The organism is Levilactobacillus yonginensis (assembly GCF_964065165.1).
Classification (GTDB): domain Bacteria; phylum Bacillota; class Bacilli; order Lactobacillales; family Lactobacillaceae; genus Levilactobacillus; species Levilactobacillus yonginensis_A.
Genome location: NZ_OZ061549.1, coordinates 2,536,491 through 2,593,645 on the forward strand (window position 1 = coordinate 2,536,491; position 57,155 = coordinate 2,593,645).

Genomic DNA, 57,155 nt, shown 5'->3' on the forward strand with positions numbered 1-57,155 from the left:
TCTGCTTGGAAGGGGAAGCAGAGTAAATCTTCTGCGTAGAAGTTTCCGTCACCTGCTGCATACCGAGGTGGTCATGGTCATTTTTAACCATGAAGAAGATACTCGTCAACAGGGCAATCACGGCCACGGCCGTTAACGTGTTACTTAGCACGTGGTTGTGAATGTAAACGTAGAAGGCAAAAGATAAGATGGCGGTAATAATGATAGAAATAATAATCATTAGGCGGCACCTCCTTCAACGGCAGCCTTATTTTCCTTAGCCACTGTTGAATCGACGTCAGCCATATGGGTTGACCGGTTCTGGCCCTTTAAGAAGAAGGCAATGACCAGGGCAACCACACAGAAACCAACAGCAATCCAGAAGGCAGCGTGGTACCCGGATAAGGTAGCGTTGATCGCACCGTCAGCGTAACTCAGTGGGTTACTCTTTAAGATGTGCTTAGCAGGTATTTGGCCCTTGGTCACGTTAGTCAAGACACTGATCAAGATGGCAGTCCCCACTGAACTGGCAACTTGTCGTTGGGTGTTGTTGACGGCAGTTCCGTGAGAGATCATGTTCAATGGCAAAGCGTTCATTCCGGCTGTGGTTGCTGGCATCATGACCATGGCAATCCCAAACATTCGGATGGCGTAGAGCAAGACAATGTAGATGGTTGCAGTATCCTTAGTGATCCAGACGAATGGTAAGGTCCCGATGGTCAGTAAGAACATCCCCATCGTGGCCAAACGCTTGGCCCCAAACCGGTCAAATGCACGACCAGTAATTGGACTCATGATCCCCATCATCAGGGCACCGGCTAGCAGCGTTAAGCCGGAGTGGAAAGCGGACATGCCTTTCACCATTTGTAGGTAAAGGGGGATGACCATTTCAACCCCCACCATGGCCATGTTGACCACAGAACTCAGGATAGCAGAGACGGTGAACTCCTTTGATTTGTAAACTCGGAAGTTCAGGAATGGATCCTTCATGGTCAGTTGACGCCAGATGAACAGACCCACGAAGACAAAGCCGATGGCTAACGTCGAAAGGACAATGGCGCTACCCCAACCGTCGTCACCAACGGAGGAGAATCCGTAGAGCATGCTTCCGAACCCAATCGTAGAAAGAACCACGGACAAGAGGTCCAAAGGTTCCTTGTGCGTTTCCAGCACACTGTGCATGACCCAAAAACTAGCTAAGATGACGACAGCGACAACGGGAATGATCATCCCGAAAAGGTCCCGCCAAGTCCAGTTGTCAATGACCCATCCAGATAGGGTCGGCCCAATTGCTGGGGCCAAACCGATAACAATCCCGGCAAGTCCCATGGCAGTTCCCCGTTTGTTAGCAGGGAAGATGGTCAGCATCATGGTTTGCAGTAAAGGCATGGAAACACCCACACCTAAGGCCTGAATCAATCGGCCAGCTAACAGCATTGGAAAGTTAACGGCGGACCAACAGAGAATGGTCCCGATTAAGAAAGTTGACATGGCGCTAATGTACAACCACTTCGTACTAATCGTCGTCAGTAACCAAGCACTGATAGGAATCATGATCCCGTTAACCAGTAAGAATCCAGTCGTCAACCATTGTACGGTGGAGGTCGAAACGTCAAAGGCCTTCATCAAGGTGGGGTAAGCGGTACTTAAAATCGTTTGGTTCAGTACCGTACAGAACGTTCCCACTAATAGGAGAACAACGAGTAAAGTCCGGTTGTAGGCTTTCCCGTTGGTATCAACAGCAGTTCCCAATTTATATTCCTTCTTTATCCATAAAATTAATTCTGGAATAACTATACGCAGATTAAACGATTTTGTCAACTAGCTTGACAAAGTTTCGAGAATATCTATACTTATTAGAGAAAATGATACAACAAGCTGAGAAGTATTCATAAAATTCACAAGCGCTTTCATGGTGATAAAACGGGATCTGTTCCTAAATTAAAATCCGTGAGGAAGGGTGGGAATCTTAATATGATGGATGAGTCAAAGAAATTATTGAGAAAAGTGACGGTTGAGAAATTAAGTTTTGGCATTGGGGATGTGGCGGCAGCAACGGGTGTTTCACAGAGCCAGCTTCGGTACTGGGAAAGTAAGGGTTACATTCAGAGCGAGGTCATCAACGGTAGTAAGAATCGTAAGTTTACCTATAAGACACTAATCAACGTGCAGCAAATCAAAACGTCTTTGGATGATGGGTTTACATTGGCCGGGGCCGCTAAGCAGATGCAAAAACGAGCAGATTACTTTGATACGTTACGCTCATTCTTTGAATCTCGGTTTGAGGGGATGACAATTACGGATGAACTCACTGAAATCAACATGGGTCCCTTTGATCCGGAAGCCGGCAAGGATCTAGTAGCACGGCGAGTAGAGAATAAATGGCGATTTAAGCTGATAGATCATGTGAAATAGGCCGCTTCCATTGTTTATCCCGCTTAACAATGGTAGTCTGAAGTAGCGGGAGGACTTTTCGTGCCCGGCAGAAAAAACTTTCGATACCAATCGATCTTCTGGCTGGATTGGTGGTCAATCATGTTGTTGACGTGTTGTGAAACCAGGCGAATAACCATTAGTAATAGCGCGTTTATCTTGCGCATGGACTACGTTGGCACATGCTAGCGTAAGCAATCGTGAAACTAAAACGACGTGTTTTTTTGGAAAATTGAACACTTTTTGATTTTTCTCTCGCCCGGCACCGCTCCCGTGGCACTCACCAAGTTTAGAAAGTTCTTGGTGGGTGTTTTTTTTGTCTAAAATTTGTCGATAAATGGGCAATAAATATCTTAATTTTCGTGAAAGTTGCTATGAAAGCGCTCGAAAAATGAATAATTCATTAGAAGTTAAAAGGTGAACAATCCTTGATATTACTTGCTTTCATGACAATCAAGAAAAAATGTTAGCAAATTTGGTAGTCTTTGGTTGTATTCTTGCGTCAGCGTGTTAAGATAACAAAATCGTCAAAAACAAAAACACGAAAATTAAAAGGATGGTGTTATACATGCTGTTACGACAAGCTACTATGGCCGACTTACCACAAATTGAATCTATTATCCGTGATGGGCGAGAGTTACTCGCAGCCCAATCCGTAGACCAATGGCAAGGGACGTACCCAAGTACTTCGATTATCGTCGACGACATTCACCAAGGGTGGACCGTCGTCTTAGAGGAAGACAACGAAATTTTGGGGACTGCTGCCGTCATTCCGGGGGAAGATGCTAACTATGAACGGATCGATGGGCAATGGTTGACTGACCAAGCGCCTTACTTAGCGATCCACCGCGTAGCAGTATCAAGCCACCATCGCGGTCGCGGTTTGGCCGGCGAACTGTTCCAACGGATCTTCGCTCAAATCGACAAGGCTGAAAATGTTGAAAGTATTCGGATTGACACGCACCCGGACAACAAGGGGATGCAACACGTGATCAAGAAGAATGGTTTCACTGAAACTGGTATGATCGACTTGATCAACCAGGACCTTGACGGTGTGAAGGATTATGCCTACGAACGGGTAACTGCCCACATCAACCCAGCTCATTTGGTTGAAATCAAGGCTACTAAATAATTTAAATCTACTATATATAAGGGTTGGTTTCGCTTTCATGCGGACCAGCCCTTTTCTTTTTGGTGGTGAATTGCCGCCTAAGTGGCCAGATAACTTAAGCTAGTTTAATCGTTGAAGATAATGGGGAGGTCACATAGTATTCGTAGTGCTGGGAAGATGGGCGTAAATTGGGGCTGTGAGCGTCTTCTAAAATGACCAGTGTGTCGCTAACCGGGCACAAATCAGGGGGAACAGGTTGAAATGGGAGGGCATTGCTGATAGGCAACTGAGTGTTTTGGCGGGTATTCGTAGAAAGTTCGTAATTTTCTGGTAGAAATTCCCACAACATTTTTTCTGGATACCCCTAACCGGCTTTTCATTCATGCCAAACTCTGCGATAATGGAGGCTAGTTAAGCTAATGGGGGGCGTTTTCGTTGGAGAAGAGTGGGCTCACGGGGAGCCGGTTTTTGTTGGTAACGATTTTGAACGTTGTGATCACCGTGTTCGAGTTATTAGGGGGAATCCTGTCGGGTAGTCTTTCATTGTTGTCTGACGCGTTTCATAACCTTGGGGACGCCCTGTCAGTGGTCTTAAGTTACATTGCCCACCGGATTGGTGGTCGGCGACAGACTCGTAGCAACACCTTTGGGTATCGGCGCGCTGAAATTTTAGCGGCACTGTTGAATGCTGGCATTCTCATCGTGATCTCGGTTGTTTTGGCGATTGAGGCTGTCCGCCGGCTGATGCACCCTGAAACAGTCAAAGGTGACATTATGTTGGTGGTGGCGGTCGTTAGTTTTTTAGCCAACTTACTTTCAACGATCCTGTTGAACCACGGGGCTAAGCACAATCTAAATATTCGAGCGACTTACCTGCACTTGCTCAGTGACGCGTTGGCGTCCGTGGGCGTGATTATCGGAGCTGTGCTGATTACTGTTTGGCAGATTTACTGGGTCGACCCAGTGATTACGATTCTGGTAGCTGGTTATATCAGTTATGAATCGTGGCCCATCATTAAGCAGACGTTTGATATTCTGATGGAAGCGTCACCAGCCTTGGACTACGAGGGGATTTCGCAAGACCTAACTGCGTTGCCCGAGGTTGAGGGTGTGCACCACTTGCACGCTTGGCAGATCGACGAGAATAATGTGGTCGTTTCCGTGCATGTGAACATGGACGATTTGCCATTGAGTCAGGTTGAGCCTATTTACCGGCAGATTGAAGCTGTGTTGTGTCGAAAGTATGGGGTGAACCACGTCACGATTCAAGCTGAATGCCACCGGGGTGAGAACGAATCGCTGTTTTATCAACAAAATGATTGGCGGCATGACTAATTAAGCTTGCACTTTGCTGAGTTTCGCGGTATAAAGGAATCACAATTCTAGATGAGGTGAACAATAAATGACTCCTATGAAGGAGGATTATTTAAAAATTATTTTTGAGCTGGGTGGGAAACAGAAAAAAGTTTCCAACAAGCAGATTGCTATCAGCTTAAATATTGCGGCGGGCTCAGTCACTGAAATGGTTAATAAAATGGCCGCTGAGGGGCTGGCAGAACACACGCCGTATGCTGGTATTTCGCTGACTAGTCGAGGAATTCGGTTGGCCGAGGATTTGGTTCGTAAGCACCGGATTTGGGAAGACTTTCTAGTTGAAAAATTAGATTACGAACTGCCCGACGTTCATGATGAGGCTGAGGTACTGGAGCATGTGACGAGTCCTAAATTGGTCAATGCACTGGATGATATGCTCGGCCATCCTACTCACTGTCCCCATGGCGGTGTGATTCCTGATCGTTTCGGCCACTACCACGAGGATAGCCACACGGTGTTGAACGACGCCGAAGATGGGGCCGTAGTAACGGTCGATCGGTTCATTGACAACCACGACCTGTTGACCTACTTGGGCGATTTGAAGCTCGATATTGGGGACCAACTACGGATCTTGAAGCACGATCCCTTTGAGGGGCCAGTGACCGTTCAGAATTTAACCGACGATGCACAATTGATTGTGAGCTACAAAGCCTCACACTACATTTTTGTTAAGTAATTGATCTGGCGAATCATTTCCGGGTGTTAAACGCGGAGTGGTTCGCTTTTAATGTGCCGCCGACCTTTTAGGAAAACCTTAATGTCTTGAGATTTCCTAGAAATTTATTGGTGGGGTGGTATACTCATTTCTAGGGGATTTTCCCAGAATCGGGTATGACGAAAGGAAACTGTTATCATGATGCTATTTAATCGTGATCGGGACCGACCATGGAAGTTTACGCTTGCCACGCTACTGTTCCTGATTATTGCTTTCTACATAAAAATGCAAAACGCTTACGTTGATTTCTTGGATTCGTCAATCGTAGACGTTATTCAAAAGAATCAACCAGGTTGGAAAACGTTACTGTACCGCGGAGTGACCAGCTTGGCGGAACCCAAGTTAGCCATCATCTGGGTGTTGATTTTGGCTTTCTTTCTGTGGGGGTTTAAGTTCAAAGTGCCTGCGCTGTGGTGTTTAGCTACCTTAGCGGGTGGGGATGTCCTGGCAACCATCGTTAAGGATGTTGTCAAACGGGCTCGGCCTAGCGCGCATCTGGCTATTGATGATGGATTCAGTTTTCCCAGTGGTCATGTCTTTGGGACTTTCCTAATTGTTGCCATGATTTGGATCATCTTGATTCCAATGATTATGACGGTTTGGAAGGCCTGGTTGGTGCGCATTGTCTTACTGGTCTGGATGGCACTGGTGATGATTTCACGGGTCTACCTCAATGCCCATTTCCCAACTGATACGTTTGGTGCCCTGTTGTTGGGCTACCTATGGTTGCAGTGTGCTGAAGGATTGTACATCCGGATCGCGCCGGTTATGCAGAAATGGCCGTTCTTGAAACGTTCCGAAATCTAAGTTGCGTAAATTAAAACGTCGATACTGGCTCCGTTGAGGAGTAGTATCGACGTTTTTGTAATTTAACTAAAGGTTGGAAGTTCGAAAACCGTTATCAAGGTGTTATCGACTTAAAATGCGTCTCACTCAGCCACCTGCGGCCGTCAGAGATTCCGCCGGCTGTGGGGATGCCTATAGCCTGAAAAGCGGTTCTTCGGCTCGGTTTGAAGTCTGGAAAAATCACCAGTCTTCACAGCTGGAGGCACCCGACCAAAAGTTTCACACGAAAAACCTTAAGGAAGTTCAGTTAGCCATTCGGTGGCTAGGTCCAACCAATGGGCTACGTGTGGCAGGTTCGTTCCCGGTTTCCAAGCCGTGACTGAATTAGCCAGTGCCAAGCCGTGAGGACCTTGATGGAAGACGTGTAATTCAGTATCCACACCTGCGGTAATTGATGCCTGAGCGTAGGCAAGAGCATTTTGAACAGGAACCAGTGGATCGGCAGCCGTCACCCAGACGAAGGTCGGGACATTGGCGGCAGTTACATGTTGGTCAGCTGCAATCCTTTCGGGGTCAGCCGTCCATTTTGCTAAAGTGGCGTCATCATTTGGAAAGCCAGCTGCCGGCGTAATGACTGGGTAGCCCAAGATAATGGCTCGCGGCTTGATTTGTTCTGGTGTGGTGCCGGCTAACTGGTTGAAAGCAGCGTCGTTCCATAGGTTGTTAAATAATGCCGTGATGTGGCCACCAACTGAAAAGCCGGCTATAATCAGATTATCTGGTTGGATTTGCCAAGCGGTTGAATTTTGCCGAATCAATGCTAAACTTTGGGCTAACTCAACCACAGGTGCTGGCAGTAAGGGCTGCTTTTCGCCGGCAAATGAGTAGCGGAGGAAGAAGGCTTGGTAGCCGCGAGCAAACCATGCCATGGCTAGATCTTCTGCTTGTTGTTCTGGAATATGTGTGTACGATCCACCAGGGACAATGATAACGGTGGGGTATGTTAGCGCGGTGTCTTCAGGTTGCCGCAAGTAACCCTGCAGGTAAGCGGCGGAATCGCTAGTAAGTGACTGGGTAATGATTTTCAAATGTGAACCCTCCCAAAATAAAATCGTACGAGTTGAGTATGCAGCACTCGTGCTCGTGAAACTATAGTGATATTGTACCGCATTTAAGAAATCCATTGAAGGAAGTGGACTGTTATGACAACAGTGTTTAGGACAGCAAGATTGATTCTTCGGCCATTGGTTGAGAGCGACCTGCCGGCGTACCAACGACTAGTCACCCAGCCAGAAATTGCCAAGCCGGCCGGTGCGACGGCCCATCCCAGCACAATGGAGGTGGCCCAGTGGTTGCAGGCTGATCGTCGTAACCCCTATTCGCGGGGAATTGTTGACAAGCAAAGTAACCAGTTGATTGGCGTAATTGTATTCTATGATCGCGTTACCGCGGAAGGACAACCAGATCCCTTGGCAGTTGATCTCGGTTATTTACTGGCCCCAACGTACTGGGGAGCCGGGTTAATGACTGAAGCGTTGCGAGCGTTGCTAGCAGGCTTGCCAGGTGGCATTCAGGTCTGGGCAACTAGCTTAGTGGAGAATCGGCGGTCCCGCCGAGTATTAGAAAAATTAGGTTTCCAAACTTTGGACGAACATTTTATGGCCATTTCTGGTATGAGTTTAACGCCCGTCCCACAGGCTTTATACCGGTTGGTCACCACGGATTCGACAAATTAATTGACTCTAATCGCAATTTAATCTTGCAATGTTCAGGGTGGATGAGTATACTACAAAGTATCGAATAGAAGAGGCGCGACCAACAAGAGTCGCTTTCCTGAGATGGGTCACATCGCAGAGGGAAAGTTAAAGGGGCGGTCGCCGAAACTTGTCAGTGAGGACATAGCTGACAGGTTGGGTCCTGGTTTAACAGATCAGGGACTGTCGCAGCCAAATATGGGTTGCGGGGCGCTTTCAACGATATTGACTTGGAATAATGAACTTTCCAATCTCTTTCGCTAAGCTTTTCTGCGGAAGGGATTTTTTCGTTCACTAGGTCGTTTCGAGGAAGTCCTTCTATAAAAAGAAGGAGGAAACATTTATGGAACAAAGCATGACAAACGCAACAACTAGTGAGGCCTCAGATCAGGTTAAGCGGGGACTCAAGACGCGTCACGTTTCAATGATTGCGTTAGGTGGTTGTATCGGTACAGGATTATTCGTCGCAAGTGGGTCGGCAATTTCGACTGCCGGGCCTGGTGGTGCGTTAGTTGCGTATGTTGCCATGGGATTGATGGTATACTTCTTGATGACTAGTTTAGGGGAAATGGCTACGAACATGCCGATTTCAGGGTCGTTCGCCGCATACTCCGCTAAGTACGTTGATCCAGCCTTGGGGTTCGCCATGGGGTGGAACTACTGGTTCAATTGGGCCATCACCGTTGCCGTTGATATTTCGACTGCCGCTTTAGTTATGAAGTTCTGGTTACCTGGAATTCCCGGCTGGATCTGGAGTGCGATTGCGTTGGTACTAGTCTTTACAATCAATGCCTTTTCCGTTCAAGCCTTTGGTGAAACGGAGTTCTGGATGTCGTTGATCAAGGTTGTCACTATCTTCATCTTCTTAGCCGTTGGGATTTTAACCATCTTTGGTATCATGGGTGGTCACGCTACCGGCTTAGAAAACTTCACTTACAAGAAGGCCCCATTCGTTGGCGGCTTCCCAGCAATTCTGAGTGTGTTCGTGGTTGCCGGATTCTCATTCCAAGGTACTGAATTAGTTGGTATCACGGCTGGTGAATCTGAAGACCCTGCTCACAGTGTTCCTAAGGCAATCAATTCTGTTTTCTGGCGGATCATTTTATTCTATATTCTTGCTATCTTTGTTATCGCCGCTGTCTTACCATACACGAGTCATGATTTGTTAGGTTCTTCTGCAACGGATATCGCTATTAGTCCATTCACGTTGGTTTTCAAGCGGGCCGGTTTAGCCGCCGCTGCCAGTGTCATGAACGCGGTTATCTTGACTGCCGTTATCTCTGCTGCTAACTCAGGGATGTATGCTTCCACTCGGATGCTGTACTCCCTGTCTAAGGAAGGTTATGCCCCAAGTTTCTTCGAACGGACGGGTCACAACGGGATTCCTTACCCAGCATTGTTTGCAACGACGTTTATCGCTGCATTGACGTTTATCAGTAGTATCGCCGGTCCACAAATCTACATGTGGTTAGTTGCCGCAAGTGGGTTGACTGGGTTCATCGCTTGGTTCGGGATTGCTTTGTCACATTACCGGTTCCGTCGGGCCTTCATCAAGCAAGGTCATCAATTGAGCGAATTAGGCTACCATGCTAAGTGGTTCCCAGTGGGTCCCATTCTAGCCTTGGTACTCTGTGTGGCCGTTATTGTGGGTCAAGATCCACAATCCTTCTTCTCTGGAAACTGGGAACAAGTATTGGTTACTTACATCAGTGTGCCATTAGTCTTGATCCTCTACGTTGGGTACAAGATCAAGAAGCACACTAAGCTGATTCCATTGAGTGAAGTCGACGTTTCCCCAGTTCACAAGGATGGGACGTTGAAGGAAGTTAAGGCCGAAGCTGCAGCCAACGATTAATTTGAGATTGTGTGGGCAATTGAAATTAAATAAATAATGAAACGGCGACTAGCCCGGGTAAAAACCTAACTAGTCGCCGTTTCTTGTCGGTAAATTAGCCACTTTGGTTAAATCGACACGGGTAAATTCACCACGACATATTGTCTTTTATACTTGAGGTTGGTACAATATGTGGTGTTGAAATTTTGGCCGGGGAAAAAGCCCGGTGCGCCAGTCATTAAAGGAGAGAATTGCATGCTTGTACTATCGGGAACTATCGGAGCCGGCAAAACGAGTTTGACCACGTTGCTAGCCGAACATTTAAACAAACCAGCATTTTATGAATCAGTGGATGACAACAAGATTTTGCCGTTGTTCTACCAGAACCCCCAAAAGTATGCATTCTTATTGCAAATCTACTTTTTAAACAAGCGGTTGGATAGCATTAAGGCTGCCAACGCTGACGATGAGAGTGTCTTGGATCGGTCGATCTTTGAAGATTCCTTGCTCTTTCATTTGAACGCCGATTTAGGGCGGGCCACCACGACAGAAGTTGATATTTATGACTCGTTACTGGCTAATATGATGCAAGAATTGCCAGACGCCACGCACAAGAAGAATCCGGACCTTTTGATTCACATCAACATTTCGTTTGAAACAATGTTGGAACGGATCAAGAAGCGTGGTCGTTCTTACGAACAAGTTGCCAATGATCCTAGTTTGTACGAATACTATCAACAACTTGATCAACGTTATGTGAACTGGTACAACGGTTACGACAAGTCACCAAAAATGCAAATTGATGGTGATCAACTGGACTTCGTTGAAGATGCAGCAGCTCGTAAAGAGGTTCTTCGTTTGATCGACGAAAAGATTGCGTCGCTTTAATCATTGCTTCTGCGATTAAAATACGTTATGATGTGATTAATCAAAAACACGTGGTGCCTATCAAGTAGACGGCCAGAGAAGCGGGGAAAGCTGTAAACCGCAACGTCGAAAATTCCAGCACTAACTAAAGTGGGCGGGTAATTCCGCACGGTGCAGACCGTTATCATGTTCAAGGGTATGACTGGGAGACCAGCCATGAACTTGGGTGGTACCGCGAAGGTCTTCGTCCCATGTGACGGAGGCCTTTTTTGCGTACTATCCGCGAAATTGAGAGGAGCTAATCAAATGTTAGATTTAAAGTTGATTCGTACGGAACCAGATTTTATCAAGGAAAAGTTAGCCACCCGTGGCGTTGATCCCGCTGAGATCGACGACTTACTGGCCTTAGACGAAAAGCGGCGTTCACTCATTGTTAAGAGTGAAACCATGAAGGCCCAACGGAACACCGTTTCTGACGAGATTTCTCAGTTGAAGCGTAATAAGCAAGATGCTGACGACAAAATTACTGAAATGCGCCAGGTTAGCGCCGACATCAAGGAAATCGACAACGACTTGGATGAATTAAAGAACCAAGTTCACGATGCTGCAGCTCATTTGCCCAACATTCCTGACGACAACGTTCCCGTTGGCTTGACGGAAGACGGTAGCGTTGAACTTCGCCGCTGGGGTGAAAAGCCCAACATGGACTTCACTGCCAAAGCCCATTATGAAATCGGGGAAGACCTCGGTATTCTGGACTTTGAAGCCGGGGCTAAGGTTTCTGGTAGCCGGTACCTGTACTACTTGGGCTTAGGTGCTCGGTTGGAACGGGCCGTCTACAACTTCTTCTTGGATCAAAACACGGAAGCTGGCTTCAAAGAAGTCTTGCCACCATACATCGTGAACGATGACTCCATGTACGGGACTGGTCAATTCCCTAAGTTTAAGGAAGATGTTTACCAGTTACGTGACGAAGAAATGACCCTGATTCCAACGGCCGAGGTGCCGTTGGTCAACTATTACCGAGACGAAGTTATTCCAGAAGAAGACTTGCCAGTCTGGTTCACCGCTTTAACACCTGCTTTCCGTTCTGAAGCTGGGAGTGCTGGTCGTGATACCCGGGGATTAATCCGGTTACATCAATTCAATAAAGTTGAAATGGTGAAGTTCTGTAAGCCAGAGAATTCTTGGGATGAATTGGAACACTTGACGAAGCATGCCGAAGACCTGCTACAAAAGTTAGGCTTGGCTTACCACGTGATTACGTTGACCACCAGCGACATGAGTTTTACGGCCGCTAAGACCAATGACCTAGAAGTTTGGTTCCCAGAACAAAACACGTACCGAGAAATTTCAAGCTGTTCTAACACGACGGACTTCCAAGCACGGCGAGCACATATCCAATATCGTGATGACAATGGAAAGTTGCAATACGTCCACGCCTTGAACGGTTCTGGATTAGCTGTTGGCCGGACGGTCGCTGCCATCTTAGAAAACTATCAAAACGCCGATGGCTCTGTAACGATTCCAGAAGTGTTAGTTCCTTACATGGGTGGCGTTACGAAGATTACGAAGTAATTAAGCCAGTTTTAGCTAAATATAAGTTCGATGACGGGACTAATGACCACTTGGTGGGTCATTGGTCCCGTTTTGTTGTGCGTGGGCTTATACGGGCTGTTAAGGGGACTGTCTAGCAATACGCTGCCGTCTAAATGGTCAGACACTACCTGTGAGGCCCGGACTAAGCCAAAAGGTGCCTTTAAACTTATAAGTCTTACTGGTCGTGTTTTGAGGAAACAGGGGAGATCATCCAGGGACATGGGAGCAATTGCGGTATCGTCAGCGTAGGTCAGTGGCGAAATCTAAAATGGTGAAATACGCTGGGCTGCTTCCAAGGCGTTCATTGACCAACCATACAAGTGAATAGGGAGCAAATTCAGAAGACTAGTAGCGGATTATTGATAACTATGCAGTCGCGTTGGAAAGATTCATTTTCAAGGTGGAGATGGGAAATGGTTCAGAGGATAGGCTGACAGTCTAGACTGATCCTTAAAGAGATAGGTGTAAAGGTAAGAATTGCGGCTGCTAATGGCGGTCAGCCAGCCTTGTAGCCGGAATTTTTACGATTAAAAACCGCCTACTACTGGGAATTTACTTGCGCTGGACAAACTTTTTGCAAAAAAATGCAAAAAGGGGGTAGCTTTTTTTTCGTGGGTAGGATACAATATTATTTGTTGTTACGAGAGTAGTTATTCAGTTCACGAATATTTATTCAAAATATTTCGAAAATCTGGTTGACATCCTATCGCTGGCATGGTAAATTATAATAGTTGTTTCGAACGAGCGCATCGACGTTCGCTTAAGACATTATGGAGGATTAGCTCAGTTGGGAGAGCGTCTGCCTTACAAGCAGAGGGTCACAGGTTCGAGCCCTGTATCCTCCATTGGGACCCATTGTCCCTGGCGTTAGTTCGTCAACCATTGCAGGTGTGGCGGAACTGGCAGACGCGCTAGATTTAGGTTCTAGTGTCTTATGACGTGGGGGTTCGAGTCCCTTCACCTGCATAACCGAATATTGCAAAATATATTCAATATATTTTGCCGACTTAGCTCAGTTGGCAGAGCATCTCACTAGTAATGAGGAGGTCGGAGGTTCGAATCCTCTAGTCGGCATGGCACCAAATTTAATAGCCAATTTGCGGAAGTAGTTCAGTGGTAGAACATCACCTTGCCATGGTGGGGGTCGCGGGTTCGAATCCCGTCTTCCGCTTTTGCCCTTTTGCCGGGGTGGCGGAATTGGCAGACGCACAGGACTTAAAATCCTGCGGTCAGTGATGACCGTACCGGTTCGATCCCGGTCCTCGGCATTTAATTAAATAATAATTATGCACCCATAGCGCAACTGGATAGAGTGTCTGACTACGAATCAGAAGGTTGTAGGTTCGACTCCTACTGGGTGCATTTTTGTCGCTTATGAATAACCCCATAAGCATTTTTCGGGAAGTAGCTCAGCTTGGTAGAGCACCTGGTTTGGGACCAGGGGGTCGCAGGTTCGAATCCTGTCTTCCCGATTTACTGACTCATTGTCAGCGGGCTATTTCGGGAAGTAGCTCAGCTTGGTAGAGCACCACGTTCGGGACGTGGGGGTCGCAAGTTCAAATCTTGTCTTCCCGATTTTTTTATCCCGATTAACTTGAATTGAATCGTAGACAGTCGTCTTCCTTACTAATCGTTTGGAAGTCGGCTGTCTTTTTTGGTATGATAGGTTACCAGGACTTATTCAGAAAGGACGGTCTAATCCGTTGCAATTTATCTGAAAGTTCGTATAATATTAGTCAACATTAGTCAAGACGACTGCACTGAAGGGGGGACGATAATGGAGAATCAAAATATTTCAGATATTATTGAGTCTTACCTTAAGCAGATTTTGGCTGAGTCCCAGCAGGTAGAGATCCGCAGGGCAGAAATCGCTGATCAATTCAACGTTGTTCCGTCACAGATCAACTACGTGATTAAGACCCGCTTCACGATTCAGGACGGCTATGTCGTTCAAAGTAAGCGTGGTGGCGGTGGCTATATTCGAATCGAAAAGGTTAAATTACTAGATAATTTAGACTTCATTGATTCGTTGGTGTCCGCAGTTGGCGATCACATAACCCGTCACGATGGGTTAGCGGTCGTTCGTAGCCTGTTTGAGGCCGGCGCTATCAACCGGCGGGAAACAAATATTATTCTGGCAGCTATCGATAAAGATGCCGTCAGTACCGGAGACCGTGAGCTGGATCAACGCGTGCGGGCCCAGATTCTGATTTCGATTTTGAATCATTTGCGCTACGAGAGCTAAGAAAGTGAGGAGTTGCAATGGACAACCTATTTACACCGAGTGCTAAAAGCGTTTTAGTCTTAGCACAGGAACAAGCCAAGTATTTCAAGCATCAAGCGGTGGGGACGGAACATTTACTGCTTGCCCTCACGATTGAGAAGAACGGAATCGCGAACAAAGTCTTGCAACAATTTTCAGTGACTGACGACGATGTTAGAGAAGAAATTGAACGGTTCACGGGTTATGGCACGCTAGCTAACATGGATAAGGATAGTTACTTGCCTTATTCACCAAAGGCCAAAGCAATGCTTGCCCTGGCTGGTGATGAGGCCAAACGGTTGGGTGCGACCAAGATTGGGACGGAACATCTCCTATTAGCGCTCCTGAGCGATGAAACAATTTTATCATCCCGAATCCTAAAGAACTTAAATGTAGAACTCGCCGATGCCCGGAAGGTCGTTTTGCGTAAACTGGGGATTTCAGATACGCCTAAGCGGCGGAGTGAAGCCCGTGCACGTAGAGGGGCACCACAGGGCGGTACGCCAACGCTGGATTCGTTGGCTCGTAACTTAACCGACTCAGCCAAAGAAGGCCGTATGGACCCTACTGTGGGTCGTGACAAGGAAGTTAAACGGGTTATTCAGATTCTTAGTCGTCGAACTAAGAACAATCCGGTTTTAATTGGGGAACCTGGTGTTGGTAAAACGGCGATTGCTGAGGGCTTAGCTCAACGCATCGTGGCTGGTGATGTGCCAGAAGACATGCAGAACAAGCGTTTGATGATGCTCGACATGGGTTCATTAGTTGCCGGAACCAAGTACCGTGGTGAATTTGAAGATCGGTTGAAGAAGGTTATCGAAGAAATTTACAACGATGGTCAAGTTATCCTCTTCATTGATGAATTACACACGTTGATTGGTGCCGGTGGTGCTGAAGGGGCCATTGATGCTTCAAACATTTTGAAGCCAGCATTGGCTCGAGGTGAACTCCAAACCATTGGGGCGACGACGTTGGATGAGTACCAAAAGTACATTGAATCTGATGCCGCGTTAGAACGACGGTTTGCGACGGTTCAAGTCAACGAACCAACTGCACCGGAAGCCTTACAGATTTTGAAGGGCTTGCGATCCCGTTATGAAGATCACCATCACGTTAACATCACTGATGAAGCGGTCGAACAAGCTGTTAAGCTGTCTAGCCGTTACATCAGTGACCGGTTCTTACCTGATAAGGCCATTGATTTGATGGATGAGGCTTCTGCCAAGGTTCGTATTGACCAGATGGACAAGCCAACTGCTGCTTCTAAGCAGAATCAGGAAATCAAAGATTTAGCTGACGAAAAGGAAAAGGCCATTGAAAGCCAAGACTTTGAACGAGCAGCCAACTTACGGACGGAAGAGATGAAGTTGCGTGAGAAGATTCAAGCTCGTGAAGCCAAGGAAGCAGCTTCTAAGAAAGACGACGACCATCATTATACGCTGAACGTGACCGGTGAAGACATTGCTGATGTGGTTGCTGAATGGACTGGCGTTCCTGTGACACAGCTGAAGCAAACTGATGCCGATCGCTTAGTTAACTTGGAAAAGATCTTGCATCAGCGAGTTATTGGCCAAAAGGAAGCCGTTTCCGCGGTTTCTCGAGCAATTCGGCGAGCCCGCTCTGGGTTAAAGGACCCGAACCGGCCAATTGGATCATTCATGTTCCTGGGACCGACTGGTGTTGGGAAGACCGAATTAGCTAAGGCATTAGCTGAAGCGATGTTTGGCTCCGAAAACAACATGATTCGGGTCGACATGAGTGAATATATGGAGAAGTATTCAACCAGTCGCTTGATTGGGTCTGCTCCTGGTTACGTTGGTTACGATGAGGGTGGCCAATTGACTGAAAAAGTTCGGCAAAAGCCATACTCCGTGGTTCTCTTCGATGAAGTGGAAAAGGCTCATCCAGATGTCTTCAACATCTTGTTGCAGGTACTGGATGACGGTTACCTGACCGACTCCAAGGGTCGTAAGGTCGACTTCCGGAACACGATTCTTATCATGACGTCTAACTTAGGAGCCACTAAGCTACGTGATGAAAAGACCGTTGGGTTTGGTAAAGAAGACCTGGCCAACAATTACAGTGCAATGGCTTCAACCATTAAGGAAACGCTGAAGCAATCCTTCCGGCCAGAGTTCTTGAACCGAATCGATGAAACAGTTATCTTCCACTCGCTACAACGTCCAGAATTACACGAAATTGTGAAGCTCATGGCCAAGCACATTGTTGACCGGGTTGCTGAACAAAACATTAAGCTGAAGATTACTCCAGCGGCCATTGATGTGGTTGCCAAGGCTGGTTTTGATCCTGAATACGGGGCACGGCCGATTCGCCGGGCACTGCAGACTCAGGTTGAAGACAAGTTGAGTGAATCTCTGTTAAACGGTGAAGTTAAGACGAGCGACCAAGTTACCATCGGGGCAACACGAGGTGCGATTACCGTTAACGTCAAGGCGGCGACGGAAAAGGCTAAGCCTGATGCCGTAGCTAACCACTAGTTAAATAAAATTACCCAAAAATGGGAGATGCCTGCGGGTGTCTCCCATTTTTGTGGGGGAAAATTGACATGGCGGTATTACGATTAAAGGGAAAATAGTTCAACCGCTTAGGTGGTTAGTGGGGATGATGGGGTAATTTAAAAGACTAGGATGCCTGATTGAATTTCAGTTGGTCATTATAGTAAGATGACCGACTATCTTTCTGCTAGGTGACGTATTTGTTCTTGCTGGAACGGAGGTTCCCGGATGCCCGGAAGACACGCGGCTCTGGCCATGACTTCTGGACTTAATCCACAACGTGATCTCTGGTATCCGTAAATGGTCGTTTTCCTCCCTATACACGAGAGCAGAAAGTCTTGTAAGACTAACACTTGGCCTAGCTGGTGATAAGCGAATTGTGGTACACTGACAGCATAAGCAAATAGGAAAGGATGGGGGTCATGAAGAGAGAGGAGCAACTAACACACACGCACGCGGCTATTTTAAAAGCTGCGCGGGAACAATTCTTATCTCAAGGATATTCGGCCACATCAACACGGGACATTGCCCGTGAGGTGGGTATTACACAACCAGCACTTTACCATCATTTCAGTGATAAGGAAGTTATTTTCCTTGAGGTCATTAAAAGTGTAGGACAGGAAGTTCGAACGGGGCTTAACCAGGCTAATGATCAATTAGCTGCGGAGGAGTCGCCTGACCCTGTTGAGTCGTTGGCGACCATTACGGAAGTCCTAACGGGCGTTCATCCGCGCGATGTCTTTACCGTGATCCACAGTAGCTTTCGCTATCTGAAACCAGAAAACCAACGCCAATTGGGGATGGTTTTCATGCAGGACTACTTAGCGCCATTGGAACACTTCTTTAGCTTGGGCGTAGTCGTTTTACAGCCACATTTGGCGGCTAAGGACGCGGCGTCATTCTATTTAACCAGTTTGAGTCCCTTATTTAATTCATTTCATCACGTGGGTCCAGCGGATGCTTCACAGCATGAGCAGACCATTGCCCTGATTCGACTAATTCTATTTGGTGTCGCGGTTAAAAAGTGAGTCGTCCATATTGACATTGGTCATTAAATTTAGTACTATATCATTTGTATGCAACTGTGAACTGAAATTGGATGCACCGATATATTGTCCGGTAGCGTCCATTATAAGAAGCCAAAAGCAAACTTTGGGTTTGTTTTTGGATTTTTTTTGCCAAAAAACCGGAGAAAAACGCATTTGTAATCAAAATGTAATATTCTGGTTTGGCCAGTTCTCAGAATAAATAGGAGAGGTGAACAACTTGGCAGGACACTTAGTGAAATACGGGAAACACCGTACGCGCCGTAGCTATTCGCGAATCAAGGAAGTTCTTGATTTACCTAACTTGATTGAAATTCAAACCAATTCCTACAACTGGTTCCTCGACGAAGGTTTACGCGATATGTTCGACGACATCATGCCAATCGAAGATTTTCAAGGAAACCTTTCGTTAGAGTTTGTTGATTATCAATTACTGGAACCCAAATATACCGTGGATGAAGCGCGGGAACACGATGCCAACTTCTCGGCACCATTACACGTTACTTTACGCTTAACCAACCACGAAACGGGTGAAATTAAGTCGCAGGATGTCTTCTTTGGTGACTTCCCTCTGATGACGGCCCAAGGGACCTTCATCATCAACGGGGCAGAACGGGTTATTGTTTCCCAATTAGTCCGCTCACCAGGAGTTTACTTCAATGAAGATACTGATAAAAACGGTCGGACCGTCTTTGGTGCTACTGTAATCCCTAACCGGGGTGCTTGGCTCGAATTCGAAACCGACGCTAAAAACGTTTCTTACGTCCGGATTGACCGGACGCGGAAGATTCCAATGACCGAATTAGTTCGGGCATTAGGTTTTGGTTCCGACGATGAAATCTTGGATATCTTAGGTGATAACGAAAGCTTAATGCAGACGTTGGAAAAGGATATTCATAAGAACACCGACGATTCCCGTGTCGAAGAGTCCTTAAAGGACATTTACGAACGCCTACGTCCAGGTGAACCTAAGACGGCTGACTCTTCACGGAGCTTGCTGACTGCTCGGTTCTTTGACCCTAAGCGTTACGATATGGCTCCCGTTGGTCGTTACAAGACCAACAAGAAGCTGAGCTTGAAGACCCGTTTACTGGGCTTGACTTTAGCTGAAACGTTGGCTGACCCTGATACCGGTGAAATCATCGCGCAAAAGGGAACGGTCGTTGACAAGGACGTTATGAAGACTTTGGCACCATACTTGGATCAAGACGATTTCAAGATGGTTACTTTCCAGCCTTCAGACGAAGCCGTTGTTACGGAACCACTTAAATTACAAATCATCAAGGTGCAATCACCAGATGACCCAGAACAAGAAGTTCCCGTTATTGGGAATGGCAACATTGATATCAAGTTGAAGCACATTCGCCCAGCTGACATCATTGCTTCCATGAACTACTTCTTTGATCTGCAAATTGGGATCGGGAACACTGATGATATTGACCACTTGGGTAACCGGCGGATTCGTTCCGTGGGTGAACTCCTGCAAAACCAATTCCGAATCGGGTTATCTCGAATGGAACGGGTTGTGCGTGAACGGATGTCAATTCAGGACGCTGCGACGGTAACGCCACAACAACTGATCAACATTCGGCCAGTGGTTGCTTCCATTAAGGAATTCTTTGGTTCTTCACAACTTTCTCAATTCATGGATCAGACTAACCCATTGGGTGAATTAACCCATAAGCGTCGTCTATCCGCCCTTGGACCTGGTGGTTTGACACGTGATCGTGCCGGATATGAAGTCCGGGATGTTCATTACACCCACTACGGTCGGATGTGCCCAATTGAAACACCTGAAGGTCCTAACATTGGTTTGATTAACAGTCTTTCCAGTTACGCCCGGGTTAACAAGTATGGGTTCATCGAAACACCATATCGTCGTGTTTCATGGGATACGCATAAGGTTACCGACAAGATCGATTACCTGACTGCCGATGAAGAAGATAACTACGTTGTGGCACAAGCCAACACGCCGTTAAACGATGACGGTTCATTTGCTACGGATACCATCATGGCCCGTGACGAAGATAACAACATCGAAACTTCTGCCGACAAGATTGACTACATGGACGTTTCGCCAAAGCAAGTTGTTGCTGTGGCCACTGCATGTATTCCTTTCTTGGAAAACGATGACTCCAACCGTGCCTTGATGGGTGCCAACATGCAACGGCAAGCTGTGCCATTGCTGGACCCTCATGCACCATTAGTTGGGACTGGTATTGAATATAAAGCTGCGCATGACTCCGGAGTTGCTTTAATTAGCCAACACGAAGGAACTGTTGAATACGTTGATGCACGGGAAATCCGTGTTCGTCGTGCCGACGATGCGCTTGACACTTACAAGTTAATGAAGTTCCGCCGTTCTAACGGTGGTAAGAACTACAACCAACGTCCAATCGTTAAGGTTGGCGACCACGTCGACAACGACGAAGTCTTGGCTGATGGGCCTTCAATGGAAAATGGTGAATTAGCCTTAGGGCAAAACCCATTAGTTGCCTTCATGACTTGGCAAGGGTATAACTTCGAAGATGCCATCGGGATCAACGAACGGTTGGTTCGCGATGACGTTTACACGTCGATTCATATTGAAGAATACGAATCAGAAGCACGTGATACGAAGCTTGGACCTGAAGAAATGACTCGTGAAATCCCTAACGTTGGGGAAGATGCCCTGAAGAACTTGGACGAAGACGGAATTATCCGAATCGGTGCCGAAGTTCAAGATGGTGACATCTTGGTTGGTAAGGTTACGCCTAAGGGTGTTACAGAATTATCAGCCGAAGAACGGTTACTCCATGCCATCTTTGGTGAAAAGGCCCGTGAAGTGCGGGATACTTCTCTGAAGGTTCCACATGGTGGTGGCGGGATCATCCAGGATGTTAAGATCTTCACGCGTGAAAACGGTGATGAACTTTCTCCAGGTGTGAACATGATGGTTCGGGTCTACATCGCGCAAAAGCGGAAGATCCAAGTTGGTGACAAGATGTCCGGTCGTCACGGTAACAAAGGGACTGTGTCCGTTGTTATCCCTGAAGAGGACATGCCATACATGCCAGATGGTACGCCAATCGACATTATGTTGAGTCCAATGGGTGTGCCTTCCCGGATGAACATCGGGCAAGTGCTCGAATTGCATTTAGGGATGGCTGCTCGTAAGTTAGGTATTCACGTTGCTACGCCTGTCTTTGATGGTGCCCAAGATACTGATATCGCGGACGTTGTTAAGGAAGCTGGTATGGCTGCTGACGCTAAGACTGTCTTATACGATGGTCGGACTGGTGAACCGTTTGATAAGCGGGTTGCCGTCGGTGTCATGAACTACCTGAAGTTGGCCCACATGGTCGATGACAAAATGCACGCCCGTTCTATCGGACCTTACTCACTGGTTACGCAACAACCACTTGGTGGTAAAGCGCAATTCGGTGGCCAACGGTTTGGTGAAATGGAAGTCTGGGCTTTGGAAGCTTACGGTGCCGCTTATACGTTACAAGAAATCTTAACGTACAAGTCTGATGACGTGGTTGGCCGGGTTAAGACCTACGAAGCCATCGTTAAGGGCGATCCAATTCCAAAACCAGGTGTGCCTGAATCCTTCCGGGTTTTAGTTAAGGAATTACAATCCTTAGGTCTGGATATGAAGGTCTTAAACGGGAACAACGAAGAAATTGAACTCCGTGATATGGATGACGATGACGACGATGTTGTGAACGTTGATGCCTTAAGCAAGTACGCGCAACAACAGGAAGAACAACGCAAAGCCGCTGCTCAGACTGAAGACGCCAAAGCTACGCCAGCCGCACCAAAAAATGAAAGTCAACCGAACACACAAGACTAATTAATAAGGGAGGTCGCTTCTTTGGTCGATGTCAATAAGTTCGAAAGCATGCAGATCGGGCTGGCTTCACCTGATAAGATCCGTAGCTGGTCTTACGGGGAAGTTAAAAAGCCTGAAACCATCAACTACCGGACGTTAAAGCCTGAAAAAGACGGGCTGTTCGACGAGCGGATTTTCGGTCCTACTAAGGACTGGGAATGTGCCTGTGGGAAATACAAACGGATTCGCTACAAGGGTGTCGTTTGTGACCGTTGTGGGGTTGAAGTTACCCGTTCTAAGGTACGTCGGGAACGGATGGGCCATATCGAATTGGCTGCTCCAGTAACTCACATCTGGTACTTCAAGGGTATCCCAAGTCGGATGGGCTTAGTCCTCGACATGAGTCCCCGGGCGTTGGAAGAAATCATCTACTTTGCTTCCTACGTTGTTTTAGACCCAGGTGACACTGCGCTCGAAAAGAAGCAATTACTTTCCGAACGTGATTACCGTGACAAACTGATTGAATACGGTAGTGGCGCCTTCAAGGCTGAAATGGGTGCCGAAGCCATCAAGAAATTATTGATGGCAGTAGACCTAGATAAAGAAGTTAAGGAATTAAAGGAAGAATTGAAGGAAGCTACTGGCCAAAAGCGGACGCGTGCCGTTCGTCGTTTGGACATTTTGGAAGCCTTCGTAACATCTGGTAACCGTCCTGAATGGATGGTAATGGATGCTATTCCGGTAATCCCACCTGATTTACGGCCAATGGTACAACTTGAAGGTGGACGGTTTGCTACGTCTGACCTGAACGACTTGTACCGGCGGGTTATCAACCGGAACAGCCGGTTGAAGCGTTTATTGGATCTGAATGCACCTGGTATCATCGTTCAAAACGAAAAGCGGATGCTTCAAGAAGCCGTTGACGCCTTGATCGATAACGGTCGTCGTGGCCGTCCAGTTGCTGGTCCTGGTAACCGTCCATTGAAGTCTCTTTCACATATGTTGAAAGGGAAACAAGGGCGGTTCCGTCAAAACTTGTTAGGGAAGCGGGTTGACTACTCAGGTCGTTCCGTTATTGACGTTGGTCCTTCCCTCAAGTTCAACCAAATGGGCTTACCAGTCCCTATGGCTTTGGAATTATTCCGGCCATTCATCATGAAGGAACTGGTTGCGCGTGGCCTGGCTTCTAACATTAAGAACGCCAAGCGCCAAATTGATCGTGAAGATGACGATGTCTTTAACGTTTTGGAAGACGTCATCAAGGAACACCCTGTTCTGTTGAACCGGGCCCCTACGCTTCACCGTTTGGGTATTCAAGCGTTTGAACCCGTTTTGGTTAGTGGTAAAGCTATGCGTCTTCACCCATTGGCCTGTGAAGCTTACAACGCCGATTTCGATGGGGACCAAATGGCCATCCACGTTCCGTTATCTGACGAAGCACAAGCTGAAGCACGTTTGCTGATGCTGGCTGCTCACCATATCTTGGCACCTGCCAGTGGTAAGCCAGTTGTTGCGCCTTCTCAAGATATGGTTATCGGGAACTACTACCTGACGATGGAAGAAGCTGCTCGTGAAGGTGAAGGCATGATCTTTACCGACTTAAATGAAGCAGTCTTGGCCTACCGGAATGGGTTAGTTCACTGGCACACTCGGGTCGGGGTCCAAGTCTCCGGCATGACCGACAAGCCATTTACTGATGAACAACGGAGCAAGATCATGATGACGACCGTTGGGAAGTTGATTTTCAACAACATCCTGCCTAAGTCATTCCCATACCTGAATGAACCAACCAGTACGAACTTGAACGGTTACGTTCCAGATAAGTACTTCTTGGAACCAGGTGAGGACATTCATGATTACCTACAAAATGCTGAATTAGTTGGTCCATTTAAGAAGGGCTTCTTGTCCGACATTATCGCGGCCGTTTACCAACAATACAAGGTTACTGAAACCTCTAAGTTATTGGACCGGATTAAGGATTTGGGTTACGACGAATCTACGAAGTCTGGGTTAACGGTTGGGATGGTCGACGTTACCGACTTAAAGGAAAAGCCAGAAATTATCGACGCTGCCCACAAACAGGTTGCAACGGTAACGAAGCAATTCCGTCGTGGGTTGATTACCGACCACGAACGTTACGAACGGGTTATTGGTATCTGGAACGATGCCAAGGACGACATTCAAAACGCCTTGATTCACAGTTTCGAGCAACAGAACCCTATCTTTATGATGAGTGATTCTGGTGCCCGGGGGAACATTTCTAACTTTACGCAACTTGCCGGTATGCGTGGACTGATGGCCGCACCTAGTGGTGACATCATGGAGCTGCCTATCACGTCTAACTTCCGTGAAGGTTTGTCAGTGATGGAAATGTTCATTTCGACCCATGGGGCCCGTAAAGGGATGACCGATACGGCCTTGAAGACTGCCAACTCAGGTTACCTGACTCGGCGGTTGGTCGATGTTGCGCAAGACGTTATCATTCGGGAAAAAGATTGTGGAACTGACCGTGGTTTGAAGATTCGTGCCATCACTGATGGTAACGAAATGATCGAACCATTGTACGACCGGATCTTAGGGCGTTACACCCAAAAGACCGTCTATGATCCAGAAACTGGGGACGTAATTGTTCCTAAGAACCAAATGATTGTTGAAGACACCGCACAAAAGATTGTTGATGCTGGTGTTGAAGAAGTTACTATTCGTTCTGCCTTTACTTGCAACACCGAACATGGTGTTTGTGAACATTGTTACGGTCGTAACATGGCTACTGGTGACGAAGTTGAAGTTGGTGAAGCTGTCGGGACTGTTGCCGCTCAATCAATCGGTGAACCTGGTACCCAGCTGACCATGCGTAACTTCCATACCGGTGGTGTTGCCGGGAACGAAGATATTACCCAAGGGCTTCCTCGTGTTCAAGAATTGTTTGAATCTCGGAACCCTAAAGGTAAAGCTGAGATTACTGAAGTTACTGGGTCGGTTGAATCAATCGAAGAAAACCCAGCTGAACGGACGAAGGAAATCACGATTAAGGGTGAAGCCGATACGCGGACTTACACGTTACCAATCACTGCCCGCATGCGGGTCAGCGAAGGTGACTTCATTCACCGTGGTTCTGCATTGAACTATGGGTCTGTTGATCCTAAGGAAATGCTTCGTGTTCGTGATGTCTTATCAACTGAAACTTACATCTTAGGTGAAGTTCAACGAGTTTACCGGATGCAAGGTGTTGCCATCAGTGATAAGCACGTTGAAATCATGGTTCGTCAGATGTTACGTAAAGTTCGGATCATGGATCCGGGTGATACCGACGTTCTGCCTGGTACTTTGATGGATATTCAAGACTTCCGTCGTGCTAACTACCAGACGCTGATCGATGGTGGCATTGCTGCTACCGCACGTCCAGTTATCTTGGGGATTACCAAGGCTGCCCTGGAAACGAACAGTTTCTTGTCAGCCGCATCCTTCCAGGAAACGACGCGTGTCTTGACCGATGCTGCTATTCGGGGCAAGAACGATCCACTGGTTGGTTTGAAGGAAAACGTTATTATTGGGAAGATTATTCCTGCCGGGACTGGGATGCCAGATTACCGTCAGATCAAACCCAAAGAAGTTGGCGGTACGTCAACCGAAGGCGTCTACTCCATCAGCGATTTGGAAAAACAAATGCAAGAAGACTCACAGGCCTAGTGACAACTAGGTGGTTTGAGTTACGGGATCTGCCAGAGATGGTGGATCCTTTTTTGCTTACTGCAGAGATGAACGGGCGGTTAAGGCCATAACCACCAGATAAGCGCGCTGATCAGGAGATAGGGTAAGAAAGCGAATCTTGCAGGGGTGCGAATGGTTAGTAGAGCTAAGCTGCACGCTAGCAACAACCAGTGAGCCATCGATAAGCTTCCAAAGAACACCCAGTAGCCAATCATCATTTCTAAGTCCCCATCGCCAATCCGGGGGTGAGACCAGTGGGGCCACAGCCAACGAACCAGGCCAAATAGACTGGCGACGAATAAGATGGTCGGCCAAGGCTGACCAATTAAGCTAATGCTGAGGGTGGCCCAGCTTAGCCAGCCGGGGAAGGCCTGGGTTTGTACGTCAGACAGGGCCGCGAATGCCCAAAGGATCAACCACAGAAGTGGCAGGGTTAATGTAGGTGTCCAGGTTGTCAGCAGAAGGGCTGTAGTTCCCTCCATAAGAAGAATGGTTGGTGAAATGATTGCTTGACAGTAAGCACAACGACCACGTAGAAATAGGTAACTCAAAATGGGAACCATTTGCCAAGGAGCTAAGCGGGTAGAGCAGGTTACACAGTGCGATGGCGGGAAGAGTGGAGATTCACCAGTCACGTACCGGTCGGCCATGGCCACGAGGAAGGACCCCAGACAGGCACCATAAATAAATAGGATAAACATCATTACCAATCACCTCATAGACTAACTACGTCAAGAAACCCAGAATGTTTCTGGGAAATTGCTATTGGGCTTGTTGACATGCTATTTGTGGCATGGTATTCTATTAAAGGTGCTTTTCGCAGACAGGTCTCGGGTATTCACTACCAGACATGCTGACTGACGGCGGGGAGGACACTTCAATTGAACCCCCGTCTGGGTGGCTTTTTTCTTTCAAGAAAAATGAACCACCTGGATGTGTGGACTTAAACTCTAGAATGACTATAGGAAAGGAGGACTATTTAGATGCCTACTATCAACCAATTGGTGCGTAAAGGTCGTAAATCTAAAAGTTCTAAATCAGATGCCCCAGCTTTAAACTACGGGTATAACAGTTTCAAAAAAGCTCAAGTTAAGAATCCAGCTCCACAAAAGCGTGGGGTTGCTACTCGTGTCGGTACCATGACACCAAAGAAGCCTAACTCAGCTTTACGGAAATATGCACGTGTGCGGTTGTCAAACTTAATTGAAGTGACTGCTTACATCCCTGGTATTGGCCACAACCTTCAAGAACATAGTGTTGTGCTTATCCGGGGCGGCCGGGTTAAGGATTTACCTGGGGTTCGTTACCATGTTATCCGTGGTGCGCTCGATACTGCCGGGGTTACTGACCGTCGTCAAGGTCGTTCCAAGTACGGGACTAAGAAGCCTAAGGGCTAGACCGAGACTAAAAAGTAGGGGCGTTTGCACGGATTCCGTCAAACACCCCGTAACAGCATTTCAAGGAGGATATTAACAATGCCTAGAAAAGGAAACGTACAAAAGCGTGAAGTCCTTCCTGATCCAATTTACAATTCAAAGTTGGTCACTCGTCTGATCAACCACACGATGATGGATGGGAAACGTGGTACTTCAACTAAAATCATTTATGGTGCATTTGACATCATTAAGAACGAAACTGGCAACGATCCAGTGGAAGTCTTCGAAGAAGCAATGAAGAACGTCATGCCAGTCTTGGAAGTTAAGGCTCGGCGTGTTGGTGGGTCAAACTACCAAGTTCCAATCGAAGTTCGTCCTGACCGTCGGACTACTTTAGGTCTGCGTTGGATTGTGCAGTACTCTCGCCTTCGTGGCGAACACACTATGGTTGACCGGCTTGCCCGCGAAATCATGGATGCTGCCAACAACACAGGTGCTGCTGTTAAGAAGCGTGAAGATACGCACCGGATGGCTGATGCTAACCGTGCCTTCGCTCATTACCGCTGGTAAAAGCAGTTATCATGCTGCATTGCCAGCAGCGTGATACAATGTTAGAGCAGAGTGTCCTTGGATACTCCCGTCTCTGACTTAAGGGAGTAATCCTTTAATTGAGAGGTGGCGACTAAAATCAATTTTTGATGTTAGTGGCCACCTTTTGGCACAATCTACGATCAAGTTGAGAGGAGTTACACATTAATCATGGCTAATACTCGTGAATTTCCGCTTGAAAAGACGCGTAACATCGGTATCATGGCTCACATCGATGCCGGTAAAACGACGACTACTGAGCGTATCCTGTATTATACTGGTAAAATCCATAAGATTGGTGAAACCCATGATGGGGCTTCACAAATGGACTGGATGGAACAAGAACAAGAACGGGGTATTACGATCACTTCTGCCGCTACCACGGCCGAATGGAAGAAACACCGGATCAACATCATCGATACTCCAGGACACGTGGACTTCACTGTTGAAGTTGAACGTTCCCTGCGGGTGCTTGATGGTGCCGTTGCCGTCTTAGACGGTCAAGCCGGTGTTGAACCTCAAACTGAAACTGTTTGGCGTCAAGCCTCAGATTTCGATGTTCCCCGTATCGTTTTTGTTAACAAGATGGACAAGTTGGGTGCTGACTTCGACTTCTCCGTTAATTCACTCCACGAACGTCTCCAAGCTAACGCCGTTGCATTGCAAATGGCTATTGGTGCTGAAGATGACTTTGCCGGTGTTGTTGACTTAATCGAAATGAAGGCATACGTCTACGACAAGGATGAACTGGGTTCCTCATGGGACACTGTTGATATCCCTGCAGACATGCTGGAAGAAGCTAAGAAGCGTCATGAAGGCATCATCGAAAGCGTTGCTGACGTTGATGATGAAATCATGGAAAAGTACCTTGAAGGGGAAGAAATCTCCAAAGAGGAACTGAAGGCTGCTATCCGTCGTGCCACTTTACGTTTGGACTTATTCCCTGTCTTTGCTGGTTCTGCCTTCAAAGATAAGGGTGTTCAGATGTTGATGGACGCCGTTGTTGACTACTTACCATCTCCATTGGATGTTAAGCCTTACAACGCTACGGTTCCTGACACTGACGAAGCCGTTACTTTACGTGCTAACGATGACGATCCATTTGCTGCCTTGGCGTTCAAGGTTGCTACCGACCCATTCGTTGGTCGTTTAACTTACATCCGGGTTTACTCCGGTACTCTGGAAGCTGGTTCTTACGTACTTAACTCTACGAAGGACAAGCGTGAACGTGTTGGTCGTTTGCTGCAAATGCATTCAAATCACCGTCAAGAAATTCCAGAAGTCTTCTCTGGTGATATTGCTGGGGCCATTGGTTTGAAGAACACCACTACTGGTGACTCTTTAACCGACCCAGATCATCCATTACATTTGGAATCTATGGACTTCCCAGATCCAGTTATCCAGGTTGCCGTAGAACCAAAGACGAAGGCTGACCAAGACAAGATGAACACCGCCTTACAAAAGCTTTCTGAAGAAGACCCAACTTTCAAGGCTGAAACTAACCCTGAAACTGGTGAAACTCTGATTGCCGGGATGGGTGAACTTCACTTGGACATCATCATTGACCGGATGAAGCGTGAATTCAAGGTTGAAGCAAACATTGGTGCTCCTCAAGTTGCCTACCGTGAAGCCTTCACGAAGCCAACTAAGGTCCAAGGTAAGTTTGTTCGTCAATCTGGTGGTAAAGGTCAATATGGTGACGTTTGGATCGAATTTACCCCTAACGAACGTGGTAAGGGTTACGAATTCGAAGACGCTATCGTTGGTGGGGTTGTTCCTCGTGAATTTATCCCTTCAGTTGACCAAGGTCTGCAAGAAGCCATGGCAAACGGTGTGTTAGCCGGTTACCCATTGGTTGACGTTAAGGCTAAGTTATACGATGGTAGCTACCATGAAGTCGATTCTAGTGAAGCAGCCTTCAAGGTTGCCGCATCATTGGCTTTACGTAAGGCTGTCCAATCTGCTGGTCCCGTTATTCTTGAACCAATCATGAAGGTTGATATCTTGGTTCCTGAAGAATACATGGGTGATATCATGGGCCAAGTTACCGCACGTCGTGGTAAGGTCGATGGTATGGAAGCACGTGGTAACGCACAAATGATTCACTCTTACGTTCCGTTATCCGAAATGTTCGGTTACGCTACGACGTTACGTTCTGCATCACAAGGTCGTGGTACCTTCACCATGACGTTTGATCACTACGAACCAACGCCTAAGAGTGTTCAAGCTGACATTATCAAGAAGAACGGCGGTACTCCAGTCGAAGACTAGAGTTGTCATTCTCTAAAAATTGAAACGTCTTGCTACTTCGGTAGTGGGGCGTTTTTTTTTTGACCATTTTTTGATAAATTTCTTCTGACTAAGCTTGAGAGGAACGCGTATAATGATTCATGCAGTTATTTTTACGAGTTGAAAGTTGGATGATAAGTGATGGAAGAGTTATTTGAACGGACCTCAATTCCCCATGCATATTTCAAGCTGGCATTGCCAGTCGTCTTGAGTATGGTAGCCAGTATGATCTACAACCTGGTAGACACGTACTTTGTGGCCCAAACACAAAATACCAGCTTGGTTGCAGGGGTGGCCCTGTGTACGCCGCTATTTTCGGTTTTGATTGCCATCGGTGATATTTTTGGATTGGGCGGTAGTTCCCTGATTTCACGGTTACTGGGACAGAAGGCTTATCAAGTCAGTAGTCGCGTTAGCAGTTTCTGTTTATATAGTGCTGTTGTGGTGGGATTATTGACAACAGCCGTGTTATTGACAGCAACTCGTCCAGTTTTACATTTGTTAGGTGCGACCCCCGCGACGTATGCGTATGCGAAACAGTTTTATCAGATCATGGCAATTGGTGCAATGCCCATCATTGTGTCGATTGTTCCGGGAAATCTGATTCGGACTGAAGGTTTCGCGACCCAGTCGATGGTGGGAACCCTGGTGGGGACGGTGATCACCATTATCTTAGATCCAATTCTTATCTTTCCGATGGGTATGGGGGCAGCCGGTGCGGCGTTAGCCACCGTGATTGGGTATAGCCTATCAGCTGGAGTGCTCGTTTACCTAACCGAACATTACTGTCACGTTATCTCGGTAGATGTCCGGCGCAGTCGGATTAATCGTAATCTGGTTAAGCAGGTGTTGTTTATTGGGGTACCTGGGTCAATCACGAATTTGATGCAGGCTTTTGGAACGGCAGTGCTGAACCGTTATCTGGTCGCTTATGGACCGACTCGGGTGGCTGCGATGGGAATTGTCCTAAAAATGTACATGATTGTTATGCTAGTTATGGTTGGATTTGCCTTTGGCGCACAACCCTTGATTGGGTATACGTTTGGGGCGCAGAATATGACACGGTTTAAGAAAATTTTGCGGTTTGACCTTTTAGTAGAGGTAGGGTATGCCTTGATATTAGCGGCATTATTGATGATTTTTGCGCCACAGATCATTAGCCTCTTCTTACATGATGGGGCAGTCATTTCTGCGGGTACGTATATGCTGCGAGCCTTCCTGGCAACAACGCCATTCGTTGGCGCTGTGTTAGTTTACACGACGGTTTTCCAGAGTACAGGTAAGGCAGGAGGTGCTTTGATTATGTCAATTGCTCGCCAAGGTGTGTTTTTTTACGTCATGATTGTTGCCGGTGCGGCTTGGTTAGGCTACCATGGGATTATTTGGTCGCAACCAGCCGCAGACGTTCTAACCTGTGGTTTGGGTTGGCTGTTAGCCTGAGGAATTTTTGACCGGACCAAATCAGTTGATTAAGCCTGCTATAACAGAGATTTACTGTTTCTATCTTGAAATAAAATTGAGAGAATCTACCATTATATTAGTAATCCTCTCAATTTTCTTTTGTATCTGGTGGTCAGACGTGCTAAGATAGACAACGGCTTATGAGGGCTAATCGTCATGGGTGGTTAATTTGGGAATAGTTGTCTAATGGGGCAGAACACTTCCATTTTAATCTAAATACGGGATTAGCCTAGTATTATCAGACAATTTAAAATAATTTTCACTGAATTTCACGTCTTGATCGAGGTCAATTCGGTCAGCGATTTCACAAAAAGATTCAAGAAATTCGGCGAAAACCCTTGCCAGGCGGCGTTTTATTTAGTATGATAGTTAAGTGCTGTATTTCCCCGGGGTATTTTTGTGCCTTGGGGGTAGCGGTTCAAAAGCTTAAGCGATGATGTGGGAGATTGCGACACACCCGGCCGCTTTGCCATGAGGGTGTGGCGGGAATTTCCACGGAGTTAGTCTTATTTTTAAAATAGACGAAGGAGGGAACACAATGGCAAAACAAAAAATTCGGATTCGGTTGAAGGCATACGAACATCGCATCCTTGACCAATCAGCGGAAAAGATTGTTGAAACAGCAAAGAGAACTGGTGCCGGCATCTCAGGCCCAATCCCATTGCCAACTGAACGGACAATCTACACCGTATTACGTTCACCACATAAGTTTAAGGACTCACGTGAACAATTCGAAATGCGGACGCATAAGCGTTTGATTGATATCGTTAACCCAACGCCAAAGACGGTCGACTCATTAATGAAGCTTGACCTGCCTAGCGGTGTTGATATCGAAATCAAGTTATAATTTTCAAGGTAATAAACTAATACAATATAATCGGAGGTGTACTCATGACCACTAAAGGAATCTTAGGGAAAAAGGTCGGGATGACGCAAGTCTTCACTGATGCTGGCGAATTAATCCCCGTTACTGTTGTCGAAGCAACGCCAAACGTTGTGTTACAAGTTAAGACGATGGAAAACGACGGTTACGAAGCCATTCAACTTGGTTACCAAGACAAGCGTGAAGTACTCAGCAACAAGCCCGAACAAGGTCATGTAGCAAAAGCAAACACGACTCCTAAGCGCTTCATTCGTGAATTCAGAGATGTTGAGCTGGGAGATTACAAGGTAGCAGACGAAGTTAAAGTTGATACCTTCCAAGCAGGAGACATCGTGGATGTCACAGGTGTCACTAAAGGTCATGGATACCAAGGTAACATTCATAAAGATGGTCAAAGCCGTGGACCTATGGCCCATGGTTCTCGTTACCACCGTCGTCCAGGTTCTCTGGGTGCTATCATTAACCGGGTATTCCCTGGTATGAAGCTTCCAGGCCGGATGGGTAACAAGACGGTTACTATCCAAAACCTCGTGATCGTTAAGGCTGACATTGATAACAACGTTCTGTTGATCAAGGGTAACGTGCCTGGTGCTAACAAGTCACTTGTTTCCGTTAAGAGTGCTGTTCGCCCACCACGTCCTAAGCAATCTGAAAAATAAATAGGAAGGGAGGATAATTAAATGACAAGCGTAGCATTATACAAGCAAGATGGTAATCAAAACGGCAACGTTGATTTGAATGCTGATATCTTTGGTATCGAACCTAACGAAAACGTCGTATTTGACACAATCCTGATGCAACGAGCTTCCTTACGCCAAGGAACCCACGCCGTAAAAAACCGGAGTGCCGTTCGTGGTGGTGGTAAGAAGCCATGGCGTCAAAAGGGTACTGGTCGTGCCCGTCAAGGTTCCATCCGTTCACCACAATGGGTCGGTGGTGGTGTGGTCTTTGGACCAACCCCTCGCTCATACAGTTACCGCCTTCCTAAGAAGGTTGGCCGTTTAGCACTTAAGTCAGTTCTTTCTCAAAAGGTTCTTGACGAAAGCTTATACGTTCTTGACGCATTAGCATTCGACGCACCTAAGACGAAAGAATTCGCCGCAGTGCTGGCTGGTTTGAACGTCACGACTAAGACGTTGGTTGTCCTTGAAGATGACAACGTTACTGCTGCTTTAGCAGCCCGCAACTTATCCAATGTTAAGGTAATTCCAGCCAAGAGCTTGAACGTCCTCGATATTGCTGATGCGGACAAGTTAGTGATTACCCAACCAGCTCTTTCTCAAGTAGAGGAGGTGCTCGCATAATGGAATCACGTGACATTATTTTACGCCCAGTTGTTACCGAAGCAACGATGGCAACTATGGACGACAAGCGTTACACCTTTGACGTTGACGTACGAGCAACCAAGACACAAGTCAAGCATGCTATTGAAGACATCTTTGACGTTAAGGTTGTTAAGGTCAACATCATGAACTTAAAGGGTAAGTTAAAGCGTCAAGGTCGTTACGAAGGCTACACTAAGAAGCGTCGTAAGGCTATTGTCAGCTTATCTGCCGACTCAAAAGAAATTAAATTATTCAACGAAGAATAAAATTTCAAATATAGGAGGGAAATAACGTGGCGATTAAGAAATACAAACCAACAAGCAATGGTCGTCGTAACATGACGAGCTTGGTTTACAAAGACGTCATCACTAAGACGACTCCTGAAAAGTCATTGCTTGATTCACAAAGTCATTCTGCTGGGCGTAACAACGCTGGTAAAATGACTGTCCGTCATCGTGGCGGTGGTAACAAACGCCAATACCGGATCATCGACTTCAAGCGGATTAAGGATGATGTTACAGCAACCGTTAAGGCTATCGAATACGATCCTAACCGTACTGCCAACATTGCATTGTTAGTTTACGCTGATGGTGTTAAGTCATACATCATTGCACCTAAGGGCTTAAAGGTTGGTATGCAAGTACAATCTGGTCCAGATGCTGATATCAAAGTCGGTAACGCATTACCATTGAAGAACATTCCTTTTGGGACTGTCATTCACAACATCGAATTGAAGCCTGGTAAGGGTGGCCAATTGGTCCGTTCTGCTGGTACTTCAGCTCAATTGTTAGGTAAAGCTAACGACGACAAGTACGTGTTAGTTCGTCTTTCATCTGGTGAAGTTCGGATGATCTTGAACGTTAACCGTGCAACTATCGGTGCCGTAGGTAACGAAGAACATGAACTGATCAACGTTGGTAAAGCTGGCCGTAACCGGTGGGCTGGTCAACGTCCTCACGTTCGTGGTTCAGTTATGAACCCTAACGATCACCCACATGGTGGTGGTGAAGGTAAGGCTCCTGTTGGTTTACCATCTCCTCTTTCTCCATGGGGTAAGAAGACCGTTGGTAAGAAGACACGTTCGAAGAAGAACAAGACTGAGAAGTTCATTGTTCGTCATCGTAAAGGTTCTAAGATGTAATAATCCGGTTTACCGGATGTCAAGAGACCTGGTTGTCATCGGCTTAACCGATGCGCCACAAGTAGAGGAGGTTTCATAATGGGTCGTAGTTTGAAAAAAGGACCTTTCGCCGATGCGCACTTATTAAAGAAGATTGATGCGCAAAAGGATTCACAAAAGAAGGCCGTCATCAAGACCTGGTCCCGTCGGTCTACTATTTTCCCAAGCTTTGTAGGTTACACTATCGCTGTTTATGATGGACGGAAGCATGTACCAGTTTACGTTCAAGAAGACATGGTAGGCCACAAACTTGGCGAATTCGTACCAACCCGGACATTCCGTGGTCATGGTGGCGACGACAAGAAAACTCGTTGATAAGGAGGATTAACTAATGGCTGAACAAGTTACATCAGCGCAAGCGACTACTAAGACGGTTCGGATTGCTGCTCGCAAAGTCCGCCTTGTCATCGATCTTATCCGCGGCAAGAGCGTCGCTGAAGCAATCGCTATTTTAAAGTTCACACCGCGTGGAGCATCACCCGTTGTGGAAAAAGTTTTAAACTCAGCAATTGCTAACGCAGAAAACAATTTTGACTTAGATCGTCAAGATCTAATCGTTAGCGAAGCCTTTGTGAACGAAGGACCAACCCTTAAGCGGTTCCGTCCTCGTGCTAAAGGTTCTGCTTCACCAATTAACAAGCGTACGAGTCATGTTACGGTTGTTGTATCTGAGAAAAAGGAGGGATAACGCGTGGGTCAAAAAGTAAATCCAACTGGATTACGGGTCGGTATCATTCGCGACTGGGAAGCAAAGTGGTATGCTGAAAAGGATTTCGCTGCTTACCTGAAGGAAGACCTTCAAATCCGTAAGTTTATTGAAAAGCGTCTTGTAGACGCATCTGTATCAACTGTTGAGATTGAACGGGCTGCAAACCGCGTCAACATCTCAATTCACACCGCCAAGCCAGGTATGGTTATTGGTAAGGGTGGTTCCGAAGTCGAAAATCTCCGTAAGGAATTGAACGACTTAACTGGCAAACGTGTTCACATCAACATCGTGGAAATCAAGAAGCCAGATTTGGACGCCAAATTGGTCGGTGAAAACATCGCTCGTCAATTGGAAGGCCGTGTTGCTTTCCGTCGAGCTATGCGTGGTACGATGCAACGTACTATGCGTTCTGGCGCCAAAGGTGTTAAGACGCAAGTCGCTGGTCGTTTAAACGGTGCTGACATGTCCCGTGTCGAAAGCTATGCTGAAGGTACGGTTCCTCTGCACACGTTACGTGCTGATATTGATTATGCATGGGTTGAAGCTCACACGACTTACGGTTCATTAGGTGTTAAGACCTGGATCTACCGTGGTGAGATTTTGCCAGAAAAAAAGCAAACTAACGGACAAGGAGGGAAATAAACATGCTGGTACCTAAGCGAGTAAAGTTCCGTCGTGTCCACCGTGGTAAGCTTCGTGGCGAAGCCAAGGGTGGCAAGAGCGTTGCTTTTGGTGACTACGGTTTGCAATCGTTGGATTCCAAGTGGATCTCCAACCGTCAAATCGAAGCTGCGCGTGTTGCAATTACACGTTACATGAAGCGTGGTGGGAAAGTTTGGATCAAGATTTTCCCTCACAAATCCTACACCGCTAAAGGTGTTGGGGTCCGGATGGGTAATGGTAAAGGTACGCCTGATGGCTGGGTAGCCCCAGTTAAGCGCGGTAAGGTATTGTTTGAAGTGGGTGGCGTCTCTGAAGAAGTCGCTCGCGAAGCCTTACGTTTGGCTGCCATGAAGCTTCCCGTTCGTACCAAGGTTTTATCACGAGAGGAAGTAGGTGGCGAATCTAATGAAGACTAAAGAAATCAACGAATTAACCACTGCTGAAATGCTCGATAAAGAAAAGAGCTACAAGGACGAATTATTCAACTTGCGTTTCCAATTAGCTACTGGTCAATTGGAAAACACCGCACGGTTGAAGCAGGTTCGTAAGAACATTGCGCGGATTAAAACCGCTCTTCGCCAACAAGAACTGAACAAGTAGAATACGATAAGAAGGAGGTCACTAATACATGAGTGATGCACGTAATAACCGCAAGGTTTACCGTGGTCGTGTCGTTTCCGACAAAATGGAAAAGACGATCACTGTCGTTGTTGAAACGACAAAGACGGATGCAAGATATGGCAAGCGCGTCAAGTACTCCAAGAAGTACAAGGCACATGATGAAAACAACGAAGCCCACACAGGCGACATTGTTGAAATCATGGAAACTCGGCCACTGTCTGCTACCAAGCGGTTCCGCTTAGTCGACATTGTTGAAAAAGCAGTAATCATTTAGGTGTCGTTTTTATCGTATTCTGAACTAGAACTGAAGGGAGGACACTAGCTGTGATCCAACAAGAAAGCCGTTTAAAGGTTGCCGACAACTCTGGCGCCCGGGAAATTCTGACCATTAAGGTTCTGGGTGGCTCCAAGCGTCGCTACGCCGGAATTGGTGATGTTATTGTCGCTACTATCAAACAAGCAACACCAGGTGGCGTTGTCAAAAAGGGTGATGTTGTTAAGGCTGTTGTCGTACGTACGAAGTCTCGTGTACGTCGTAACGACGGTTCATACATCAGCTTTGATGAAAATGCCGCAGTGCTGATCAAAGACGACAAGAGCCCACAAGGGACTCGTATCTTCGGACCAGTTGCACGTGAATTGCGTGACAACGACTTCATGAAGATTGTCTCATTAGCACCTGAAGTACTGTAATTAAGAATTGTGTTAAACAAGGAGGTGCCCACAGGAATGCTTATTAAAACTGGTGACAAGGTCCGCGTGATCGCTGGCAAAGACAAAGGCAAAGAAGGAACTGTTTCTAAGGTCCTGAACGCCAAGAACCGCGTGATCGTCAAAGGCGTCAATATGATTAAGAAGCACCAAAAAGCTTCTCAAACTAATCCCCAAGGCGGAATTATTGATATTGAAGCACCAATTCACGCATCCAACGTAATGCTCATCGATCCTTCGAACAACGAACCAACCCGGCTTGGCGTTCGAGTAGAAGATGGTCACAAAGTCCGGTTCGCTAAGAAGTCCGGCGAAACCATCGACAAATAATCACTGAAAGGAGGAACATAATTTCATGTCAGCTCGTTTAAAAGAAAAGTACGTAAATGAAATTACCCCATCATTGGTGGAAAAGTTCAGCTACAGTTCTGTTATGCAAACGCCGAAGATCGAAAAGATCGTTTTGAACATGGGTGTTGGTGATGCTGTTTCCAACGCTAAGAACCTGGACGAAGCCGTTGAAGAATTGGGTTTGATTTCTGGTCAAAAGCCATTGGTTACTAAGGCCAAGAAGTCAATCGCCACCTTCCGTCTTCGTGAAGGTATGTCAATCGGTGCAAAGGTTACCCTCCGCGGTGACCGGATGTACGAATTCCTGGACAAATTGATCAACGTGTCATTGCCACGTGTTCGTGACTTCCATGGTGTTAGCTCTCGTGCCTTTGATGGCCGTGGGAACTACACTCTGGGTGTTAAAGAACAATTGATTTTCCCAGAAATTAACTTTGATAACGTTAACCGTGTTCGTGGTTTGGATATTGTTATCGTTACGACGGCAAATACTGATGAAGAGTCACGTGAATTACTGACTCAATTCGGCATGCCGTTTGCACACTAATAAAAGGAGGTTCACACAAATTGGCTAAGAAATCTCAAATTGCTAAGAACAAGCGTCCTGCGAAGTTCTCTACTCAGAATTATACTCGTTGCGAACGTTGTGGACGTCCACACTCTGTTTATCAAAAGTTCCATCTTTGCCGTATTTGCATGCGGGAATTGGCTCACAAGGGTCAAATTCCTGGCATGAAGAAGGCTAGTTGGTAAAACGGAATTTTAAACAAAGGGAGGGTAAACGTTAATGTCCATGACTGATCCTATTGCAGACTTCTTGACGCGTATTCGTAACGCCAACATGGTTCGTCACGAATCACTCGAAGTACCTGCATCTAAAATTAAACGCGACATCGCTGAAATCCTGAAGCGCGAAGGTTTCATCCGCAATGTTGAATACATCGATGATGACAAGCAAGGCATCATCCGCGTATTCCTCAAGTACGGCAAAGATAACCAACGTGTCATCAGTGGTTTAAAGCGTATTTCCAAGCCAGGTTTACGTTCATACGTTAAAGCTGACGCTGTGCCAAAGGTATTAAACGGTTTAGGTATCGCTATTATCTCCACCTCTGAAGGGGTCGTTACAGATAAAGAAGCGCGTGCTAAGAAAATCGGTGGCGAAGTTCTCGCCTACGTTTGGTAAAACTTTTAAAAAGATAGGAGGTGCCTTTCAGTGAGTCGTATTGGTTATAAAACTGTCAACGTCCCAGCCGGCGTTGAAGTAAAACGCGATGGTGATCAAGTGACTGTCAAGGGTCCAAAGGGTGAATTAACTCGGACTTTCTCAGACATCATCACCATGAAAATTAGTGACGGTGCGGTTGATTTCGACCGTCCAGATGATAACAACAAGACGCGTGCCCTTCATGGTACTCAGCGTGCTAACTTAAACAACATGGTTGAAGGTGTTGTTAGTGGTTTCGCTAAGACTTTGAAGTTAGTCGGTGTTGGTTACCGTGTTCAAGCTAAGGGTAAGACTTTAGTATTGAGCGTTGGTTACTCCAACCCTGTTGAGATGGCTATTCCTGAATCCTTGGATGTCAAGGTTCCAGACAACACCACCATCAACATCGCCGGCATTAGCAAGCAAGAAGTCGGTGACTTCGCTGCTGAAGTTCGTGCCGTTCGTTCACCAGAACCTTACAAAGGTAAGGGTATCCGTTACGAAAACGAATACGTTCGAATTCGTGAAGGTAAAACTGGTAAGTAAAGCAGCTTAAATGCTGATAATTCTACAAAGAGGTGACTATTTTGATTACGAAACCAGATAAGAACAAGACACGTCAAAAGCGTCATATGCGTGTCCGCAACAAAATTTCTGGAACTGCAGAACGCCCACGCTTAAACGTTTTCCGCTCTAACAAAAACATCTACGCTCAAGTCATTGATGACGTAGCGGGTGTCACGCTTGTTAGTGCCTCGACGTTAGATAGTGATGCAAATGGTGACAACAAGACCGACCAAGCTAAGGCTGTTGGTGAATTAGTTGCTAAGCGCGCTGTCGAAAAGAAGATTAGCAATGTTGTGTTTGATCGTGGCGGTTACTTATACCACGGCCGTGTTCAAGCATTGGCAGAAGCTGCTCGCGAAAACGGGCTGAAATTTTAACAGTAAGGAGGAATAACCACACATGGCAAAATTTATTGATCCCGACAAGTTAGAACTTGAAGATAACGTTGTTGCTATCAACCGGATCACCAAAGTTGTTAAAGGTGGCCGTCGTCTTCGGTTCGCTGCACTTGTAATTGTCGGCGACAAGAAGGGTCACGTTGGCTTCGGTACTGGTAAAGCTCAAGAAGTTCCAGAAGCTATCCGTAAGGCCGTTGAAGCTGCTCGTAAGAACTTGATCGAAGTACCTATCGTGGGAACTACCATTCCTCACGAAGTCCTTGGTTCATTTGGTGGGGGTAAGATCATGCTCAAGCCTGCCGCTGAAGGTTCTGGGGTTACTGCTGGTGGCTCAGTTCGTTCCGTCATGGAATTAGCTGGTGTTGCTGACGTTACTTCAAAGCGTTTAGGTTCTAACACGCCAGTCAACGCAGTTCGGGCCACATTTGATGGCTTGGCTCAGTTGAAGCGTGCTGAAGAAGTTGCCGCTCTCCGTGGTGTCTCTCTTCAACACTTAGCTGAATAAGGAGGGGTATTAAAATGGCTCAATTAAAAGTTACTTTAATTCATAGTGTTGCTCACCGCCTCCCTAAACAGCGTAAGATTGTGGAAGCTATGGGCTTACACCGAGTAAACAGCACCGTTATCCAACCAGATAACGAAGCTACTCGTGGTGCGCTTTTCCAAATCGCACATTTAATTAAGGTTGAAGAAGTTAAATAGTTTTCATATCATTAAATAAGGAGGTGCGCAATAGCATGAAGTTGAATGAATTAAAACCTGCTGAAGGCTCACGGAAGGTTCGTAACCGGGTTGGCCGTGGTGATTCATCTGGTAATGGTAAGACTGCCGGTCGTGGCCAAAAAGGTCAAAAGGCTCGTAGCAAGACTCGTTTGGGTTTTGAAGGTGGCCAAATGCCATTGTACCGTCGAATCCCAAAGCGTGGGTTTACCAACATTAACCGCAAGGAATTTGCTGTCGTAAACTTATCTGCTTTGAACGTCTTCGACGATGGTGCTGAAGTTACTCCAGCTGCCTTGGTTGAAGCTGGCATCGTTAAAAACGAAAAAGCCGGTGTCAAAGTTTTGGGTAACGGCGAGTTGTCAAAGAAGTTGACGGTTAAAGCCGCTAAATTCTCTAAGTCAGCTGCCGAAGCTATCGAAGCTGCTGGTGGTAAAACTGAGGTGATTTAATGCTATCAAGCTTGAAAAACGCCTTTAAGATTAAAGACATTCGTAAGAAGATATTCTTTACTCTATTGGTTTTGATTGTCTTTCGGTTGGGTACTTATATTACCGTCCCCGGCATTAACGCAAAGGCACTTCAAAGCGTTGCGTCTTCTGGATTGGTTAGTATTTTAGATACCTTCAGTGGTGGTGGGTTGCAAAACTATTCCATCTTCGCGATGGGGGTTTCACCTTACATCACTGCACAAATCGTTATTCAATTGCTACAAATGGACATCGTTCCGCGCTTCGTTGAATGGAGCAAGCAAGGGGACGTTGGTCGTCGGAAGTTAAACCAAGCGACTCGGTACTTAGCGATTGCCTTGGCATTCGTTCAGTCTATTGGTATCACCGCTGGTTTTAGTGCCTTAAGTTCACTAAAATTGGTTGAAAATCCTAGTGTCACTACTTATCTTGCCATCGGATTAATTCTGACTGGTGGGACGATGTTAACGACTTGGATGGGTGATATGATTACCGATCGTGGTTTAGGTAACGGGATCTCAATGATTATCTTTGCGGGTATCATTGCTCGGACACCTAATTCTGTTTATCAGCTTTTCCAAACTTACTTCATTGACGCTGACAAAGGGACCTTATGGAAGAGTGTCTTGTTCATTATTGGGTTGATCGTCTTAGTTCTGATTATTGTGACCTTTACCACTTGGGTTCAACAAGCGGAACGGCGTGTACCTATTCAATACACTCGGCGGGTATCTGGTTCGCCAGATAGCAGCTACCTCCCATTAAAGGTCAACGTTGCCGGGGTTATCCCCGTCATCTTCGCGAGTTCGTTTATTGCGACACCACAGACTATTCTGATGGCGTTCCAAAACACGCACTCTCAAGATGCTTGGTACCAAACTTTAACAGACGTCTTTAATATGCAAACGCCGGATGGTGCCGTATTGTACACTGTTCTGATCGTTGTGTTCACGTTCTTCTATGCGTTCGTTCAAGTCAACCCAGAAAAGTTAGCCGAGAACCTGCAAAAGCAGGGGAGCTATATTCCTGGTGTTTGGCCTGGTCACGAAACACAATCTTATGTTTCCAGTCTGTTGATGCGTCTTAGCACTGTTGGGGCGCTCTTCCTTGGATTCATTTCTTTGATTCCGTTAGTTGCCCAGAACCTGTGGAACTTAGATGAGTCAATTGGTTTAGGTGGTACCAGCCTCTTAATCGTGGTTGGGGTTGCTATTGAAACCATGCGGCAAATCGACGGATTAATGATGAAGCGCGAATACGTTGGCTTTATCCAAGGTCCAGAACCAGCTTAATGAGTTTCCAGCGGGTGTGTTGATCTTTTAGCACACCTGCTTGTGTTTTTCGGGTAAATTTCGAGTTAAAGGAGAACGAACATGACAGCAATGAATTTGATCCTCATGGGTTTACCAGGTGCCGGTAAAGGTACGCAAGCCGAAAAGATTATCAAGGAGTTCAACTTGCCGCATATTTCCACGGGAGACATCTTCCGTGATGCGATGAAGAACGAAACTGAAATGGGATTGGCAGCGAAGAAGTTCATCGACAAAGGTGAACTTGTGCCGGACGAAGTCACGAACGGCATCGTTCGCGACCGGTTAGCTCAGGATGATACCAAAAACGGGTTCATGTTGGATGGGTTTCCCCGTTCTATTGTTCAAGCCGAAGCGTTAAACACGTTTGGCCCTGAACTTGATCGGACCATCAACGCCGTGATTAATATTCACGTTGAACCAGATGTTTTGGTTGAACGCCTTTCTGGTCGTTACATTTGCCGCAACTGTGGCGCAACTTACCACAAGCTGTACAAGCAGCCTAAGGTTGAAGGTACGTGTGACGTCTGTGGTAGTCATGACTTCTATCAACGCGAAGATGACAAGCCTGAAACGGTGAAGAATCGTTTGGCAGTGAATTTGAAAGCAAATACACCGCTGGTTGATTACTACACCAAGAAGAACTTGTTGTTCACCGTTGATGGTGACCGTGACATTGATGATGTTTACGTCGACATCGAAAAGATCCTGAAGAACCTCTAGGAAGTAGCTTAGTTCTTGCTTAACTAGAAGAATTATGGTAAGCTTATTCAGGTTTAGCCTGTAAATGGCGCGCTGACGCGATTCACAGGTGCTAGGTGGGGGCAACTCGTTGTCCTTGCCGCTTTTACGTGTATTTACACGCAATTAAAAGGGAGGTACTTTCGTGGCGAAAAGCGATGTCATCGAAGTCGAAGGTAAAGTTACCGAAACATTACCAAATGCGATGTTTCGGGTCGAATTAGAAAACGGTCATGAGATTCTCGCTCACGTTTCCGGTAAGATTCGGATGCATTACATCCGGATTCTGCCTGGTGACCGAGTAACTGTTGAAATGTCACCGTATGACTTGTCTAAAGGCCGGATTACTTATCGCTTTAAGTAACGGTTAGACAGATGTAGGAGGGATATTCATGAAAGTAAGACCATCAGTTAAGCCAATGTGCGAACACTGCAAGGTTATCAAGCGTAAAGGCCGAGTAATGATCATTTGCTCAGCTAACCCTAAGCACAAACAACGCCAGGGTAAGTAATTCAATTTATAGGAGGTGCACTTAAATGCCACGTATTGCTGGAGTGGATTTACCACGTGATAAGCGAATCGCTTACGGTTTGACTTACATTTTTGGAATCGGGATCAACACCGCACACAAGATTGTTGCGGATGCTGGTGTCGCAGAAGACGTTCGGGTTCGCGATATGACGCCTGATCAAGAAGACAAGATTCGTGCCGAAGTAGACAAGTACAAAGTTGAAGGTGACTTACGTCGTGAAGTTAGCTTGAACATCAAGAACTTGCAAGAAATGGGTTCTTACCGCGGTATGCGTCACCGTCGTGGACTGCCTGTTCGCGGCCAACACACCAAAAACAATGCCCGCACTCGGAAGGGTAAAGCCGTTTCCGTTGCCGGTAAGAAGAAGTAAGGGAGGTTTATCACTTTATGGCTACTAGAAGAACTAGTCGCAAGCGTCGGGTCAAGAAGAATATTGAAGCCGGTGTTGCACACATTCACGCTACGTTTAACAACACATTAGTTATGATCACAGACGTTCAAGGGAACGCTATTGCTTGGTCATCAGCTGGTGCCTTAGGTTTCAAGGGTAGTCGGAAGTCAACGCCATTTGCTGCACAAATGGCTGCTGAAGCCGCTGCTAAAGCATCACAAGAACATGGTGTTAAGTCCGTTGAAGTTGCTGTTAAGGGTCCTGGTTCAGGACGTGAAGCTGCTATTCGGGCAATCCAAGCTGCTGGTATCGAAGTTACGGCTATTCGTGACGTTACGCCAGTGCCTCATAATGGTACTCGTCCTCCAAAGCGCCGTCGGGTTTAACGTGAGCGTTTCATTAATGAGGGCAACCTTCATGATGGGATTGACTTATAGGAGCTCAACGCGGTTTGAAAGGGGTAAACGATAAGAATGATTGAATTTGAAAAGCCTAACATTCATAAAATTGACGAAAGCAGTAACTACGGCAAGTTTGTTGTCGAACCGTTGGAACGTGGTTACGGAACAACGCTTGGCAACTCTTTGCGTCGGATTCTGCTTTCATCATTACCTGGTGCAGCTGTTACCAGCATTCAAATCGACGGGGTTCTGCATGAATTCTCTACTGTCGAAGGGGTCGTTGAAGACGTCACACAAATCATCTTAAATGTTAAGAAGATTGCGTTGAAGTTAAACGGTTCTGATGATCAGGAAGAAACCATGGAGATCAACGTTAAGGGACCTGCCCAAATCACCGCTGGTGATATTGTGGCTGGTGCCGACGTTGACGTTTTGAACCCAGATCTGTACATTGCAACGGTTGCCGATGGTGCAACGTTCCATATGCGGATGACGGCTGACAAGGGCCGGGGTTATGTTTCTGCTGACGAGAACAAGACTCGCAACACGGACATGCCTATCGGTGTCTTAGCTGTGGATTCTATTTACACCCCAATCGAACGGGTTAACTACCAAGTAGAGAATGCACGGGTTGGCCAACGGGCTGACTATGATAAATTGACCCTGGATGTTTGGACAAACGGTTCAATTAATCCAAGCGAAGCCATTGCTCTGGCTGCAAAGATCTTGACCGAACATCTGGCTATGTTTGTCGACCTGACTGACGAAGCTAAGAATGCGGAAATCATGGTTGAAAAAGAAGAAACTCACAAGGAAAAGATGCTTGAGATGACCATCGAAGAGCTCGACTTGTCCGTTCGTTCTTACAACTGCTTGAAGCGTGCTGGTATCAACACGGTCCAAGAATTGAACAACAAGACTGAAGCAGACATGATGAAGGTTCGTAACTTGGGTCGCAAGTCCCTTGAAGAAGTTAAGGCTAAGTTAGCTGACTTAGGTTTGTCACTTCGGAAGGAAGACTAATTTTAGACACTCAAAGGAGGGTTTCTGGTTATGAGTTACCGTAAATTACAACGGACTAGTTCTCAACGTCGTGCCTTGTTACGCGATTTGACCACTAGTTTAATCTTGAACGGCCGCATCGAAACGACTGAAGCACGTGCTAAGGAAGTTCGCAAGACGGCTGACCAAATGATTACCTTGGGTAAGCAAGGCGACTTACACGCACGTCGTCAAGCCGCTGCTTTCATCCGTAACGTAGTTGCTGATGTCAAGGAAGATGGCGACGATGTCGTTGTTACCAGCGCATTGCAAAAGGTATTTAGCGAATTAGCACCTAAGTATGCTGATCGTAAGGGTGGTTACACGCGTATCATGAAGACGATGCCTCGTCGTGGTGATGGCGCTGCTATGGCTATCTTGGAATTCGTTGACTAATTATTAGTTCGGATTCAGGGAGCTTGTCACTTCCCTAAAACGTGGCAATTAGGTTTCAAATTAATCACTAGGACCATGTGGTATAGAGCGTTATGATGATGGGTTTTCCCCGAGTCTAGCTTGAATGGGGGCAAACGCCTCAGCGCCGCTGGTTTGTTAGTGATTTTTTTTGTACATATTTTTATGCCGGGGTGATGTTCACCAATTGGCGGTGACTGAGACAACCGTCAAGCTGCAGTCTTTTTGGTTCAAGCAAATTGATTACTGGTCGTAGGATGATTTGTTGACTGGATAGCTGGCAATGATCCAAAACCGATTGCCAAGCATGTGAGGTATTCACGTGAATATTGGTGAACCACTACGTTATCTCGTCAACATTTGGTATAATTACTGGTGACTTTTACACTGGGAGAATTAAAAACGCTGATGGAAAATATCATTGAAGTTAAACATCTTTCATATCGCTATGGCAAAGAGCAACGGCCGGCCTTAAATGATGTCAGTTTTGACGTCCATCGTGGCGAGTGGCTAGCCATTGTTGGACATAACGGGAGTGGAAAATCCACGTTAGCTAAGTCCTTAGATGGTCTGTTGCCATTTACTGAGGGGACAGTCACTATTGATGGCATGGAGCTTTCACCGGAGACCGTGTGGCAGGTGAGAGAAAAAATTGGTATGATCTTCCAGAACCCTGACAACCAGTTTGTTGGGGCAACCGTGGAGGATGATGTTGCTTTTGGTTTGGAGAATCGGCAGGTTACCCGTGAGGAGATGATTCCGCGGGTTAAAGCGGCTATCGAAGAAGTGGGGATGCGTGACTTTGCACAGCGCGAGCCGAGTTCGTTATCCGGAGGTCAGAAGCAGCGAGTCGCGTTAGCCGGTATTGTGGCCATTAGCCCCAGCATTTTAATTCTGGATGAAGCAACCAGTATGTTGGATCCCTTAGGGCGACAAGATATGCTTGAATTGGTCGGTAAGTTGCGGCGAGATCAGAAGCTGACGGTTATCTCAATTACCCATGATATTGATGAGGCAGCGAATGCTGACCGAATTTTGGTAATTGATGATGGTCAGTTGGTTCAAGAAGCTTCACCAGCGGAAATATTTGCGCTGGGTGAAAAGCTGGTTGATTTAGGATTGGATTTACCTTTTACGGCTAAGCTCAAGGCCGCACTGAAAAAGCGGGGTATTGAGCCCCCCGCAAGTTATCAAACGACGGCGGAAATGGAGGAATGGTTGTGGCAATCTCTTTCGAACACGTAACCTTTACGTACCATGCTGGAACGCCAATGGCGCAGACTGCTTTGGAAGATGTTTCCTTCAACCTGCCTGACCACGGGTACTTAGCCATCATTGGTCACACGGGGAGTGGTAAATCGACTCTCGTTCAACAGATCAACGCTTTGTTGAAGCCAACCGCCGGTACGATTAAAATTGATGATTTCACTATCACTCCTGACACGACCAATGCGGACTTAAAACCGTTACGGCAGCACGTGGGCATGGTTTTCCAGTTTCCAGAGAGCCAACTGTTTGAGGAAACGATCCGCAAAGACATTGCGTTTGGTCCACAAAATTTTGGCATGTCCCCTGAGGACGCCAACGACCTGGCTGACCAAATGTTGACGACGGTTGGCTTAGATGCTAGTTACGCTGAACGCTCACCGTTTGAGCTGTCCGGTGGTCAGATGCGGCGAGTTGCCATTGCAGGTGTGCTTGCCATGCGGCCGCAGGTTCTAATCCTAGACGAACCCACGGCTGGGTTGGATCCGCAAGGGCGACAAGAAATGATGGACTTATTTGAGCAACTCCACAGAGAGCAAGGACTGACGATTGTTTTAGTCACCCATCAGATGGAGGATGTCGCTGAATACGCTGAGCAAGTTGCCATTATGTGTGAGGGTCGGTTGGTTAAATTTGGCGATGTTCAAGCGGCTTTTGGCGATCCTGACTGGCTACTAGCTAATCAACTAGACGTCCCCCGCGCAGCACAATTTGCGCAGCAACTGGCGAAAAGAGGACTGCGGTGGCAGCCTTTACCATTGACCGCTGATCAGTTAGCAGAACAGATTGCACAGCAGTGGAAGAAACGGGGGACGGACCATGTCTAATTTTATCTTTGGTCGTTACTTACCGTTGAATTCCGTGGTGCACCGATTAGATCCGCGGGCTAAACTCATGTTGAGTTTCTTCTACATCGTGCTGGTATTCATGGCCAATAATCTTGTGACCTACGGAATCTTGATTGTTTTTACGTTAGCTGCAATTTTTGCTTCGAAGATAAGCCTAGGTTTCTTTTTAAAGGGAATTCGACCACTGCTCTGGTTGATTGTCTTTACGGTGGTCTTACAGTTGCTCTTTAGTCCGGCTGGTGGTCACGTGTACTTTCACTGGGCGTTTATCAACATTACCCAGTACGGGGTCGTGAACTCTGGGTACATTTTCATTCGATTTTTATTGATCATCATGATGTCGACTTTATTGACCTTGTCGACTCAACCGTTAGACATTGCTACTGGGTTGTCATCACTGATGAAGCCATTGCGGTGGGTTCACGTTCCCGTGGATACGTTAGCCATGATGCTGTCGATTGCATTACGGTTCGTGCCAACTTTAATGGATGAGGCCACCAAAATCATGAACGCGCAACGCGCTCGTGGGGTCGACTTCGGTGAAGGGGGCCTGTTTAAACAGGCCAAGTCACTGATTCCTTTGATGGTACCGCTATTCATGAGTGCTTTTAACCGAGCTGAGGACCTATCAACGGCCATGGAGGCGCGGGGGTACCAGGACAGTGAGCATCGTAGTCAGTACCGGATTCTCACCTGGCAAAGACGAGATACGGTAACCTGGATTATATTTATAATTGGATTTGCGGCGATTCTTGTTTTTCGTCGTTGGTAGGAGGACCTGATGCAACGTTACAAAGTAACTTTAATGTATGACGGCACGAACTTTGCCGGGTTTCAACGGCAACCAAATAAGCGGACCGTGGAAAGCACACTGACGAATGTTGTCAATAAGATGGCTAAGCAACCGCAGCCCGCGATTGTGGTCTATGGTTCTGGCCGGACTGACGCAGGTGTCCATGCGTTGGCCCAGGTGGTCCATTTCGACTTTCCCTTTCTCATTCCCGCGGAGAACATGCGCAAGGGCTTAAACAGCATGTTACCGATGGATATGGAGGTCCTAAAGGTCGAGGAGGTCGCCGACACGTTTCACGCGCGGTATGATGTTTCTGGCAAGCGGTATCAATACCGGATGGATATGGGCGAATTTCGGAACCCCTTTAAACGCAATTATACGGGCCACTGGAAGTTCCCAGTCGATTTAAATAAGATTAATCAGGCCTGTGCCGACTTAGTCGGAGAACACGATTTTACCAGCTTCGTGGCGTCTGGCGCGCAGACCCGGACCTTCGTTCGAACAATCTATGAGGCTAGCTGTCATGTGGATGCGGCAAATCATGAATTAGTCTTTGATTTTTACGGTAACGGTTTTATGTACAACCAAGTGCGAATCATGGTAGGGGTCCTGGTAGAAATTGGGTCCGGGACCCGGCCGGTTCATGACATCCCCAGACTGTACGAAGTCAAGGACCGTAAGCAAGCGCGGCGAACGGTGCCAGCGGCTGGTTTATATTTGAAACACGTGTATTATATGGGAGAGGATCCAGAACACCCGACAAAATTGCCGCAACATCAACGGTAATTTTCGTTAGGGGGACAAACAATCATTGACTTTATGAGTAAAACTTTGTATCATAGTTGTTGGTATTGTTTGCCCCACGATAAGCCCCGGAAAGTTTACTTGGTGTCAGACAAACACAGATTTATGGAGGAATTTAACGTGCGTACAACTTATATGGCAAAACCTAACGACGTGGACCGCAAATGGTACATCGTCGACGCAACCGATGTTAGTTTAGGTCGGCTTGCTTCAGTCGTTGCTTCTGTATTACGTGGTAAGAACAAGCCAACTTTCACGCCTAACGTGGATACTGGTGATAACGTAATCGTCATCAACGCTGCAAATGTCGCCTTAACTGGCCGTAAAGCAACCGGTAAGATTTACTACCACCATACTGGTTTCGCTGGTGGTTTGAAGTCACGGACTGCTGGTAACTTCCGGGATGAAAACCCAGAAAAATTGATCGAAACTTCTGTTCAAGGTATGCTTCCTAAGAACTCCTTAGGTCACCAAATGGCATTGAAGCTTCACGTGTATGCTGGTGCAGACCACAAGCACGAAGCACAAAAGCCAGAAGTATTAGACATTACTAACCTAATCTAAGGAGGAAACCAAATTGGCACAAGTTCAATATCGCGGCACTGGCCGTCGTAAAAACTCCTCTGCTCGTGTACGTTTAGTACCAGGCTCAGGTAAGATCGTTATGAACAAGAAGGCAATCGAAGACTACATTCCATTTGCAAGTATTCGTGAAGTTGTCTTACAACCATTCAACGTTACGGAAACGCTTGGTAACTATGATGCATTAGTTACTGTGCGCGGTGGCGGTTTCTCCGGTCAAGCCGGTGCAACTCGTCACGGGATCGCTCGGGCATTGCTCGAAGTTGACCCAGACTTCCGTGGTCCGCTGAAGCGTGCGGGTCTTTTGACTCGTGACGCCCGGATGAAGGAACGTAAGAAGCCAGGTCTGAAGAAGGCACGTAAGGCTTCACAATTCTCCAAGCGTTAATATTTCGATATTATCAATTGGGAAAGCTCTCACCTTTACGGTGGGGGCTTTTTTGTTATGGGGGTCTGAGACTGGTGACACAGAGTTAGTAGGGAGCTGATTCAAAGCCAGGTACATTTTTCTTCAAAATCAATCGCTTTGGGATTGGCATGCGTTAATTTCTTATATTAAATGAGATGCAGCTCAGACCAGTCGGTTTGATTATCAGAAATGGCTGGTGCCACGATGGGTCGTCCTAGAATCTACAATTTGTAGGCTTTGGGATTTTTAAGGGAAACGGGATTAGCCACAGTGTGGGTTAACAAAAATCTTTATTTTCCTCACTACGATTTCCCCAATATCATGCAGAATTTTAAGGTTGGTTTCGGGCCACCCGGCCATATAGAATGGTCACCTGTTATCAAAAAAATCGTGTTTTCTAGTTTTTCCCGTAACCAGGTGTTGTTTTCCCGTAACCAATGTCTTAAGCTGAATGAGAAGTACATAACGGGACTGGGAGTTGTATGGATAAAATTAAGAATTCGAAGCTATTTGATACACTTTCTAAGAAAATGGTCTGGGGATTTATTCTCCTGATTACGATGGGAACGATTCTGCTGAGCCTGCCAATCGCAACTCAGGGAATGCGTGGCTCCACCTTTATTGATACGGTTTTTACGGCGACTAGTGCCACTTGCATTACGGGACTCACGGTGGTCAATACGGCCACCCATTGGTCATTTTTTGGTCAAGTAGTTATTTTGGCGCTGTCTGAAGTTGGGGCGTTAGGCTACATGACCTTTGCTGTATTGTTATTTAACATCATTCGTCGCCATCTAAATCTTTCAACGCAGCTGATGGTTAAAGAATCATTGAACTTGGAAAACTTAAGTGATACCAAGAGCGTTATGCGCTACGTAATTGGCCTCTCAGCGCTCTTTCAGATTGGGGGCGCCATTCTATTAGGTGTCGACTTCATCCCGCGCTTTGGCTGGAAATGGGGCTTGTACGTGTCTGTTTACCATGCAGTCATGTCGTTTTGTAATGCGGGCTTTGATGTATTTGGCAATAGCCTTAGAGGATTTCAGGATGACTCGTACTTGTTGATTGTCACGATTATTCTAATTATTGCCGGCGGCCTGGGCTTTTTGGTTTGGCGGGATCTATTACTGTTCCATGAGCGGAAACGTCTGACCCTAAATTCCAAATTGACGTTGGTGACGACTGGTACGCTGTTTGTGGTCGGTTTCTTACTCCTCTTGATTACGGAGCGAGATCTGTCACTGATGCCAGCGCACACGTCTTGGTTTAACCGCACCGTCAACACACTCTTCCTGAGTGTTACGCCACGGACTGCTGGTTTGATCACGTTACCAACGCATCAGCTTCAATCAGGGAGTGTGTTTATCCTAATGATTCTGATGTTTGTCGGTGGGACACCTGGTTCGACCGCTGGTGGAATCAAGACGACCACGTTTGGCGTTCTGATGCTGCAGAGTATTGCTCAAATCCGCGGGAAAAAAGATGTTGAATTTAGTCACCGCCGCTTTAGTCAAAATAATATCAGCCGCGCACTATTACTCGTCTTTCTGGCCAGCATTGTGATTGTTGTGGCAACGTTGATTCTGACTCAGACGGAACGGATTCCCAAGGGGTTCGGCCTGGAATACATTGTGTTTGAAGTGTTATCGGCATTTGGAACAGTGGGGCTGAGTCTGGGATTGACGCCACACTTAACGGTTATCGGCAAGCTAGTTATCATGCTACTTATGTTCATCGGACGGGTTGGTATTTTTACGTCGCTGTACGCACTATCGAAACGTCAGACCAGGGTCAACCAGATTCGTTATCCAGAAGAAAATGTTTTAATAGGTTAAGGAGTTTTATAAATGAAGAAAAATTTTGCCGTCCTGGGACTCGGGCGCTTTGGCCAAAGTGTGGTTCAAACGTTGGCTGAGACTCATCAGGACGTTCTTGCGGTCGACGTACAGGAAACACCCGTCAATCAGATGATGGACGTGGCCACGCAAACGCTGATTGCGGACACGCGGGATGAAGAAGTCCTGCGGGGACTCAACATTGATACCTTTGACTACGTGATTGTCGGTATTGGGAATAACATGGAAGCTAGCATTCTGACGACCATGCTAGCTAAAGAGCTGGGCGCTAAGAAAGTCATTGCAAAGGCGGAAACGTCCGATCAGGGTCGGGTTCTTGAACGGGTCGGTGCGGACCAGGTCGTCTTTCCTGAGCGGGATATGGGCCACAGTATTGTCCGTAAGTTGCTGTCCAACCATATTCTGAATTTCATCGATCTCAGCGATGAATACACGTTAGCGGAAATTGTGATTACTGATCCTAACTTTGTGAATCAAAATTTGATTCAGTTAAATCTACGAGAACGGTTTGATTTGACGGTCATTGCCATTCAACACGGTCGTAAAATCAACATCTCACCGAACCCAACGGATGCGATTCAATTACATGACGTGTTGACGGTGGTCGGGCCGATTGAAAATGTTGAGAAGTTGGATGAGACACTAAAGAAGTAGCTGCTAAAGATGAGGGGTGAGAGTGAGGTAAAAGGCGGTTAGTCAATGGGGATTAACGTCGATAGACAAATAGTCCCAATCTTGGATTGTTTTTTCTATTGGGGTTAAACAGAGTTGACTGTCTTTTGGCGCACTTTTCGACGTTAGACCTTCGGAGCGCGCCGCTCACCTGTATAGTAGCAAAAAAGCAGGTTCTCCACCTGATGGGGGTGAGAACCTGCTTTTGACTAGTCGAAAATTTGAAATGAGTTAGCTTTATTTAGTAAAGAGCCCCGCAAGAGCTTTACAGTAAATGAATGTTGGCAGCTTCACACTTGTCGATCATTTCCTTTGGCCAGATGGCAGCTTGGACTTCACCAACGTGTGCCTTACCCAACAACAGCATGCACAGCCGGGATTGGCCAATCCCACCACCGATGGTGAACGGAATATCTTCGCTCATAACCATTTTGTGGTAAGGGAAGACCAAGCGATCTTCGGCGTGCGCAATTTTTAATTGCTTCATCATCCGGTCCGCGTCGACCCGGACACCCATGCTGGAGATTTCAATGGCCTTGTTCAGGGGTTCGTACCAGAATAAGATATCGCCGTTTAATTCCCAGTCATCGTAGTCAGGAGCCCGGCCGTCATGGCGTTTGCCACTCTTTAAGGCGCCACCGATCTTCATCAGAAAGACACAGCCCAGTTTCTTGGTAATGGCGTTTTCCCGTTCTTTAGGCGTCATGTCAGGGTAGGTGTCTTCCAGTTCTTGTGTCGTGACGAAGTGGATTTCATCTGGTAAATGGTGAACAGCTTGAGGGAACTTGTACCAGACTTCGTGTTCCATATGTTTGATAACCTTAAAGATGGTTCGAACGGTGGACTTTAGGGTTTCTTCGTTCCGTTCATCCTTTGAAATCACCTTTTCCCAGTCCCATTGATCAACGTAAGCGGAGTGGTAGTTATCCAGATCTTCGTCCTTCCTAATGGCGTTCATGTTGGTGTAGAGGCCTTCGTGCATTCCAAAACCGTAACGTTTCAGAGCCAAGCGTTTCCATTTAGCTAAGGAGTGAACGATTTCAATCGTATCGTCACCCATGTCCTTCATTGTGAAGGAGACGGGTTTTTCGACCCCACTCAGGTTATCATTCAACCCGGAAGCCTTGTTGACGAACATAGGGGCAGAGAGCCGGGAAAGGTTCAATTGGGCACCAAATTCGTCTTGGAACGTTTCACGGATGTAGCGAATGGCGGCCTGGGTTTCCTTAACGGATAGCTTAGGATCGTAATCCTTAGGTACGATTAAATGCATAGTAATTTCTCCTTTGTGGTTTAAATTTAAATTTAGATAAAAGAAAAAGTCCTTCCATCCCTTATATCAAGGGACGAAAAGACTTTTCGCGGTACCACCCAAGTTGTTTATCATCAAAAATAAACCAGCTCAATTAGAGTACAAACATACTCTACCGATGGTAACGTACCGGTTGACGGCTAGACCTACTATGCCCCGGGGCAGTTCAGGTAGCAACTAAGAAAGTGTTTTTCAGAAAACGCGAACGCTGATTGGGTTTGCACTGATTCCCAACTCACTGGCAGGCGGCGTTAACTTACTCCTCTTTCCTCCGTTATTTATCTTATGGCATTAATCCTAGCACGATTTTGGCGTTTGTAAACCAAAAAATTAAAATTTGCCTAGAATTAAATGGCAAAAACCCTTAAAAAAGTCCGGCCCCGTCACGGTTCTTATGGGGTCAAAACTTTTTTTGAAGGAGCAACTTTAACCGCCCATTCAATCAAACCGACACTGTCAATCATACTGATAAGGGGGCGGGGGGATGGACGAACCGGGGAAGTCGGCGTCCCGGTTCACTAACAAATAGGGGTCTCTGGTAGCGTCAAATGCTGATAACTTGCCGCTGACATCATAACGGGGACTGCCGCATCGCTTCAATAGGGAGTGAAGCACGTGGCTTTTTGGGCAGTCAAACTGAATTTTCGAACATTTAGGCTTAGTCGGGGATTATTGGTTTTCAGAAGCACGCGGTGGTAGCGGACAGATTTATGGGTGCATAAACCTGTCAGATTCAGGTTGGCAATGCTGACGTCGGCATGTTAGGTCTGTTGAAACAACTTTTTACTTGATAAGCCTATGGTTATACGTTTTCATAACAATTTTCTATTGACATTTGGGTCAGAAAAAATTAAACTATTATAATTGGTTTAATCGAATTCTCATTTAAAAATAGAAGGAGGAGTCGGCTTGGCACGATCTCATCAACTCTTTATTAAGAAACAGGTGCAAACGGATCTCTATAAAAAAACGGGGTTGGAAAAAACGTTGACGGCGTTTTCTCTGACGACGATGGGTATCGGTGCAATTGTCGGTGCCGGAATTTTTATCACCCCGGGCCTGATTGCTGCTAACTACGCCGGTCCTGGCGTGATGTTGTCGTATTTAATTGCTGTGGTCGTCTGTGCGATGGCTGCCCTGTGTTATTCAGAGTTTTCGTCAACGATTCCGCTGGCGGGGAGTGCCTACACTTACGTCTATGCTGTTTTTGGTGAATTTACCGCCTGGATTTTGGGGTGGGCGTTAATTTCTGAATATCTCTTTGCCGTGTCATCCGTGGCGGTCAGCTGGTCCTCATATTTTCAGAGCTTACTAGCGGGCTTTGGATTCAAGCTTCCCGTATTTTTCCGCGCAGCTGCTGGTACAGCTGGCGTGAAGGGTGGGGCCATCGATCTGGTTGCCTTAGTGATCACCATGTTGGTAGCCTGGCTCCTGTCCAAAGGGATTCGCGAGTCCGCCAGAATTAACAACATTATGGTTATCGTTAAAATTTTAGTCATCTTGTTATTTATTGGTATCGCCGTCTTCTACGTTAAGCCGGCAAACTATAACCCATTTCTGCCTTTTGGAACGGCTGGTATTTTTAAGGGGGCTGCGGTCGCCTTTTACGCCTATATTGGGTTTGACGCTGTTTCAACAGCTAGTGAAGAGGTCAAGAATCCTAAGCGAAATATGCCAATTGGAATTATCTCGTCCCTGTTGGTGGCTGCGGTTCTGTACATTGGTCTATCTGCTGTTTTAGTTGGTGTCGTGCACTACACTAAGTTGAGTGTGGCCGATCCGGTGGCTTTAGCCCTGAGCCTCATTCATCAGAACTGGGCGTCCGGTGTGGTTTCCTTTGGGGCCATCGTAGGGATGACGACCGTGTTGATCGTCATGTCTTACGGAGGGACGCGGTTGTTATTTGCCATCAGTCGAGACGGTCTGTTGCCATCAGGACTGAAGAAATTGAATCCGAAGACTCACGTTCCCGTAGCCAACACCTGGATTTTTGGCATTTTGGCCAGCTTATTTGCAGCGGTCATTCCCATCGATAAGATTGCCGAATTGGTGAACATTGGGACGCTGTCAGCCTTTGCCATGGTATCACTGGGTATCGTCTTCTTGCGGCATGACGAACGCTTTAAGAATTTGGATACCTCGTTTAAAGTGCCCTGGTATCCCTTCTTACCAATTGCATCGTTCTTAGCTTGTCTCTACCTCATGACACAGCTGCAGGCCTTCACCTGGCTGGCATTTGCCGTCTGGGTCGTCCTGGGTCTGATCGTCTACATGAGCTACGGTTACCAGCATAGCGTGGTACGCCAGCAAGTTAAGGGTTAACGCTTTCATTTCGTGCTAAAATGGTCCTAGACTACCGAGAGGGATGACTGGATGCGTTACCTAGCAAGTTCAAGCTTAGATATTCGCCAAAATTTAGCAACTGAAACGTATTTGATGGAGCACGCCGATCTATCGGAAC

The 57,155-nt window shown here is 46.7% G+C and carries 62 protein-coding genes, 8 tRNA genes and 1 riboswitch (2 of these 71 cut by a window edge); of the genes, 65 read left to right on the plus strand and 5 right to left on the minus strand.

All coding sequences use genetic code 11. From position 1 onward, the window contains the following. Both AB3Y94_RS11755 and AB3Y94_RS11760 read right to left on the minus strand, forming a co-directional pair. Positions 1–220, minus strand: partial view of a DUF4811 domain-containing protein gene (locus AB3Y94_RS11755; RefSeq protein WP_367296381.1) — the beginning only. It extends 503 nt beyond the left edge of the window; the window shows 220 of its 723 coding nt (coding positions 1–220); it begins with the start codon at positions 218–220; its stop codon lies off the left edge, out of view. Then, positions 220–1,731: an MDR family MFS transporter gene (locus tag AB3Y94_RS11760; protein ID WP_367296382.1), complete on the minus strand. Its 1,512-nt coding sequence runs from the start codon at positions 1,729–1,731 to the stop codon at positions 220–222. Before AB3Y94_RS11760 ends, AB3Y94_RS11755 begins: the two co-directional genes overlap by 1 nt. A gap of 222 nt (positions 1,732–1,953) precedes the next feature. On the opposite strand from AB3Y94_RS11760, the gene AB3Y94_RS11765 reads away from it, so the two are divergent. From AB3Y94_RS11765 to AB3Y94_RS11785, 5 genes are all read left to right on the plus strand, one after another. Beyond that, on the plus strand, positions 1,954–2,394 hold the full coding sequence (locus tag AB3Y94_RS11765) for a MerR family transcriptional regulator (RefSeq protein WP_367296383.1): 441 nt from the start codon (positions 1,954–1,956) through the stop codon (positions 2,392–2,394). A 586-nt stretch (positions 2,395–2,980) separates the two neighbouring features. Next, positions 2,981–3,544, plus strand: coding sequence for an N-acetyltransferase family protein (locus AB3Y94_RS11770; protein ID WP_367296384.1), 564 nt, complete (start codon positions 2,981–2,983; stop codon positions 3,542–3,544). A gap of 414 nt (positions 3,545–3,958) precedes the next feature. Continuing rightward, the gene (locus AB3Y94_RS11775; protein WP_367296385.1) at positions 3,959–4,858 is read left to right on the plus strand and encodes a cation diffusion facilitator family transporter; all 900 of its coding nucleotides are present in this window, start codon (positions 3,959–3,961) and stop codon (positions 4,856–4,858) included. A gap of 67 nt (positions 4,859–4,925) precedes the next feature. Next, positions 4,926–5,573, plus strand: a complete 648-nt coding sequence (locus tag AB3Y94_RS11780) for a metal-dependent transcriptional regulator (protein WP_367296386.1) — start codon at positions 4,926–4,928, stop codon at positions 5,571–5,573. Between the two features lie 177 nt (positions 5,574–5,750). Beyond that, entirely contained in the window at positions 5,751–6,419 is a 669-nt protein-coding gene (locus tag AB3Y94_RS11785) for a phosphatase PAP2 family protein (RefSeq protein ID WP_367296387.1), read from the plus strand. 272 nt (positions 6,420–6,691) lie between these two features. On the opposite strand, the gene AB3Y94_RS11790 is transcribed toward AB3Y94_RS11785, so the two are convergent. Next, a complete protein-coding gene (locus AB3Y94_RS11790) occupies positions 6,692–7,486 on the minus strand; it encodes an alpha/beta hydrolase (RefSeq protein WP_367296388.1) in 795 nt (264 codons plus the stop codon). Positions 7,487–7,600: 114 nt separating this feature from the next. Between AB3Y94_RS11790 and AB3Y94_RS11795 the strand changes: the two genes are divergently transcribed. The 17 genes from AB3Y94_RS11795 to rpoC all read left to right on the plus strand — a co-directional run bounded on the left by AB3Y94_RS11795 (position 7,601) and on the right by rpoC (position 25,781). Beyond that, positions 7,601–8,134 carry a GNAT family N-acetyltransferase gene (locus tag AB3Y94_RS11795; protein ID WP_367296389.1) on the plus strand — a complete coding sequence of 178 codons (534 nt, stop codon included), beginning with the start codon at positions 7,601–7,603 and terminating at the stop codon, positions 8,132–8,134. 60 nt (positions 8,135–8,194) lie between these two features. Beyond that, a riboswitch (Lysine riboswitch) is annotated at positions 8,195–8,376 on the plus strand. A 119-nt stretch (positions 8,377–8,495) separates the two neighbouring features. After that, positions 8,496–10,007: an amino acid permease gene (locus AB3Y94_RS11800; protein WP_367296390.1), complete on the plus strand. Its 1,512-nt coding sequence runs from the start codon at positions 8,496–8,498 to the stop codon at positions 10,005–10,007. A 234-nt stretch (positions 10,008–10,241) separates the two neighbouring features. Continuing rightward, positions 10,242–10,874 carry a deoxynucleoside kinase gene (locus tag AB3Y94_RS11805; RefSeq protein WP_367296391.1) on the plus strand — a complete coding sequence of 211 codons (633 nt, stop codon included), beginning with the start codon at positions 10,242–10,244 and terminating at the stop codon, positions 10,872–10,874. A 285-nt stretch (positions 10,875–11,159) separates the two neighbouring features. Continuing rightward, entirely contained in the window at positions 11,160–12,431 is a 1,272-nt protein-coding gene (gene serS, locus AB3Y94_RS11810; RefSeq protein ID WP_367296392.1) for a serine--tRNA ligase, read from the plus strand. Between the two features lie 793 nt (positions 12,432–13,224). Then, positions 13,225–13,297: transfer RNA gene (locus AB3Y94_RS11815), tRNA-Val, on the plus strand. A 39-nt stretch (positions 13,298–13,336) separates the two neighbouring features. Then, positions 13,337–13,418, plus strand: a tRNA-Leu gene (locus AB3Y94_RS11820). 35 nt (positions 13,419–13,453) lie between these two features. Next, positions 13,454–13,526 (plus strand) — tRNA-Thr (locus AB3Y94_RS11825). Positions 13,527–13,551: 25 nt separating this feature from the next. Continuing rightward, a tRNA-Gly gene (locus AB3Y94_RS11830) sits at positions 13,552–13,623 on the plus strand. Between the two features lie 11 nt (positions 13,624–13,634). Then, positions 13,635–13,720, plus strand: a tRNA-Leu gene (locus AB3Y94_RS11835). 20 nt (positions 13,721–13,740) lie between these two features. Next, positions 13,741–13,814 (plus strand) — tRNA-Arg (locus tag AB3Y94_RS11840). A 36-nt stretch (positions 13,815–13,850) separates the two neighbouring features. Further along, positions 13,851–13,924, plus strand: a tRNA-Pro gene (locus AB3Y94_RS11845). 29 nt (positions 13,925–13,953) lie between these two features. Then, positions 13,954–14,027: transfer RNA gene (locus tag AB3Y94_RS11850), tRNA-Pro, on the plus strand. A 202-nt stretch (positions 14,028–14,229) separates the two neighbouring features. After that, positions 14,230–14,697 (plus strand): CtsR family transcriptional regulator, encoded by a 468-nt coding sequence (locus tag AB3Y94_RS11855; RefSeq protein WP_125682842.1) that lies wholly within the window; start codon positions 14,230–14,232, stop codon positions 14,695–14,697. 17 nt (positions 14,698–14,714) lie between these two features. Continuing rightward, the gene (locus tag AB3Y94_RS11860) at positions 14,715–17,213 is read left to right on the plus strand and encodes an ATP-dependent Clp protease ATP-binding subunit (RefSeq protein WP_367296393.1); all 2,499 of its coding nucleotides are present in this window, start codon (positions 14,715–14,717) and stop codon (positions 17,211–17,213) included. Between the two features lie 440 nt (positions 17,214–17,653). After that, the gene (locus tag AB3Y94_RS11865) at positions 17,654–18,259 is read left to right on the plus strand and encodes a TetR/AcrR family transcriptional regulator (RefSeq protein WP_367296394.1); all 606 of its coding nucleotides are present in this window, start codon (positions 17,654–17,656) and stop codon (positions 18,257–18,259) included. A gap of 238 nt (positions 18,260–18,497) precedes the next feature. Next, positions 18,498–22,112 (plus strand): DNA-directed RNA polymerase subunit beta, encoded by a 3,615-nt coding sequence (locus AB3Y94_RS11870; protein ID WP_367296395.1) that lies wholly within the window; start codon positions 18,498–18,500, stop codon positions 22,110–22,112. A 21-nt stretch (positions 22,113–22,133) separates the two neighbouring features. After that, a complete protein-coding gene (rpoC, locus tag AB3Y94_RS11875; protein ID WP_367296396.1) occupies positions 22,134–25,781 on the plus strand; it encodes a DNA-directed RNA polymerase subunit beta' in 3,648 nt (1,215 codons plus the stop codon). 80 nt (positions 25,782–25,861) lie between these two features. Here rpoC and AB3Y94_RS11880 read toward each other — a convergent pair whose 3' ends face one another. After that, the gene (locus AB3Y94_RS11880) at positions 25,862–26,506 is read right to left on the minus strand and encodes an A24 family peptidase (protein ID WP_367296397.1); all 645 of its coding nucleotides are present in this window, start codon (positions 26,504–26,506) and stop codon (positions 25,862–25,864) included. A 279-nt stretch (positions 26,507–26,785) separates the two neighbouring features. Between AB3Y94_RS11880 and rpsL the strand changes: the two genes are divergently transcribed. The 41 genes from rpsL (at position 26,786) to AB3Y94_RS12085 (ending at position 53,364) form a co-directional block, all read left to right on the plus strand. Beyond that, entirely contained in the window at positions 26,786–27,199 is a 414-nt protein-coding gene (gene rpsL, locus AB3Y94_RS11885; protein ID WP_125682831.1) for a 30S ribosomal protein S12, read from the plus strand. A 78-nt stretch (positions 27,200–27,277) separates the two neighbouring features. Then, a complete protein-coding gene (rpsG, locus tag AB3Y94_RS11890) occupies positions 27,278–27,748 on the plus strand; it encodes a 30S ribosomal protein S7 (RefSeq protein WP_125682830.1) in 471 nt (156 codons plus the stop codon). Between the two features lie 189 nt (positions 27,749–27,937). Next, positions 27,938–30,037, plus strand: a complete 2,100-nt coding sequence (fusA, locus tag AB3Y94_RS11895; protein ID WP_367296398.1) for an elongation factor G — start codon at positions 27,938–27,940, stop codon at positions 30,035–30,037. A gap of 159 nt (positions 30,038–30,196) precedes the next feature. Next, positions 30,197–31,495 (plus strand): MATE family efflux transporter, encoded by a 1,299-nt coding sequence (locus AB3Y94_RS11900; RefSeq protein ID WP_367296399.1) that lies wholly within the window; start codon positions 30,197–30,199, stop codon positions 31,493–31,495. Positions 31,496–32,054: 559 nt separating this feature from the next. After that, complete coding sequence (gene rpsJ, locus AB3Y94_RS11905) at positions 32,055–32,363, plus strand: 30S ribosomal protein S10 (protein WP_057879268.1); 309 nt, start codon at positions 32,055–32,057, stop codon at positions 32,361–32,363. 44 nt (positions 32,364–32,407) lie between these two features. Beyond that, complete coding sequence (gene rplC / locus AB3Y94_RS11910) at positions 32,408–33,058, plus strand: 50S ribosomal protein L3 (protein WP_367296400.1); 651 nt, start codon at positions 32,408–32,410, stop codon at positions 33,056–33,058. A gap of 21 nt (positions 33,059–33,079) precedes the next feature. Beyond that, positions 33,080–33,703, plus strand: a complete 624-nt coding sequence (gene rplD / locus AB3Y94_RS11915; protein ID WP_367296401.1) for a 50S ribosomal protein L4 — start codon at positions 33,080–33,082, stop codon at positions 33,701–33,703. Then, positions 33,703–33,990, plus strand: coding sequence for a 50S ribosomal protein L23 (gene rplW, locus AB3Y94_RS11920; RefSeq protein ID WP_125682818.1), 288 nt, complete (start codon positions 33,703–33,705; stop codon positions 33,988–33,990). The genes rplD and rplW overlap by 1 nt, the downstream gene beginning before the upstream one ends. Before the next feature lie 26 nt (positions 33,991–34,016). Then, entirely contained in the window at positions 34,017–34,865 is an 849-nt protein-coding gene (rplB, locus tag AB3Y94_RS11925) for a 50S ribosomal protein L2 (RefSeq protein ID WP_125692377.1), read from the plus strand. Between the two features lie 78 nt (positions 34,866–34,943). After that, complete coding sequence (gene rpsS, locus AB3Y94_RS11930) at positions 34,944–35,219, plus strand: 30S ribosomal protein S19 (protein WP_125682814.1); 276 nt, start codon at positions 34,944–34,946, stop codon at positions 35,217–35,219. 16 nt (positions 35,220–35,235) lie between these two features. After that, the gene (gene rplV, locus AB3Y94_RS11935) at positions 35,236–35,592 is read left to right on the plus strand and encodes a 50S ribosomal protein L22 (protein WP_367296402.1); all 357 of its coding nucleotides are present in this window, start codon (positions 35,236–35,238) and stop codon (positions 35,590–35,592) included. 3 nt (positions 35,593–35,595) lie between these two features. Then, positions 35,596–36,255, plus strand: coding sequence for a 30S ribosomal protein S3 (rpsC, locus tag AB3Y94_RS11940; protein ID WP_125682810.1), 660 nt, complete (start codon positions 35,596–35,598; stop codon positions 36,253–36,255). A 2-nt stretch (positions 36,256–36,257) separates the two neighbouring features. Further along, entirely contained in the window at positions 36,258–36,692 is a 435-nt protein-coding gene (gene rplP / locus AB3Y94_RS11945; protein WP_125682808.1) for a 50S ribosomal protein L16, read from the plus strand. Further along, positions 36,682–36,876: a 50S ribosomal protein L29 gene (gene rpmC / locus AB3Y94_RS11950; RefSeq protein ID WP_020090139.1), complete on the plus strand. Its 195-nt coding sequence runs from the start codon at positions 36,682–36,684 to the stop codon at positions 36,874–36,876. The genes rplP and rpmC overlap by 11 nt, the downstream gene beginning before the upstream one ends. Positions 36,877–36,904: 28 nt before the next feature. After that, on the plus strand, positions 36,905–37,171 hold the full coding sequence (gene rpsQ, locus AB3Y94_RS11955; protein ID WP_048735510.1) for a 30S ribosomal protein S17: 267 nt from the start codon (positions 36,905–36,907) through the stop codon (positions 37,169–37,171). A gap of 50 nt (positions 37,172–37,221) precedes the next feature. Beyond that, on the plus strand, positions 37,222–37,590 hold the full coding sequence (gene rplN / locus AB3Y94_RS11960) for a 50S ribosomal protein L14 (RefSeq protein ID WP_125682806.1): 369 nt from the start codon (positions 37,222–37,224) through the stop codon (positions 37,588–37,590). A gap of 36 nt (positions 37,591–37,626) precedes the next feature. Further along, positions 37,627–37,938 (plus strand): 50S ribosomal protein L24, encoded by a 312-nt coding sequence (gene rplX, locus AB3Y94_RS11965; RefSeq protein WP_057734519.1) that lies wholly within the window; start codon positions 37,627–37,629, stop codon positions 37,936–37,938. Positions 37,939–37,963: 25 nt separating this feature from the next. Next, entirely contained in the window at positions 37,964–38,506 is a 543-nt protein-coding gene (rplE, locus tag AB3Y94_RS11970) for a 50S ribosomal protein L5 (RefSeq protein WP_367296403.1), read from the plus strand. 20 nt (positions 38,507–38,526) lie between these two features. After that, on the plus strand, positions 38,527–38,712 hold the full coding sequence (locus AB3Y94_RS11975) for a type Z 30S ribosomal protein S14 (RefSeq protein ID WP_082153261.1): 186 nt from the start codon (positions 38,527–38,529) through the stop codon (positions 38,710–38,712). A gap of 34 nt (positions 38,713–38,746) precedes the next feature. Continuing rightward, entirely contained in the window at positions 38,747–39,145 is a 399-nt protein-coding gene (rpsH, locus tag AB3Y94_RS11980) for a 30S ribosomal protein S8 (protein WP_011668485.1), read from the plus strand. A 30-nt stretch (positions 39,146–39,175) separates the two neighbouring features. Next, positions 39,176–39,712 carry a 50S ribosomal protein L6 gene (gene rplF / locus AB3Y94_RS11985; protein WP_125692373.1) on the plus strand — a complete coding sequence of 179 codons (537 nt, stop codon included), beginning with the start codon at positions 39,176–39,178 and terminating at the stop codon, positions 39,710–39,712. A 32-nt stretch (positions 39,713–39,744) separates the two neighbouring features. Beyond that, the gene (gene rplR / locus AB3Y94_RS11990; RefSeq protein ID WP_318530966.1) at positions 39,745–40,110 is read left to right on the plus strand and encodes a 50S ribosomal protein L18; all 366 of its coding nucleotides are present in this window, start codon (positions 39,745–39,747) and stop codon (positions 40,108–40,110) included. A 22-nt stretch (positions 40,111–40,132) separates the two neighbouring features. Next, the gene (rpsE, locus tag AB3Y94_RS11995) at positions 40,133–40,636 is read left to right on the plus strand and encodes a 30S ribosomal protein S5 (protein WP_125682798.1); all 504 of its coding nucleotides are present in this window, start codon (positions 40,133–40,135) and stop codon (positions 40,634–40,636) included. Positions 40,637–40,650: 14 nt separating this feature from the next. Then, positions 40,651–40,833: a 50S ribosomal protein L30 gene (gene rpmD, locus AB3Y94_RS12000; RefSeq protein WP_125682796.1), complete on the plus strand. Its 183-nt coding sequence runs from the start codon at positions 40,651–40,653 to the stop codon at positions 40,831–40,833. Positions 40,834–40,868: 35 nt separating this feature from the next. Next, positions 40,869–41,303, plus strand: a complete 435-nt coding sequence (rplO, locus tag AB3Y94_RS12005; RefSeq protein WP_125682794.1) for a 50S ribosomal protein L15 — start codon at positions 40,869–40,871, stop codon at positions 41,301–41,303. Beyond that, positions 41,303–42,613: a preprotein translocase subunit SecY gene (gene secY / locus AB3Y94_RS12010; protein WP_125682792.1), complete on the plus strand. Its 1,311-nt coding sequence runs from the start codon at positions 41,303–41,305 to the stop codon at positions 42,611–42,613. The genes rplO and secY overlap by 1 nt, the downstream gene beginning before the upstream one ends. A 90-nt stretch (positions 42,614–42,703) precedes the next feature. Next, positions 42,704–43,354 (plus strand): adenylate kinase, encoded by a 651-nt coding sequence (locus AB3Y94_RS12015; RefSeq protein WP_318530967.1) that lies wholly within the window; start codon positions 42,704–42,706, stop codon positions 43,352–43,354. A 163-nt stretch (positions 43,355–43,517) separates the two neighbouring features. Beyond that, on the plus strand, positions 43,518–43,736 hold the full coding sequence (gene infA / locus AB3Y94_RS12020; RefSeq protein WP_011668477.1) for a translation initiation factor IF-1: 219 nt from the start codon (positions 43,518–43,520) through the stop codon (positions 43,734–43,736). 28 nt (positions 43,737–43,764) lie between these two features. Further along, positions 43,765–43,884, plus strand: coding sequence for a 50S ribosomal protein L36 (gene rpmJ, locus AB3Y94_RS12025; RefSeq protein WP_008855781.1), 120 nt, complete (start codon positions 43,765–43,767; stop codon positions 43,882–43,884). Between the two features lie 25 nt (positions 43,885–43,909). Continuing rightward, positions 43,910–44,275: a 30S ribosomal protein S13 gene (rpsM, locus tag AB3Y94_RS12030; RefSeq protein WP_125682788.1), complete on the plus strand. Its 366-nt coding sequence runs from the start codon at positions 43,910–43,912 to the stop codon at positions 44,273–44,275. A gap of 17 nt (positions 44,276–44,292) precedes the next feature. Further along, on the plus strand, positions 44,293–44,682 hold the full coding sequence (gene rpsK / locus AB3Y94_RS12035) for a 30S ribosomal protein S11 (RefSeq protein ID WP_125682786.1): 390 nt from the start codon (positions 44,293–44,295) through the stop codon (positions 44,680–44,682). Positions 44,683–44,769: 87 nt separating this feature from the next. After that, a complete protein-coding gene (locus tag AB3Y94_RS12040; RefSeq protein ID WP_125682784.1) occupies positions 44,770–45,720 on the plus strand; it encodes a DNA-directed RNA polymerase subunit alpha in 951 nt (316 codons plus the stop codon). Between the two features lie 30 nt (positions 45,721–45,750). Continuing rightward, a complete protein-coding gene (gene rplQ, locus AB3Y94_RS12045) occupies positions 45,751–46,134 on the plus strand; it encodes a 50S ribosomal protein L17 (RefSeq protein ID WP_011668472.1) in 384 nt (127 codons plus the stop codon). A gap of 423 nt (positions 46,135–46,557) precedes the next feature. Then, a complete protein-coding gene (locus tag AB3Y94_RS12050) occupies positions 46,558–47,397 on the plus strand; it encodes an energy-coupling factor ABC transporter ATP-binding protein (RefSeq protein WP_367296528.1) in 840 nt (279 codons plus the stop codon). Continuing rightward, on the plus strand, positions 47,373–48,245 hold the full coding sequence (locus AB3Y94_RS12055; RefSeq protein WP_367296404.1) for an energy-coupling factor ABC transporter ATP-binding protein: 873 nt from the start codon (positions 47,373–47,375) through the stop codon (positions 48,243–48,245). Before AB3Y94_RS12050 ends, AB3Y94_RS12055 begins: the two co-directional genes overlap by 25 nt. Beyond that, positions 48,238–49,038: an energy-coupling factor transporter transmembrane protein EcfT gene (locus tag AB3Y94_RS12060; RefSeq protein WP_367296405.1), complete on the plus strand. Its 801-nt coding sequence runs from the start codon at positions 48,238–48,240 to the stop codon at positions 49,036–49,038. Before AB3Y94_RS12055 ends, AB3Y94_RS12060 begins: the two co-directional genes overlap by 8 nt. Positions 49,039–49,047: 9 nt before the next feature. Next, a complete protein-coding gene (truA, locus tag AB3Y94_RS12065; protein WP_367296406.1) occupies positions 49,048–49,845 on the plus strand; it encodes a tRNA pseudouridine(38-40) synthase TruA in 798 nt (265 codons plus the stop codon). A gap of 138 nt (positions 49,846–49,983) precedes the next feature. Beyond that, positions 49,984–50,427 (plus strand): 50S ribosomal protein L13, encoded by a 444-nt coding sequence (gene rplM, locus AB3Y94_RS12070; RefSeq protein ID WP_125682774.1) that lies wholly within the window; start codon positions 49,984–49,986, stop codon positions 50,425–50,427. Between the two features lie 13 nt (positions 50,428–50,440). After that, positions 50,441–50,833: a 30S ribosomal protein S9 gene (gene rpsI, locus AB3Y94_RS12075; protein WP_125682772.1), complete on the plus strand. Its 393-nt coding sequence runs from the start codon at positions 50,441–50,443 to the stop codon at positions 50,831–50,833. 503 nt (positions 50,834–51,336) lie between these two features. Next, on the plus strand, positions 51,337–52,689 hold the full coding sequence (locus AB3Y94_RS12080) for a TrkH family potassium uptake protein (RefSeq protein WP_367296407.1): 1,353 nt from the start codon (positions 51,337–51,339) through the stop codon (positions 52,687–52,689). 12 nt (positions 52,690–52,701) lie between these two features. Next, positions 52,702–53,364, plus strand: coding sequence for a TrkA family potassium uptake protein (locus AB3Y94_RS12085; protein ID WP_367296408.1), 663 nt, complete (start codon positions 52,702–52,704; stop codon positions 53,362–53,364). Between the two features lie 283 nt (positions 53,365–53,647). Here the strand turns inward: AB3Y94_RS12085 and asnA are convergent, their stop codons facing one another. Further along, positions 53,648–54,655, minus strand: a complete 1,008-nt coding sequence (gene asnA, locus AB3Y94_RS12090) for an aspartate--ammonia ligase (protein ID WP_367296409.1) — start codon at positions 54,653–54,655, stop codon at positions 53,648–53,650. A gap of 948 nt (positions 54,656–55,603) precedes the next feature. On the opposite strand from asnA, the gene AB3Y94_RS12095 reads away from it, so the two are divergent. After that, positions 55,604–57,016, plus strand: coding sequence for an APC family permease (locus tag AB3Y94_RS12095; RefSeq protein WP_367296410.1), 1,413 nt, complete (start codon positions 55,604–55,606; stop codon positions 57,014–57,016). A 51-nt stretch (positions 57,017–57,067) separates the two neighbouring features. After that, positions 57,068–57,155, plus strand: partial view of a lipoate--protein ligase gene (locus AB3Y94_RS12100; protein ID WP_367296411.1) — the beginning only. It continues 935 nt past the right edge of the window; the window shows 88 of its 1,023 coding nt (coding positions 1–88); the start codon lies at positions 57,068–57,070; its stop codon lies beyond the right edge, outside the window.

What these genes read in the sequence shown, in the direction of transcription:
- rpmJ (WP_008855781.1), top strand. Translation starts at nt 43,765, where the DNA reads ATGAAAGTAAGACCATCAGTTAAGCCAATGTGCGAACACTGCAAGGTT.
- truA (WP_367296406.1), top strand. Translation starts at nt 49,048, where the DNA reads ATGCAACGTTACAAAGTAACTTTAATGTATGACGGCACGAACTTTGCC.
- rpsJ (WP_057879268.1), top strand. Translation starts at nt 32,055, where the DNA reads ATGGCAAAACAAAAAATTCGGATTCGGTTGAAGGCATACGAACATCGC.
- AB3Y94_RS12060 (WP_367296405.1), top strand. Translation starts at nt 48,238, where the DNA reads ATGTCTAATTTTATCTTTGGTCGTTACTTACCGTTGAATTCCGTGGTG.
- rplQ (WP_011668472.1), top strand. Translation starts at nt 45,751, where the DNA reads ATGAGTTACCGTAAATTACAACGGACTAGTTCTCAACGTCGTGCCTTG.
- AB3Y94_RS11780 (WP_367296386.1), top strand. Translation starts at nt 4,926, where the DNA reads ATGACTCCTATGAAGGAGGATTATTTAAAAATTATTTTTGAGCTGGGT.
- rplX (WP_057734519.1), top strand. Translation starts at nt 37,627, where the DNA reads ATGCTTATTAAAACTGGTGACAAGGTCCGCGTGATCGCTGGCAAAGAC.
- AB3Y94_RS11855 (WP_125682842.1), top strand. Translation starts at nt 14,230, where the DNA reads ATGGAGAATCAAAATATTTCAGATATTATTGAGTCTTACCTTAAGCAG.
- asnA (WP_367296409.1), bottom strand. Translation starts at nt 54,655, where the DNA reads ATGCATTTAATCGTACCTAAGGATTACGATCCTAAGCTATCCGTTAAG.
- AB3Y94_RS12080 (WP_367296407.1), top strand. Translation starts at nt 51,337, where the DNA reads ATGGATAAAATTAAGAATTCGAAGCTATTTGATACACTTTCTAAGAAA.
- AB3Y94_RS11865 (WP_367296394.1), top strand. Translation starts at nt 17,654, where the DNA reads ATGAAGAGAGAGGAGCAACTAACACACACGCACGCGGCTATTTTAAAA.
- rpsL (WP_125682831.1), top strand. Translation starts at nt 26,786, where the DNA reads ATGCCTACTATCAACCAATTGGTGCGTAAAGGTCGTAAATCTAAAAGT.
- rplO (WP_125682794.1), top strand. Translation starts at nt 40,869, where the DNA reads ATGAAGTTGAATGAATTAAAACCTGCTGAAGGCTCACGGAAGGTTCGT.
- AB3Y94_RS12085 (WP_367296408.1), top strand. Translation starts at nt 52,702, where the DNA reads ATGAAGAAAAATTTTGCCGTCCTGGGACTCGGGCGCTTTGGCCAAAGT.
- serS (WP_367296392.1), top strand. Translation starts at nt 11,160, where the DNA reads ATGTTAGATTTAAAGTTGATTCGTACGGAACCAGATTTTATCAAGGAA.
- rplW (WP_125682818.1), top strand. Translation starts at nt 33,703, where the DNA reads ATGGAATCACGTGACATTATTTTACGCCCAGTTGTTACCGAAGCAACG.
- fusA (WP_367296398.1), top strand. Translation starts at nt 27,938, where the DNA reads ATGGCTAATACTCGTGAATTTCCGCTTGAAAAGACGCGTAACATCGGT.
- rpsG (WP_125682830.1), top strand. Translation starts at nt 27,278, where the DNA reads ATGCCTAGAAAAGGAAACGTACAAAAGCGTGAAGTCCTTCCTGATCCA.
- AB3Y94_RS11765 (WP_367296383.1), top strand. Translation starts at nt 1,954, where the DNA reads ATGATGGATGAGTCAAAGAAATTATTGAGAAAAGTGACGGTTGAGAAA.
- rpmC (WP_020090139.1), top strand. Translation starts at nt 36,682, where the DNA reads ATGAAGACTAAAGAAATCAACGAATTAACCACTGCTGAAATGCTCGAT.
- AB3Y94_RS11860 (WP_367296393.1), top strand. Translation starts at nt 14,715, where the DNA reads ATGGACAACCTATTTACACCGAGTGCTAAAAGCGTTTTAGTCTTAGCA.
- AB3Y94_RS12040 (WP_125682784.1), top strand. Translation starts at nt 44,770, where the DNA reads ATGATTGAATTTGAAAAGCCTAACATTCATAAAATTGACGAAAGCAGT.
- AB3Y94_RS11795 (WP_367296389.1), top strand. Translation starts at nt 7,601, where the DNA reads ATGACAACAGTGTTTAGGACAGCAAGATTGATTCTTCGGCCATTGGTT.
- rpmD (WP_125682796.1), top strand. Translation starts at nt 40,651, where the DNA reads ATGGCTCAATTAAAAGTTACTTTAATTCATAGTGTTGCTCACCGCCTC.
- AB3Y94_RS12015 (WP_318530967.1), top strand. Translation starts at nt 42,704, where the DNA reads ATGAATTTGATCCTCATGGGTTTACCAGGTGCCGGTAAAGGTACGCAA.
- rplD (WP_367296401.1), top strand. Translation starts at nt 33,080, where the DNA reads ATGACAAGCGTAGCATTATACAAGCAAGATGGTAATCAAAACGGCAAC.
- rpsM (WP_125682788.1), top strand. Translation starts at nt 43,910, where the DNA reads ATGCCACGTATTGCTGGAGTGGATTTACCACGTGATAAGCGAATCGCT.
- rplP (WP_125682808.1), top strand. Translation starts at nt 36,258, where the DNA reads ATGCTGGTACCTAAGCGAGTAAAGTTCCGTCGTGTCCACCGTGGTAAG.
- rpsS (WP_125682814.1), top strand. Translation starts at nt 34,944, where the DNA reads ATGGGTCGTAGTTTGAAAAAAGGACCTTTCGCCGATGCGCACTTATTA.
- AB3Y94_RS11880 (WP_367296397.1), bottom strand. Translation starts at nt 26,506, where the DNA reads ATGATGTTTATCCTATTTATTTATGGTGCCTGTCTGGGGTCCTTCCTC.
- rpsQ (WP_048735510.1), top strand. Translation starts at nt 36,905, where the DNA reads ATGAGTGATGCACGTAATAACCGCAAGGTTTACCGTGGTCGTGTCGTT.
- AB3Y94_RS11785 (WP_367296387.1), top strand. Translation starts at nt 5,751, where the DNA reads ATGATGCTATTTAATCGTGATCGGGACCGACCATGGAAGTTTACGCTT.
- AB3Y94_RS11900 (WP_367296399.1), top strand. Translation starts at nt 30,197, where the DNA reads ATGGAAGAGTTATTTGAACGGACCTCAATTCCCCATGCATATTTCAAG.
- AB3Y94_RS11800 (WP_367296390.1), top strand. Translation starts at nt 8,496, where the DNA reads ATGGAACAAAGCATGACAAACGCAACAACTAGTGAGGCCTCAGATCAG.
- rpsE (WP_125682798.1), top strand. Translation starts at nt 40,133, where the DNA reads ATGGCAAAATTTATTGATCCCGACAAGTTAGAACTTGAAGATAACGTT.
- rpsH (WP_011668485.1), top strand. Translation starts at nt 38,747, where the DNA reads ATGTCCATGACTGATCCTATTGCAGACTTCTTGACGCGTATTCGTAAC.
- rplV (WP_367296402.1), top strand. Translation starts at nt 35,236, where the DNA reads ATGGCTGAACAAGTTACATCAGCGCAAGCGACTACTAAGACGGTTCGG.
- rplC (WP_367296400.1), top strand. Translation starts at nt 32,408, where the DNA reads ATGACCACTAAAGGAATCTTAGGGAAAAAGGTCGGGATGACGCAAGTC.
- rpsK (WP_125682786.1), top strand. Translation starts at nt 44,293, where the DNA reads ATGGCTACTAGAAGAACTAGTCGCAAGCGTCGGGTCAAGAAGAATATT.
- secY (WP_125682792.1), top strand. Translation starts at nt 41,303, where the DNA reads ATGCTATCAAGCTTGAAAAACGCCTTTAAGATTAAAGACATTCGTAAG.
- AB3Y94_RS11805 (WP_367296391.1), top strand. Translation starts at nt 10,242, where the DNA reads ATGCTTGTACTATCGGGAACTATCGGAGCCGGCAAAACGAGTTTGACC.
- rplE (WP_367296403.1), top strand. Translation starts at nt 37,964, where the DNA reads ATGTCAGCTCGTTTAAAAGAAAAGTACGTAAATGAAATTACCCCATCA.
- AB3Y94_RS11770 (WP_367296384.1), top strand. Translation starts at nt 2,981, where the DNA reads ATGCTGTTACGACAAGCTACTATGGCCGACTTACCACAAATTGAATCT.